We start from the raw sequence: 55,392 nt of genomic DNA, 5'->3' as shown, positions 1-55,392 counted from the left end.
GTTGTGGTTCTGACTGATGCGCCAGTCAGAACCACAACACCTCCCTTGTCCGCTGTTCCGGGGCCCGCGGCGGTCACTCCTGGACGAGCATCCCGCTCTTCAGCTTGCCCAGCATCCGGCTCAGCAGCCGCGAGACGTGCATCTGCGATATCCCGAGCTCCGCGCCGATCTGCGCCTGGGTCATCTCCTGGCCGAAGCGCATATCGATGATCCGGCGCTCCCGCTCGTCCAGTTCGTCCAGCAGGGGTGCGAGGGCGTGGAGGTTCTCCACGGTCTCCATGGCGGGGTCCGGCTCGCCCAGCACATCGGCGAAGGTCCGCCCGGCGGTCTGGCGGGGTCCGGCGTCCGCGGTGTCGGTCGGCATGTCCAGGGAGCCCGCCGTATAGCCGTTGGAGGCGACGATCCCCTCCGTGACCTCGGACTCCTCGATGCCCAGGTCCTCCGCCAGCTCCTTCACCGTGGGGTCCCGGTCGAGGTCGGCCGCCAGGGACTCCTTCGCCTTGGCGAGGTCGACCCGCAGCTCCTGGAGGCGCCGCGGCACGTGCACCGCCCAGCTCGTGTCACGGAAGAACCGCTTGATCTCCCCGACGATGTACGGCACCGCGAACGACGTGAACTCGACCTCCCGGGAGAGGTCGAAGCGGTCGATCGCCTTGATCAGCCCGATGGTGCCGACCTGGACGATGTCCTCCATGTCGCCGCTGCCCCGGTTGCGGAAGCGGTTGGCGGCGAAGCGGACGAGGGACAGGTTCATCTCGATGAGGGTGTTACGCGCGTACTGGTACTCGTGCGTGCCCTCCTCCAAGACCTGGAGGCGGTCGAAGAAGAGGCGCGAGAGCCGACGCGCGTCCATGGGGGCGATCTTCCCGGCATCCTCGATCCACGGGAGCTCCTGGGTGGTGCCCGTCCGCTCCGTACCGGCTGTCTGCGCTGTCTGCGCGGTCTGCACGGTCATGTCGCTTCACGCTCCCTGGTTCATAGGCCCTGAGGCCTGTTCGCCTTCCCAGGGGTACGGCTCTCATGCGTGGAGGTGGGAGTTGATCTGGCCATGCGGAGCGAGTTGGCCGGAAAAAGGCCTGGTTCGGTCCTGAGGGGGCGTCACGCGCTGTCATCCGGGGGGCCGCGAGTGACGGGCGCGAGGTGCAGAGCGCACACGCACTGCGCCAATGCAGAGCGCACGTGCGGGAAAGAAGCTGAAGCGCGCAGGCGAAGCGCGCACGCCATGGAGGTACGAAGAACCGCCCCACCGGTACGGGGGAGCCCGGTGGGGCGGTCGCCACCAGAGTGCCACAGGCGAGAGGGCGTTGGGACCGGACCGGCACGTATTGGCCTACGGATGAGTCGATTTCGCTGCTCGTCCGCGCGGACGGGCGGCGGACGCGTCGGCGTGTTGCCGGGGGCTGCGTCCCGGTGGCGTGGGGGCCGCGCGGCCCGCGCCGCGGCGGTTCCCGGCGGTTCCCGAGGATTGCGGTGTCATGAACAGATTCGCCTCACGGAATACTCGCCGTCTCCATCGGCCTTTCCTCTCCCGCGGGTGCGCCGCTCCGGACGCCGAGCACCCGCGGCCGAGCAACCGCGCGATGGACGGAACGAGACTGAGGAGACCATGACCCAGAACGACACCCGGCCCCGGACCGATGCCCCTTCCCGGCTCCACCCGCTGGAGAACCCCGCCCGGTCCTCGCTTACCGGTCCGCACGCCCACTTCGCGGAGAGCCGTGGGCGGATCCTGCGCTATCCCAGCGACGTCAGCCCCTGGCTCGCGCTTCCCGACGCCCCGGACGCCCGGGACTGGGCCGATGTCGCGGCGCTCGCCGGGCCGGGCAACGCCGTCGCCCTGGCCGCGCTCCGGGAGCCGCCACCGCGGGACTGGGAGATCGTCTTCCGGGCCGAGGGCGTCCAGCTGGTCGACGCGTCGGTGAACGCCGCGCCCGATCCGGAGGCGGTCGTGCTGGGCCCCCGGGACGTGCCGGAGATGCTGGACCTGGTGGCGCGCACCCGCCCCGGCCCCTTCCTCCCGCGCACGGTCGAGCTGGGCACGTATCTGGGCATCCGCCGGGGCGGCGCCCTGGTGGCGATGGCGGGGGAGCGGCTGCACCCGCCCGGCTGGACCGAGATCAGCGGCGTCTGCACGGACGAGTCCGTACGGGGGCAGGGGCTGGCGAGCCGACTGGTCCTGGCGGTCGCGCACGGCATCCGAGAGCGCGGCGAGACGCCGTTCCTGCATGCCTCCGCCTCCAACACCGGGGCCGTCCGGCTCTACGAGTCCCTCGGCTTCCGGCTCCGCCGGCGTACGGAATTCCTCTCCGCCCTCGTGCCCGCCACGCTCCCGCCGCGCTGACGGGAGTCGTACGCTCCCGCCGCGCCGGCCGGGCTGCCCGGACCGGGCGCCGCCCCGCCCCGGCCCCGGCGTGCCGCCACCGGTACCCGTGCGACGGGACCTGAGACACCCCCGCTGCGGGGCCGGAGGGCCCGGGCCGAAAGTCCCGGGCGGGACCTTCGGCACCCGCTCGGGGTCCTAAGCCCTCCTGCGCGGACGGCCGCCTCCCGGTCAACTGGAAGGGACCGCCCGAAACCGCGGGCGGCGCCGAGAGACCAGCGGGAGGACAGGCCGTGCCCATGAGGTTGCTGGACATGGCACAGAAGCCGCAGAAGCAGAGCGGGGCACGGCACCGCGGTGGTGCCGCGCCGGGCGCGGACGCGGGCATCGCGGCGGTGTCGCAGGGCCGGATCGGCAACTGGGCGCTGGCCGGGGGGCTCACGTTGATGACCCTGCTGGTCGTTTTCCTCGACTTCAGGACGGGCAACGACCTGCGGCTCGTGCCGCTGCTCGTGGTCGTCCCGGCACTGGCCTCCGTCTACTGCAGCCTCCGCCAGACCATCTGGGTCGCGGTGTGGATCACCACGGTCGTCGTCGGCTTCCGGGCCGGCGCGGACGGCACCTTCTGGGACTTCGTCTTCGGCATCGGCTTCGCCGTACTGGCCTGCGCCCTCGGGGTCGCCGCCTGCGCGGCGCGCATCCGGCACGCCACCGAGATGGCACGCCTGCGGTCCGCCGCCGTGACCCTCCAGCGCCAGATCCTGCGGCCGCTGCCCGTCGTCACCGACCACGTCTTCGCGTACGGGCTCTACGAGCCGATCGAGGAGGACCGCTTCGTCGGCGGAGACATCTACGAGGTCGTCGAGTCGTCCTACGGGACCCGGGTGATCATCGGCGACGTCCAGGGCAAGGGGCTGGCGGCCATCGGCGCCGGGTTCGCGGCCATCGCCGCGTTCCGCGAGGCGGCCATCCGCGAACCCACGCTCACCGGGGTGGTCCAGGCGCTGGAGGACGCCGTCGTCCGGCACAACGAGTTCTCCGCCCAGACCGGCGAGGCCGAACGCTTCGTGACCGCGCTCGTGCTCGGGTTCGACGAGGGCGGCCGGGTGGAGGCCGTGAACTGCGGTCATCTGCTGCCGCGCCTGCTGCACGACGGCCGGGCCCTTGCCGTCACGCTCCACCGGACGTACGTCCCCCTCGGCCTCGCCGGGCTCAGCCAGGAGGACCGTAGGACCGAGTCCTTCGACCTCCCGTCGGGCGCGACCCTCCTCGTCGTCACCGACGGGGTGACCGAGGCCCGCGACGCGACCGGCGCCTTCTACCCGCTGGACGAACGGGTGGCCGCCTGGGCCGGGCACGGGCCGCGCGAACTGCTCGACGCGCTCCGTGCCGACCTGGGGGACTTCTCCGGAGGCATCCGGCGCGACGACGTCGCCGCGCTGGCCCTGCTCCGCGCCCCCGCAGCCGCCGCCGACAGGATCGCCGACGACGCGGTCCGCGACGACGATGCCGCTGCGGGCGGGAAGGGTCGGCGGCCCGCCGCGACCGCAGTCTGAGAGTGTGCGTCGCCCCGCACCTGCCGCCCCTGATGTCCCCACGAGACGAATGTCGCGTGGGGACATTTTCAGGTGTACGGTGCACGTATGACTCCGGAACGGAAGATCCCGGAACGGCGCAGCCGCAAGGCGCGCCGCACCCGCGACACCCTGGCGCAGGCCGCGTTCGAGCTCGTGCTCGACCGGGGGCTGCGGAACGTGACGGTCGAGGAGATCGCGGAGGCCGCGGACGTCGACCGCCGTACGTTCAGCCGGTACTTCACGAGCAAGGAGGCCGCCGCCCTCGACTCCCTGCGGGGCGACGGCGACCGCATCAACGCGGCCCTGCGCGCCCGCCCGGCAGCGGAGCCCCCGCTCCTCGCCTACCGGCGGGCCGTTCTCGACTGGCTCGCCGACCCCGGGGCGGAACCCTGGCACCGCCGCCCCCGGATCTTCGACCTGCTGGTCGTCGCCGAGGAGGAGCCGACCCTCTACGCGGTCTTCCACCACATCCGGGTGGACGCCCAGGAGGACTCGATCGCCATCGTCGCGGACCGGCTCGACGTCGACCCCCGGCAGGACATCCGACCCGCCGTGACCGTCGCCGCCGGAGCGGGCGCGCTGCTCGCCGCGCAGGCCGCCTGGGTGCGCGGGGGCCGGCCGGACGCCCTGCCCGAACTCGTCACCGAGGCCTTCGACGCACTGGCCGCCGACCTGCTCGGCGAACCGCGCCCAAGTCCGGAGCAGCACCGCGGCACCACAGAAGAAGCAGAAGAAGCAGAAGGAACAGAAGGAACCGAGGCAGACTCATGACCACCGACCACACCGACCAGACCGACCGCGTCGAGAACCCCGACCGCACCGACAACGCGGGGGCCGAGTTCGCGGGCCGCACCGCCCTCGTCACCGGCGGCGCCTCCGGCATCGGCCTCGCCCTGGCCCGGCGGCTCGCCGCCGGCGGCGCGGCGGTCGTCGTCGCCGACTACGACGAGGAGAACGCGCGCAAGGCCGCGGCCGAGCTGGAGAGCACCGGAGCCAGGGCCGCCGCCGTCGCGATGGACGTCACCGACCCGGCCTCCGTCGAAGCGGGCGTGCGGTTTGCCGTGGACACCTTCGGCGCCCTCCACCTGGCCGTGAACAACGCCGGCATCGCGGGCCCCAGCAGCCCCACCGGTGCGTACCCGGTCGAGGACTGGAACCGCGTCGTCGCCACCAACCTCAGCGGCGTCTTCCACTCGATGCGCTACGAACTGCCCGCCATCGTCGCGGCGGGCGGCGGTGCGATCGTCAACATGTCGTCGATCCTCGGCACCAACGGCTTCGCGGGGTCGCCCGCCTACGTCGCGGCCAAGCACGGCGTCGTCGGCCTCACCAAGACCGCGGCGCTCGAGTACGCCGCCCAGAACGTCCGGATCAACGCGGTCGGCCCCGGCTTCATCGACACCCCGCTCCTGCGGAACGCCGACCCGGCGGCCCGCGAGCACCTGATCTCCCTGCACCCGGCCGGACGCCTCGGCACCGCCGAGGAGGTCGCCGAACTCGCCGCCTTCCTGCTCTCGGACAAGGCCTCCTTCATCCACGGCAGCTACCACCTGGTCGACGGCGGCTACTCCGCCCCGTGACGGAGCCCGGGTGGCGGGCGGGGGACACGGGGGCGACAAAGGGAACGGGGGCCCGGGGGACACGGGGCGACGAACAGAACCAGGAAGAAGCGAGGACACCCCATGAAAGCCGTCCAGTACCGAGCCGTCGGCGCCGCCCCCGAGGTGGTCACGATCCCGGACCCCGAGCCCGGCCCCGGCCAGATCCTGCTGAAGGTCACCGCCGCCGGGGTCTGCCATTCCGACATCGCCGTGATGAGCTGGTCCGCCGACGAGATCCCCTTCCCCCTGCCCCTCACCCTGGGCCACGAGGGCGTCGGCACGGTCGCCGCCCTCGGTGACGGCGTCGGCGGCTTCGCGGTCGGCGACTCCGTCGCGGTGTACGGACCCTGGGGCTGCGGCACCTGTGTGAACTGCGCCGAGGGCAAGGAGAACTACTGCCTGCGCGCCAAGGACCTCGGCATCATGCCGCCCGGACTCGGCGCCCCCGGCGCGATGGCCGAGTACATGATCGTCGACGATCCCCGTCACCTGGTCCCGATCGGTGACCTCGACCCGGTGAAGACCGTGCCCCTCACCGACGCCGGACTGACCCCGTACCACGCCATCGTGCGCTCCCGGGCGAAGCTCGTGCCCGGTTCCACGGCCGTCGTCATCGGCACCGGCGGCCTCGGTCATGTCGCGATCCAGCTGCTGCGCGCCATGACGGCCGCCCGGGTGATCGCCCTCGACGTCACGGAGGACAAGCTCGCCCTGGCCAGGACCGTCGGCGCGCACGACACCGTCCTGTCCGACGAGCGGGCGGCCGCCCGCGTCAGGGAACTGACCGGCGGACTCGGCGCCCACCTGGTCCTCGACTTCGTCGGAGCGCCGCCCACCGTGCAGACCGCCGGAGCCGTCGCCCGCGTGGACGGCGACGTCACCATCGTCGGCATCGGCGGCGGCGCGCTCCCGGTCGGCTTCGGGACGCTCCCGAACGGGGCAGTCGTCAGCGCACCCTACTGGGGCTCCCGCAGGGAACTCGCCGAGGTCCTCGACCTGGCCCACGCCGGAGCGGTGGACGTGCACGTGGAGACGTACTCCCTCGACGAGGCCCCGCTCGCCTACGAGCGCCTCCACGAGGGCAAGGTCAACGGCCGGGCCGTCATCCTTCCCGGCGGCTGAACTCCTCGTGCTCCCCGGCGCACGGAAAATCCCCGGCGCCGGGAGCCCGCCCGACGTTAGACTGGCCGACATGGGTTCGTACCGCTACTACTTCTTCCGCTGATTCCCGGCCCGGACGGCCGCAGCGCGCCCCACCGCGCGTCCCTCTGAGACGCCCCGGTGACGACGCCACCGTGATCATGTTCCGGTGGCGTCGACGTCGTCCGCGCGCCCGCCGCCGTCCCCTCCGCCGTCCGGCATCCACGCCCCGCCGCCGCGCCTCCGTGCGCGCCGCCGCGGGCCGTCACCCAGGGAAAAGGCACCCATGCACCCCCAGCGCGACCGCGCTCAACTGGCCATGAAGGACGTCTCCAAGGCGTACGGGGACCGCTCCGTACTCGACCAGGTGACCCTCACAGTCCGGCCCGGTGAGAAGACCGCCGTCATCGGCGAGAACGGCTCCGGGAAGTCCACCCTGCTCCGCCTGCTGGCCGGAGCGGAACAACCGGACACCGGCGAGATCACCGTCCGGTTCCCCGGCGGCACCGGCTACCTCGCCCAGACTCTCGACCTCGACCCGGCCGCCACGGTTCAGGACGCCGTCGACGCGGCCCTCGCCGAACTGCGCGATCTCGAACACCGCATCCGCGAGGCGGAGGCCGGCCTGTCGGAGCGGAAGCCCGGCGATCCGGGGCCCACCGACGCGGAACTCGCCGCGTACGGAGACCTCCTCACCGCCTACGAGGACCGGGACGGCTACCGGGCGGAAGCCCGCACCGAGGCGGCCCTGCACGGCCTCGGCCTCGCCCGCCTCACCCGCGACCGCCCGCTCGGCACGCTCTCCGGCGGCGAGCAGTCCCGGCTCGCCCTCGCCTGCGTGCTGGCCGCAGCCCCCGAACTGCTGCTGCTCGACGAACCGACCAACCACCTCGACGCCCGCGCCGTCGGCTGGCTGGAGGACCACCTGCGCGCCCACCGGGGGACCGTCGTGGCGATCACCCACGACCGGGCGTTCCTGGAGCGCGTCACCTCGGTGATCCTGGAGGTCGACCGGGACCTGCGCACGGTCACCCGGTACGGGGACGGCTGGGACGGTTTCCGCACCGCCAAGGCCGCCGCCCGTCGGCGATGGGCCCAGGAGTACGAGGAGTACCTGACGGACCTGGCCCGCACCGAGGAACTCGTCGAGGCGGCGGGAGCGCGGCTCGCGGCCACCGGAGGCGACCCGAAACAGGGCTTCGGCAAGCACCGCCGGTCGCACGAGGCCAAGCTGTCCGGCCAGGTCAGGGCAGCCCGGACCCGGCTGGACGCCCTGCGCAGGACTCCCGTGCCGCCCCCGCCCCGCCCGCTCTCCTTCACCGGCCGTCCGTCCGTCGCCACGGAGACCGGCGAAGCGGAGCGCGCCGGGACCGCGGCCGGAACCGCCACTGGTGCCGCCGACGCGACCGGCACAGCGGGCCGCGCGAGGACCCTCGTGGAGCTGGACGCCGTCTCCGTGGGCGACCGCCTCGACCTCCCCTCCCTGACCGTGGCATCGGGAGCCCGCCTCCTGGTGACCGGTGAGAACGGAGCCGGAAAGACCACTCTGCTACGGGTCCTCGCGGGCGACCTCACCCCCGACACGGGCACGGTCACCCGCCGCGCCCGCATCGGCTATCTCCCGCAGGAACTGCCCGCCCGGCCGACCCGGCGCACCCTGCTCGCCACCTTCGCGGCGGGCCTGCCCGGCTTCCCCGACGAGTACGCCGACGACCTCCTGGCCCTCGGCCTGTTCCGCCCCGAGGATCTCGACGTGCCCGTCGCGTCCCTCTCCATCGGCCAGCAACGCAGGCTGGCCCTGGCCCGCCTGGTGACCCGGCCGGCCGATCTGCTGGTGCTGGACGAACCGACGAACCACATCGCGCTGAGCCTGGTCGAGGAGCTGGAACAGGCCCTCGACCAGTACCGGGGCGCGGTCGTCGTCGTCTCGCACGACCGCAGCTTCCGGGCCCGCTTCACCGGCGACGTCCTGGAACTGCGGGCCGGCCGCCCGACGGGTGCGCGTGCGGCTCACGCGTCCGGGGAGGCCGCCGTTCCTCGTACCTGAGCGCGCAGCCGGTCGACGAACACCCGCTGACCGACGATCAGCCGCTCGGCGGCCTGCTCCGGCGTGCACCAGGCGAACCGGTCCATTTCCGGGAACTCCTGCTGCACGCCGGACCCGCGCGGCCACTCCATCGTGAACGTCCCGGGCACGACGGACGCCACGTCCAGCTCGGCCTCCAGGGCCCACGCGGTCACCGTCTTGCCGCTGCGCTGCCGGGACTCGCCGAGCGCGATCCACTCACCCGGCGGTACCGGAACGCCGAGCTCCTCCGTGAACTCCCGGCGGGCCGCCGCCTCCGCGCTCTCCTCGGACGCGTACTCGCCCTTCGGCACCGACCAGGCGGCTGCCTCCCGCCCCGCCCAGAACGGCCCGCCCATGTGCCCGATCAGCACCTCGACATCCCGCTCGCCCGCGTCCTCGACGACCCGGAAGAGAAGGAGCCCCGCACTGCGCCTGCCTGTCGACATGTCGTCAAGTCTGCTGCGGCGGAGTGCGGGGCGCCACGCGAGGCGCTACGTCTTGCGGTAGCCGTACGCCTCCGAGGCCGCCGCCTCCACCGCCGCGAGGTCGCCGCCCGCCGAAGCGGTCACCACGGCGGCCACCGCGCCCTCCACGAACGGCGCGTCCACGAGCCGCGTGTCCTCGGGCAGCTCGTCGCCCTCGGCGAGCATGGCCTTCACCGTCAGGACCGCACTCCCCAGATCCACCAGGACCGCGACGCCCGCGCCCCGGTCCACCGAGGCGGCGGCCCGCCCGATCAGCTCGGCGCTCGTCCCGAGCCCGCCGTTCGGCAGCCCGCCGGCCGGGGCGACGGGCGCGGTCACCCCTCCGGCGGCGAGCCCCCGGGCCAGCTCGGCGACCGATTCGGCCACCGGGCCGCTGTGGGAGACCAGCACGATGCCCACCTGCCGCTCGTCGCTCACGCGTCCGCTCCGTCCGTCGCCGTCGCCGCCAGGGCCTCGACCAGCAGCGCCGCCGAGGTCGCGCCCGGGTCCTGATGTCCGATGCTGCGCTCGCCGAGATAGCTGGCCCGGCCCTTGCGCGCCTGCAACGGCACCGTCGCCTCGGCGCCCGCACGGGCCGCGTTCGCGGCGCCGTCGAACGAGGTGGCGAGGGCCTCCGCCGCGGGCAGCAGAGCGTCGAGCATCGTCTTGTCCCCGGCCTGGGCGCCGCCCAGCTGCCCCACCGCGGCGACCCCCGCGGCGAACGCCTGCGCGAGCTGTTCCTGTGTCACCTCGGCATCGTCCCCGAGCGCCTTGCCCGTACGGCGCAGCAGCGTCCCGTACAGCGGGCCCGACGCCCCGCCGACGGTGGAGATGAGCTGCCGTCCCGCGAGGGTGAGCACCGCACCGGGAGTGGCGGGGGCGTCCTTCTCCAGCACCTCGGTCACCGCCGCGAAGCCGCGCTGGAGGTTGCTGCCGTGATCGGCGTCCCCGATCGCCGAGTCCAGCTCGGTCAGATGGTTCGCCTCACGCTCCACGGACGCCGCGACAGCGGTCATCCAGCGGCGGAAGAAGTCGGTGTCGAGCACATGATCTCCTGTTCCTCGGTCCGGCCCCCCGAACGGATCGTCCTGGCGGCACGGGCGGTACGCGGCCCCGCGCCGGGCCGCGTACCCGGTCACGTACCCCGTCGGCAGGTCTCAGCAGCCCCAGCGGAGCGCGGCCGTCCGCACGGGTGCGTCCCACAGCCTCAGCAGCTCCTCGTCGACCTGGCACAGCGTCACCGAGCAGCCTGCCATGTCGAGCGACGTCACATAGTTCCCCACGAGCGTACGAGCCACCGGGACGCCCCGCTCGGACAGGACCCGGTGGACCTCGGCATTGAACCCGTACAGCTCCAGCAGCGGTGTCGCCCCCATGCCGTTGACCAGTGCCAGCACCGGGCCGGTGGGACGCAGGTCCTCCAGGATCGCGTTCACGGCGAAGTCGGCGATCTCTCCGGACGTCATCATCGGCCGTCGCTCACGTCCCGGCTCCCCGTGGATGCCGATGCCCAACTCCAGCTCTCCGGACGGCAGATCGAAGGTGGGGCTGCCCTTGGCCGGAGTGGTGACGGCGCCGAGCGCCACCCCGAAGCTGCGCGAGGCCCCGTTCACCTGCCGCGCGACGGCGGTCACCCGCTCCAGCGGCGCCCCCTCGTCCGCCAGAGCTCCGGCGATCTTCTCGACGAACAGCGTCGCTCCCGTCCCACGCCGCCCGGCGGTGAACGTGCTGTCGCTCACGGCCACGTCGTCGTCCACCACCACCTGGGCGACCTGGACGCCCTCGTCCTCGGCGAGCTCGGCGGCCATCTCGAAGTTGAGCACGTCACCGGTGTAGTTCTTGACGACGAACAGCACGCCCGCCCCACTGTCGACGGCCGCCGCCGCCCGCACCATCTGGTCCGGCACCGGGGAGGTGAACACCTCCCCGGGACAGGCGGCCGACAGCATCCCGGGCCCGACGAACCCGGCGTGCAGCGGCTCGTGTCCGGAACCGCCCCCGGAGACGAGGCCCACCTTTCCCGCCACGGGCGCGTCCCGCCGGGCGACGACCCGGTTCTCCACATCGACGGTCAGCTCGGGATGCGCGGCCGCGATGCCTCGCAGGGCGTCGGCGACCACGGTGTCGGGAACGTTGATGAGCATTTTCATGCCTGTCTCCTGGTGAGCGTAGCAACGGGCTTCGTGACCTGCGGTTTTCCAGGTGAGGAGGGGTCTGGCCGGTTGTGGATCTTGGCGGTCCGCAGCGGCTTGCCGTGCCTTGTGGCGGTACTGACGCTGACTGTTTGCTGAGTTTCCTGACCAGTCGTCATCTTGTCGGCGTGGTGCTCTTTGATCTTGACGGGTGGCTACGGGGTGCTCCACCGTGATGATGCCAACGTGGCGTGTGCGATGCCACCGCAAAGGCGGCCGCCCTGCTTGTCAGCGTCCCGTCCAAGAGCGAGCGGAGAGCCGTGGAACGCGGCGGCGGTCTTCTCACCCGGCCCCGGGGTAGGTCGATGCGGCTCCGGCGATGCCGGGGCCGTAGCGGGTCGTGGCCTTGTCGAGGGCTGTTTCGAGGCGGCGGAGCCGGTCGTCGCGGTCGTCGAAGGTGAGCTGGCGGGTGGCGTGCTCGGCGGAGTGCAGGCGTTCCGCGCGTACGGCAAGGGTGCGGACGCGGGCGCGCTGGAGGCCGAGGCCGGTAAGGAGTTCACGGGCTGCGGCAGCCAGGGCGGGGGTGTGGGCGGTGGGTTCGGCGAGGCTGCGGCTGCGGGTGGTCTGGGTACGGTCGGCGTACGTGACGGTGAGCGTGAGCGCCTGGGCGATCTCGTCGCTCGCCCGCAGCCGCCGGCCGAGTTCCTGGGCCAGCCCGAGGACCGCGCGGTGGTGCTGGTCGGTGTCCAGTTCGTCGTGGTCGAAGCGGTGTCTCGTGCTCAGGGTCCTGGGAGCGGCACCGGGCGCGACGGGCCGTTCGTCGATGCCGTGGGCGCGGTCGTGGGCCTGGCGGGCGGCTGTGGTCCCGAGGATGCGCTGGAGGGTGTGGAGCCGGCTGTCGGCGATGTCGCCGACCGTGGTGATGCCGTAGCGGGCCAGCGTCCGGGCGGTCTTCGTGCCGATGCCGGGCAGGGCGGAGGCCGGCCTGGTGCGGAGGAACGCGGCGATCTCGTACGGGTCGTCGCGGATCACGGTGGCGGCGCCCGGCGGGGTGAGGTCTGCGGCGATGGCCGCGATGGAGCGGGTGGGCCCGGCGCCGGCTGAGCTGGGGACGCCGTGGAGGGCGAGCAGGCGCAGGCGGATCACGGCCACCAGGCCCTCGACGTCGCGGCCCCAGTAGGTCAGGGCGCCGGTGAGGTCGACGTAGGCGGACCAGTCGGCCGGGAGCGGTTCGACGCGGGAGCTGACGCCGTCGACGACGGCGAGCAGCTGCCCGTACAGCTCCTCGCTCCGCTCGGCGGGGTGGAAGTGGATCCGCAGGATCGCGCGCGGCCGCGGCCTGTTGGTGCTGGTCATCCGGCGCTCCCCGGGCTCTTGTGCCCGAAGCGGGTGAGGTCGGCCGACCGGGTCCCGGCGGGCTGGAGGTCACTCCACGGGTGCAGGCGGGCGCCCGCGGTGCCGTCCGGGATCGTCCGCCCGGGGCCGGGCTGGGCGGGGGTGGGCGCGGGGGCCTGGCCGAGGAGGTCGAGGACGGCCTGGGGACCGTGGGTGGCGCGGGCGGCGGCGAGTTCGTCGAGATCCCAGGCCATCTCACCGACCACGGTGCGCCGGGGTCCGCGGGCTTCCACGGTTCCGCGGACAAGCAGCAGACCGTGGTGGAAGACGGTGTGGGCGCACCGTTCGTGGGAGTCCTCGAAGAAAGCGAGGTCGACGAGACCGGAGCCGTCTTCGAGGGTGACGAAGATGATCCGCTTCCCCGAAGCGATCGGCGGGGTCTGGGTGGAGGCGCGGACCCCGGCGACCAGAACGCGCTGCCCGGGGTCCATGGCGCGCAGGTGCTTCGCGTCCGTCGCGCCGATCTCCCGCAGCAGCCGGTGGCGATCCTCCATGAGATGCCGGGAGACGTCGATCTTGAGGACGCCGAGCTCGGCGTCCAGCCGCTCGCGGGCGGTCATCTCCCGCAGCCCGGACGATCCGGCAGAGTGCGGGGTGGTGGCGAGCGGAAGCTGCCCGGTCCCGGGTCGGGTGCGGGCCTGGCGGTGAAGCTCGGTCGCCTGCAGCAGCAGGTCCCTCCGGGACGCCTCGCCCTTGAGCCGGTCGAGGGCGCCGATGCTGATCAGGCGTTCGGCGGTCGGCAGCTTGGGGTGGGCGCGGGCGTAGAAGTCCTGCAGGGAGGTGTAGGGCCGGCTCCCGGCGATCCGGGCGACCTCGTCGTCGGAGATCCCGTGCACCGTGGCCAGGGAGATCCGCACGCCCCACCCGGATCCGGTCCGCTCGACCGCGTAATGCGGCTGGGAGGCGTTGACGTCGACGGGCAGGACGGGAACGTCGTGGCGACGGGCATCGGCGACGATGACGCGGGCCGGCCACATCCCCGGATCGTGCTCCAGCAGCCCGGCGTACAGGGCGGCCGGGTGGTGGGCCTTGAGCCAGGCGGACTGCAGCGCGGGTACGGCGAACGCGACGGCGTGCGCCCGGCAGAATCCGTACGCACCGAACGAGGCGACGATGTCCCAGACCTCGTCCAGCACCCCCGGGCTGTACCCGCGGGCGCCCGCCTGCTGCCGGAACCACGCCTCGACCCTGGGCAGCCGTCGCTGGTTGCTGAGGGCGCGGCGGGCCACTTCGCCCAGGGCGCGGTCGCAGCCGGTCATGACCGCGAGGATGTCGATGATCTGCTCGTGCCAGATCGTCACCCCGTAGGTGTCGCGCAGGACCGGCTCCAGGTCGGGGTGCGGGTAGGTGGGTGCTGCGCCGTGCCGGGCGGCGATGTAGAGGGCGGGCATCCCGCCCTGGACGGGGCCGGGACGGAAGAGGCTGATGTCGGCGATGACGTCCTGCGGATCGCGGGGCTGGAGCCGGCCGACCAGGTCCTGCTGGCCGGGAGACTCCAGCTGGAACATGCCGACGGTGTCGGAGGCCTGGATGAGGGCGAAGGCGAAGCGGTCGTCGAGGGGGACGTGGTCGGGGTTGTCGAGGTCGATGGCCTTGCCGGTGGTACGGCGGATCTCGGTGACGGCGTGCGCCATCGCGGACTGCATCCGCACCCCGAGGACGTCGAGCTTGAGCAGGCCCAGGTCCTCGACGTCCTCCTTGTCGGCCTGGAGCATCGGGTACTCCCCGCCGGGGGTGGGCTGGACCGGCAGCCGGTCCAGGAGGCTCGTGTTGGAGAGGATCACCCCGCACGGGTGCATCGCGATCCCGCGCGGCAGCGCGTCCAGGCTCTCGGCGAGCTCCCACAACGGCCCGTACCGCCCGGCGTCGGCCGCGAGCTCCCGCAGCTCCGGCAGCTCGGACAGGGCGGAGCGGATGTCGCAGGCCCGGATGTGCGGGAACGACTTCGCGATCCGGTCCACGGTTGCCGGAGCGATCCCGAGCGCGAGGCCGGTGTCCCGCAGCGCGTGCCGGGCCCGGTAGGTCTCGGGCATCCCGGTGACCGCGACCCGCTCCCGCCCGAAGCGCTCGATGATCCGGTCGTAGACCTCCAGCCGGCGCGCGGACTCCACGTCGATGTCGATGTCCGGCAGCGAGGAGCGGCGCTCGGACAGGAACCGCTCGAACAGCAAGTGGTGCTCCAGCGGGTTCGCCGTGGCCACGAAGAGCGAGTGGTTGACCATGGAGCCGGCTCCGGAGCCGCGGGCGGCGACCCGGATGCCCATGTCCCGCACGTCGGCGACGACCTGGGCCACGGCGAGGAAATACGGCTCGTAGCGCAGGCGGCCGATGACGCCCAGCTCGTAGTCGAGCTGGTCCATCGACCGCCGGTCCCGGTCGAGACCGCGGGCGGCCATACCGCTCTCGCACCGCTGCCGCAGCAGCCGCATCGCCCCGCCCGGCCCCGCCTCGGCCCCGACCACGACCGGTTCGGGGAAGTGCGGCACCCCGAGGCCCAGATCCCTCACCGGATCGACCTCGCACGCCTCCGCGACGGCCACGGTGTCGGCGATCAGCCGCACGGCGCGCGCCCGGCCACCCCCGGCGGCGGCCGCCACCTGCTCGGCGATCTCCGTCATCGCCGGCCCGTCCTTCAGCCACCGCTCCCCGCAGTCCAGCCGCCGCCGGTCGATGGGCCGCAGCAGCCGGGCCGCGTCCAGCACGTCCGCGACCCGGTGCTGGGGCCGGTCGGCGTAACGCACGGCGTTGGTCAGCACGGCCGGAATGCCGAGGCGATCGGCGAGCGCCAGGGTGTGCGCGGCCAGGCGGACCGACCCCGGTCCGGTGCCGGCGAGCCCCCAGCACACGAGCTCCAGCCGCAGCCCACCGCCGACGGCCCGCTGCCACGGCGCGAGGAGCCGCTCGGCGATGTCCGGGCGGCCACCGGCGAGCGCCCGCAGCGGCTCCGACGCCGGACCGAGCAGCACCATCAACCCTTCGCCCGCGTACTGGTCGAGCATCTCCCAGGAAGCTGCCGGCGGCGCACCCGCGGCGAAGGCCTCGGCGTGCGCGGCGGACACCATCCGGCACAGCCGCGCCCATCCGGCCGCGTCCCGAGCCAGGAACGTCGCCCGGAACGCCGCCTCCGCTACGTGCGCACCGCCGCGCACCGGGGTGCGACGGCGGGCCTCGGACGAGGGCACGTGGGGGGCGACACCGAGATCGACACCGAACAACGGCTTCACGCCGGCGGCGGTGGCGGCCTTCGCGAAGCGCACCGTGCCGGTCACCATGTCGCGGTCGGTCAGCGCCAGCGCCCCGATCCCGCGCTCGGACGCCCGCGCGACGAGGTCATGGGGATGCGAGGCACCGTAGCGGGCCGAAAACCCACTACTGACATGCAGATGAGGGACGCTTCCTCGCATGACACCCTCCGACCAGATACCCCCAAAGTAGTACCAAACGACCTCACTACCTCTCGACTCTATCGAACATTAATTCGAACACGCGAGCTGGAGCCATCTATGTTTCGGCCAGTGATGTGTCTGTTGCTGAGCGTTCTGTTCGGCTGCTGAGCGCGACAGGCGGACGCCCTGGGCGCCGTAGCTCGTCCTGCCGCCTACGAGGTGGTTCAGAGGACCTGATGAGTCCCGAGCCGGTTCTCGGTGTCTTTCCCCGAAGGTGCGGTTCTTTCAGGGCGGGAGGGCCCGCCAGCCGCGAGGATGCCTGTCATGACCACCGAACAGACCCTCGTCCCGCTCCGGTCGACGCACTCGATGCCCGTGGTGTTCGCCGCCGGGGCGGCCATCGGTGTGCTGGGCGGGATGATCGGGTTGGGCGGCGCGGAGTTCCGCCTGCCGCTGCTGATCAGCCTGTTCGGCTTCGCCGCGCTCTCCGCCGTCATCCTGAACAAGGCGATGAGCCTGGTCGTGGTCCTGACGGCGCTGCCCGCCCGTCTGGCGGCCGTGTCCGCCTCCGACCTGGCCGCACACTGGCCCGTCGCGGTCAACCTCCTGGCCGGGAGCCTGCTCGGTGCCTGGGCCGGGGCGTCGTGGGCCGTCCGGATGCGCTCGTCCACTCTCTACCAGGTGCTGGCCGTGCTGATGGTGCTCATGGCCGCGGCCCTGCTGTTCACCCACTTCTCGACGCTGGGGACGCTCGACTTCCCGCTGGGGGCGCAGGTGCCGCTCGGGGTCGCGGCCGGGTTCGGCATCGGGGTCGTCGCGGCCATCATGGGCGTGGCCGGCGGTGAGCTGCTGATCCCGACGATCGTCCTGCTCTTCGGGCAGGACATCAAGACGGCGGGGAGCCTGTCCCTGCTGGTGTCGCTACCGACCATGCTGGTGGCGTTCGCCCGCTACAGCCGTGACGGCAGCTTCGCGGTGCTGGGCGCCAACCGCCGCTTCGCCCTGGTCATGGTCGCGGGCTCGATCGCCGGAGCGGTACTCGGAGGGCTGCTGCTCGGGGTATTCCCGGACGTGGTCCTCATCCCCGTACTGGTCGTGATCCTGCTCGTCTCCGCCGTCAAAATCGCCCGCCACGACTGACCACGCCCGACTTCGGCCAGCGGCCGACCAGACGCCCGGAGCGGCCGACTACGACGCTCGGTCACCCGTTCGTCCTGCCGCATCGCACCCTGAGCGAATCTCACCGAACCTTGACGGATCGCCGTTCGTCTCACCGAGGTCGCGCGAATCCTCTTCCCGGGATGGGCGAATGAGTGTTCCGCGCCTGCTGGGTCTGCTTGGGCGGTGTGCTCGCCGGTGCCCGAGGGGTGCGATGATCGGCATATTCCAGGTGAGGAGGAACCGCCATGGTTCCGGTGTCAGGTGTGGAGCGGATTTCTGACGTCGGGGCGTGGGCGGTGCTTTCCCTGTTCGGTGACATCGACGTGCACGTGGTGGCGCGGGTGCGTGAGGCCGTCGACGAGTTGGTCTGCGACGGGCGCGTGCACCTGGTGTGGGACCTGGAGGGCGTGAGTTTCATGGACTCCGCCGGTCTGGGGGTCCTGGTCTACACGATGCGTTCGGTGGAAGCCCGGGAGGGCAGTGTCCGGCTGGCGGGACCGGATCAGCAGGTGCGTCGGCTGCTGGAGCTGACCGGGCTCGACGCGGTGGTCGAGTGCCATCCCGACGTCGCGTCCGCGGCCGGGCGGACGGCCCGGTGAGAACGGATGGGCCGATCACACTTCCGGCCTCGGCACCGAGTTCGGCACAATACGGGCTGTGGAGAGATTCGTTGACAAGGGCATACCAGCTGAACCGCTGGCCGGTGGCGCGTTGATGTCGGTGCTGTTCGACGCAGCGGGCGCCGGTGTGTACGCGGTGGATGTCCAGGGCGTGGTGGTCGCCTGCAATCCGTGGGCGGAAGAGCTGCTCGGATACGCGCCGGGCACGCTGATCGGTGTCGACGCCCACCGGGCTCTCAATCCCCAGGCGGCGAACACGGACGGGCTGCGCGAGCAGCGGCCGATCCTTGCCGAGGTCGCCCAGGGCAAGCGGATCAGCGGTGACCGGGCGGTGCTGCTGCGCGCGGACGGTGCGGCGCTGCCGGTGTGGTGGTCGGCGGTCGCGCTGCCGCCCGATGCCGGGCACGGAGAGGGGGCGGTCGTCGTCTTCCATGACGCCTCCGCCCAGCGCGAGCGCGCCAGCCGGCAGACCACCCGCTACGCGCACAGCGAGACGATGCGCGAGCAGGCCGAGTACGACCTCGCGGAGATCACCTGGCTCGGCGAGATCACGCTTGCGATGGTCAGCACCCTGGACGCTCAGCAGGCACTGGAGCGCCTGGTGCGTCAGCTCGTGCCCCGGCTGGCCGACACCGTGTTCATCGATCTCTCCGAGGGCAGCGTCATGCATCGGGCGGCCTGGGCACACCACGTGCCCGGCATCCTGCCTGCCGCGCCGTGGGACACGTGCGTGCCGGAGAATGCCGCACACCGTGAGGCGCTCGTGCGGATCCGGCAGGGAGCGGGGATGCGGCACCTGCCCACGCCGGCCCTGGCGGGAGGAGGGGACCTTCTGAACCTGGTGGAGGCCGAGGACGTCCTGGTCGTCCCGCTACGGCTGCGCGCCCAGACCCTCGGTGCTCTGACTCTGGCCCGCACCGCGGGCAGCCCGCCGTTCAACGAGGCCGACCGGGTCATCGCCGAGGAGGTGGCCCGGCGCACCGCGCTCGGGCTGGAGAACACGCACCTGCACGCGGCCCAGGCCGACATCGCCGCCACTCTCCAAAGGGCCCTGCTCACCGACCTGCCGCAGGTGCCCGGTCTGGAGCTGGCCGCCCACTACCAGCCCGCCCAGCAGGCCGCCGAAGTCGGCGGGGACTGGTACGACGCCTTCGTCCTGCCCGACGGCGACCTCGCCATGGTCATCGGCGACGTGACGGGCCACGACATCAAGGCCGCCTCGCGCATGAGCGAACTGCGCAACATGCTCCGCGCCCTGGCCGTCGACCGGCCCGACGAAACCCCCGGGCAGATCCTTCGACGCCTGGACACCGCCCAGGCCCACCTCAGGCTGGCCGACTCCGCCACCGTGATCCTCGCCCGCCTGCACCCCCGGCCCGACGGCACCTGGGAACTGTCCTGGTCGGTGGCCGGACACCCCCCGCCCCTGCTGCTGGCCACCGATCAGACCAGCACCTACCTCACCGGCCCGCACGCCATGCTCCTCGGCGTTCGGCCCACCATGGATCGCCCGACCGCCCGTATCCCCCTGCCCGCCGGCTCCACCCTCGTCCTCTACACCGACGGCCTCGTCGAGTCCCGCACCCAGAACCTCGACACCGGCATGACCCGCCTGCGCCAGCACCTCGACACCCACCAGCACCTGCCGCTGACCCGCCTCTGTGAACAACTGGCCGGCGAACTCGGCGACACCCGGGACGACATCACCCTCATCGCCCTCCGCACCCCCTGAACCAAGGGCAACCAAGGGCAACCAAGGGCACAGAACCTGACTTCCCGGGCGCGGGACAGATGCAGTCGGTACTCAACCTCCGCTGAGGACGCTCGAATTCCGGTGCGACAGGACAGCGTTCGAGTCACCCGAGGTCGCCGGGGGCGAGGTCGGGGCGTAGCCGGTGCCAGGAGGGGTGGCGCAGGCGTCCGGCTCGGGTGCGGGAGGTGTAGCGGACCTCGCCGACGAGCTGGGGGAGTACCCACCGCGCCCCGGCCACTGGCGGGACCTGCGCGAAGGGACAGGCGTCGACGGCCGCGGCCTTGAGCAGCTCGGCGAGGCGGGTGCGTTCGGCCTCGTTCCAGCCGGTGCCGACGCTGCCCGCGTAGTGCAGCAGCCCGTCGTGCCGCCGGCCGACCAGAACCGCCCCGGGCAGGCCGGTCAGCCGACCGCGCCCGGGTACCCACCCGCCGATCACGACGTCGGCGAGGCGGTGGACCTTGATCTTCACCCAGGTCTTCGAGCGCACCCCGGGCTCGTACCGAGAGGTGAGCCGTTTCGCGATCAGCCCCTCCAGCCCGGCATCCCGGGCCATCTCCCACGCCTCGGCGCCGTGCCCGACGATCGCCTCGGGCGCCGACCAGGCGGGCCCGGCCGGCCCGAGACCTGCCAGCAGTTCCCGTCGCTCCGCGTACGGCAGGCCGGTCACGGGGCGGCCGTCGAGGTGCACGACGTCGAAGAGCATCAGGTGCGCGGGCACCCGGGCCGCCATGCGCGCGGCCTTGGCGGGGGAGCCGACCAGGCCCATCCTCTGCTGGAGGCGCTCGAAGTCGCTGCGGCCCCGCTCGTCGAGCGCCACGATCTCGCCGTCGAGCACGGCGCTGTGCGCGCCGAAGGCGTCCGCGAGGGGGAGGAGTTCGGGGTAGGCGGCGGTGATGTCCGTACCTGAACGTGCGCGCAGGAGGATGGTGCCGTCGCCGGGCAGGTAGACCATGGTCCGCTGGCCGTCCTGCTTCACCTCGAACGCCCAGCGGTCCTCCACCCCCGCCGCCGGCAGGGGGCCGGGTGTTGCGAGCATCGGCTCGATCCTCGGCAGGACGACGCCGGCAGGAGGAGGGTCAGGAGGCACTGCGCTTCTTCGCGGCCGTCTTCTTCGCGGCCGTCTTCTTGGCAGGCTTCTTCGACGCCGTGGACTTCTTCGAGGCGGCCGTCTTCTTCGCTGGTGTTTTCCGGGTGGTCTTCTTCGACGGCCGCATCTCGTGCACGGTGGCGTCCTCGCCGTCGTCGCCGCGGGACTCCTTCGCGGCTTTGACGGAGGCGTTCAGGGCGGCCATCAGGTCCACGACCTCGCCCTTGTCCCGCGTCTCGTCCTCGGCCGGGGCGGGCAGGGGCTTGCCCTCGGCCTTCGCGGCGATGATGTCCTCCAGGGCCTCGCGGTACTCGTCGTGGAAGCCGGACAGGTCCTCGATCGTCATCCGTTCGGCCAGCTGGAGGGCCTGCTCGATCTCCTCCTCGCCGATCTCGACCTCGCGCGGGGCCAGCTCGTCGGGGTTGCGGACCTCGTCGGGCCATTTCATGGAGTGCAGCACGATCGCGCCTTCCCGGATCCGCAGCAGGCCCAGGCGCTCACGGCCGTGCCACGCGAACTTCGCCACCGCGACCTTCGAGGACCGCTCCAGGGCCTTGCGCAGCAGGGTGTAGGGCTTGGCGGCGACCTGTCCGTCGGCGGCCAGGTAGTAGGAGTCGCTGATGCGGACCGGGTCGATCGTGCCGGCGTCGACGAACGCGGCGATCTCGATCGCCTTCGCCGTCGGCAGCGGCATCCGGTCGAGTTCCTCGTCGGTCACCGTGACCGTCTCGTCCTTCGCGATCTCGTAGCCCTTGCCGATCTCGTCCTGGGACACGACCTCGCCGTCGAGCTCGCAGACCTTCCTCGTCCGCACCCGGCCCATGTCCGCGAGATGCACCCGGTGGAAGTGGACGTCATGGTCCTCCGTCGCGGACACGATCTTCACGGGAATCGTGACCAGCCCGAAACTGATGGCACCGGCCCACAACGGTCGCGGCATCTCTTCCACCTCCAGGGCCCCTGCGCCGCCGCTCGGCGAAAGGGGAAGCCGGGGACCGCCCGGTCGAAACGCCCGGGCTGCTACGTCGTACTTCTGATCCTCACGCGAGGTGGGGCGGCCCGCATCCCCACCCCGCCGTCGGCGCGGGTGACCGGCCCACGTCCCGACGGCGCCCGGTGAGGCGTTCCTCGGAGTCGCGGCGCAGGCCCGCATGTCGCACCGCGGCATGCGCCTCTCCCGCAACAGAGGCTCCGAATTCGGCCGAATCCTTGGCTGGGCCCTCATGTCGGGGAACGATGGAGACAATGGGGTGTGCCTGACCGGTGGAGGACAGGACATGGCGCGGTCATGGGGACGACGCACGGCGGGGGACAGCGGTGGGGCGCTGGACCTGTACGCGTACGCCTTCCTCGCGGGTGGTCGGCAGCGAGTCGTGGAGAGTGCCATCGTGGCGCTGACCGAGCAGGGCGTTCTGTCCATGCGTGCCGCCCGGCTTCGCGCCACCGGTGAAATTCGGTCGGGGCACGAGGTCGAGTGCGCCGTCATGGTCTCCTGCCCTCGCGGCAAGCGCGTCCAGGACGTGCTCGATTCCGTCGCGCGCTCCCCATCGGTCGACGACATCGCCCGACGACTGGTGGGTCTGGGGCTGCTGCGCGGTAGGGGGAAGCGGATCACCCGCGCGGGGCGGCGACTGCTGTCGGCCGCCGCATCGGAGGGCAGTCTCCCCGCGTACGTCCTCGAAGGACCGGCCGTCCTCGTCAGGAGCCCCGTCCGGCACGGACTGCTCTCCGCCCATCCGATTCCCGACGGACTCGGCCGCACTCTCCGCCGCATGGGGAAGGCCCTCGACCCCGATTCGTCCACGGGCAGTACCGGAGACGGCGCCTCGGGCGGCGGCTTCGGGTGCGGTGGCGGGTCGGGAGGGGGCGACTAGCAGGGCATGACGCTGTGGGGGGAGGAGGCCGCGGGCCTGGCTCATCCGCTGCGTACCCGCTGACGTCGCTGACCGAACGTCACCAACTCTCGAACGCATCTTTCGGCCACTCATGGAAGCCTGTGGGCGCGCGGCGCGGCCGTGGTGGCCCGTGTGGAGCGGATGGCGGCGCTACCGGCCGGGTGGGGGAGTGGGGTGGGTGGCCCGGTAGGAGGTCCAGTCCGCTATGCCTCCGGCGCCCAGAACCTCGCCGGGGGAGGACATCTCCTCGCTCGGACGGGCCTGTAGTTCGCGGCGGGTGGCCCGGGCGACGAGGACGGGGAACAACGGGCGCAGAGGCTGGCACCAGCGGAGCCAGGGCGGGGCGTAGATGTGCGGGGTCCGGCGGACGATGCCCCGGGTGAGCCATTGGGCGACCTGGTCGGGGGAGTGGACGCGGCGGGCAGGGCGGGGCTGATTGCGGCGCAGGGCTTCGAGGACGGGGTGGTCGTCGATGCCGGTGAGCATGTCGGTGCCGGTCCAGTGCAGGTAGGCGATGCCGACCTGGACGCCGTCAGGTTCGACCTCGCCGCGCAGGGCGAGGGCGAACGACTCCGCTCCGGCCTTGGAGGCGCAGTAGGCGCTCATCATGGGTGCGGCGCCGAACGCGGCGGTCGAGGCGATCTGGAGGAGGTAGCCCCGGGTGGCGGTGAGCTGGGGCAGGAAGGCGCGGGCCGTGTTGGCGGAGCCGATGAGGTTCACGTCGATGACACGCTGCCAGAGTTCGGCGGAGGTGTGGCCGAACGGGCCGCTGACCGCGATACCGGCGTTGGCCACGACCACGTCGGCGGGACCGAACTCGGCCGCCACGCGGCGTGCGGCCTGCGCGAGCGCTGCGCGGTCGGTGACATCGCACTCGACACAGATGCTCGGACCGCGGAGGGACTCGGCCGTCGTCAGCAGGGTCGCCTTTTCCCGTCCCAGCAGAGCGACACGCATCCCGGCCTGCGAGAGGCTGCGGGCCAGCGCCTCGCCGACGCCGCGAGCGGCGCCGGTGACGACCGCGGTCCGCCCGTGCAGAGGACGGGCGGGAACACGGCGGGTCCGGCGCCCGCCCGGGCTGTCGTGCATGGTTTCTCCTCGCTCGCTGACCGCAGGTCCTGGACGGGCCGGCGTTCGGGGCCGTGCACGGCAACCCACTGCCTTCGACCGAAAACGACCCCCTTACTGGACGCGGGGAGAGCCTCCACCCGAGCGGGACCCGCCCTGGCCACCGGAATCGTCGTCATCGTCGTCGTCACCGGGGATGTGGACGTCGAAGACGACGATGTTGATCTCGACGACCTCCAGCCCTGTCATCGTCTCCACGGCGTCGGTCACGTGGGTCCGGATCAGGTCGGCGAGTTCGTGGATCGGTGTGCCGTACTCCACCTCGACATCGACATCGATCGCGGTCTGCTTCTCTCCCACCTCCACCTTGACGGCGCGACGCGCGCCGGAGGAGCCGGAGCCGGACGAGCCGGGCATGCGCCCGGTGACGGCGCCCAGCGCCTTCGACGCCCCTCGTCCTACGGAGTGGACGCCTTCGGTCTCACGGATCGCGATGCCGGCGATGGTGGCGACGACGTTGTCGGTGATGGTCGTCCTGCCGCGACCACGGGATCCTTCGGAGCGCTCGCCGGTCGCGGTGCTTTCGCCCAGGAGTTCGGTGTCGGCCATGTCTGCCTCACAGAGAGTCATTGCCACGGACCTGCCCCCCGGCCCGTGCGGGCCCCTCTTCTCACTCTGCTCCTGCTCGACCGCGTACGCCATTCGAGTTGCTCGGCGGCACGCGCGCTCTCAGTCGCGGGGCAGCAGGGTTCCGAGCGGTCCGAGATCGAGGTTGAGGTCCTCGGGACGGACGCCGTGCTGCTCGCAGAGCTCCTTCATCCGCTGGTCGAGCAGCATGAGCGTGGTGCCGATCTCCTCGACCTGCTCGTCGCTCAGATCGCCCTGCTCCACCCGGCGGATGGCCTGTCTCTCCATCAGCTGCCGCAGCAGTTCCACCACCGTCAGGACCAGGGCCACGAGGTCCCGCCCCATCTGCTCGGAGTCCAGATCCACGCGCGGGCCCGTCACAGCGGCCCTCCGTCGCTCCAGGGCGAGGGCACCCGTTCGTTGACCGACGACAACAGCGCGTGCAGCGACAGCCGTACGAGGGGTACGTCGGCGATGGCGATGACCACGTCGCCGCTGACCACCACTCCGGTCGCCAGAACGCGGTCCAGCAGGTCGACGAGCGGCACTCCGAGAGGACCGCTCAGGGGTTCCGGACTGTCCCAGGGCACCACGTCGCGCGCCACGGTCACACCTCTCCGACGAAGGAATACGGCACCCAGGGGCCCGACAGTTCGATCTGTGCTCCCGTACGTTCGCCCAACGCCCTTACCAGCAGGCCGACTTCGCTTGCCCGGTCGTCGGCGACGAGGTAGGTGGCGTTGAGTACGTGCACCCGCTGATCGCCCGACAGCGCCGCACCGTGCGTACGCAGCCGACGCGATGCGGCGGCGACTCCGCGCAGTTCGGCGTCCACCGACTCGGCGATGTCCAGCGCCTGTTCCCGGTGCTTCTCCCGCCGCGCCTGGGCGCCCCGTTTCCGGTTCAGATAGGCGAGACCCGCCCCGGGGGTGCGGCCGACGGCCGCCTCCGGGACCGGCTCGTCGGACGCCGGGCCCGGATCGGGGGCCACGGGCCGGTACACCTTCACTCCCCACTCCGCGTGGTGCGCGACGCGCTTCAGCGCGGTGTGGAAGCGGTCCGCCTCGTCGGCCAGGCGACTTCGGGCCCGGTCGTCGTCGTGGTACAGCGTGGCGAGAGGCAGGGGAACGACGGGCCCGTGCGCGGCCACGGTCGACACCACCACGTGGTGGGCCCGCGCGTACCGCTCGATCTCCTCCCGGTCGGACAGCCGCCCCTGCCAGACCTCGTCCGTGAAGTCGGCGGCGGGGACGGTCTGCACCACTGCGGTCAGCAGGCCCGACGGCAGCAGCCGGACCGCTTCACCGCCCGGCATGCCGGCCACGCCGGTGACATCCAGTGCGCTCGTGGCACGCGTGCTGCGGCAGACGGCGAACACGTACGTGACCGCTTCGTCCGCGCACGAGGACGCCACCCGTGCGTCCGAGGGCTGTGTCATCTCTGTCCGCTCTCCTTCTCCCGGCCGGTCCGCTCCTGCTGGTCCTTCTGCCGGGGCGCCGGCTGGTCCAAGGACGCGTCGGCGGTCGGTTCGAGCGCCCGCAGACGCTCCCTCAGCTCACGGTTCTCGTCCTCCAAGGCGTTGCGCGACGCCTTGGAACTCAGCGCGGGATCGGTCTCCCACCAGTCGATGCCCGCCTTCTTCGCGGTGTCGACCGAGGCGACGAACAGACGGAGGCGGATGGTGAGCAACTCGATGTCGAGAAGATCGATCTTGATGTCGCCGGCGATGACGATGCCCTTGTCCAGGACGCGTTCGAGGATGTCGGCGAGGTTGTTGGTCTGAGGCCCGGGGATCGGCTGATCGCCCTGCCGGAAGTCGAGGTCGGTCACCGCGACTCCTTCGCGCGACGCCTACGGCTTTGACGCCTCGGAGCGGGGGGCTCCTCCTCGTCGTCCTCCTCCGGCTCCTCCTCCGGCTCGTCTTCCTCTTCCTCTTCCTCGTCGTCCGCTTCTTCTGCCGGCTCTCCGTCGTCCTCGTCCTCGGGCTCGGGCTCCTCTTCCTCTTCCCCTTCCTCCGCGTCCTCCTCGTCCTCGTACTCCCCGTCCTCCTGCTCCTCCGCCTCCTCCTGCTCGATGGCGTCCTCGTGGGAGACGACGACCTCACCGTCGCGGATCTCGCCGCGCCAGCCTTCCGGCTCCTCCTCGGTGAGGGTGACGTAGCGCTGGAAGTGCTTGAAGTCGAGCCGCATACGGCGCCCCTGGACGCGCCAGAGGTTGCCCGTCTTCTCGAAGAACCCGGAGGGGTAGTACTCCACGACCAGAATGATCCGGGTCAGTGTGGGCCCGAGCTCGTGGAAGCTGACCGCTCCGTTGGTCGTTCCCTTGGCGCCCTCCGACGACCACACGATCCTGTCGTCCGGCACCTGCTCCTGCACCGTGGCCTTGAAACTGCGGGACGAGGGACCGATCTTCACCTTCCAGTCGCTCTCCGTGTCGTCGCTCTTCGAGACATCGCGGACGCCCTTCGCGAAGCTGCTGAACTCCTCGTACTGCGTCCACGCGTCGTAGGCCGTACGCAGAGGCACGCCCACATCGAGGACCTCGATGATGTTCATGATTTTGCTGCCGCTGGACTTGCGCTTGCCCTTGCCGCCACCGCCGAAGGCTTCTTTGGCCTTTTCCACGACCGTGTCCTTGGCGCCCTTGGCCTTCTCCGACACGAAGGCCTTCAGCGGGGAATCGCCCTGGAGCACACGGGAGCCGATCGCGGGCAACGAGCCGCCGTTCTCCGTGACATCGCTCAACTGACCGGTGAGATCGGTGAGTTTCCCGCCGGCCTTGTCGGCGATCTTCTGCACCTGGGCGCTGGCGTACTTCGACAACTCGCCCTTCAGACGGTCGACACCCGACTCCTGCGCCTCTTCCGGTTCGGCCTTGTCCGACTTCACCATGACGTCTACCTCCCGCTACCGGAGCGCTTGGTCGCTGTCCGCTTCGACGAGGCCGACTTCGTGGACCGCTGCTTCGCCGTCGTCTTCTTCGCTGTCGACTTCGCCGCCGACTTGTTGGCGGGGGCGGATTTCTTGGCCTTCCCGGCCGTGGAGGTGCTCTTCTCGGCTGCGGTCTTCTTCGCCGGGGCCGCCTTCTTGGCCGCGGTCTTCGCGGTCTTCTTGGCGGGAGTCTTCTTCGAGGGAGCGGCGGACTTCTTCGCCGGGGCGGACTTCCGGGGCGGGGCCTTCTTCGCGGGGGCGGCAGGCGCCTTCCTGCGCCGAGGTCGCGGAGCCGGGGCTTCCTCCTCCTCCGGTTCCTCGTCCTCTTCTTCTTCTTCTTCCTCCTCGTCAGGCTCCTCCTCGCCGTCCTCGTCCTCGTACTCCTCGTCCTCGTCTTCGTACTCCTCGTCCTCCGGCTCGCCCTCTTCCTCTTCGTACTCCTCCTGAACCTCGTCCTCGTCGGCCTCGTCCTCGGCCTCGCCGGGCGCCTGGCCGAGGCGCAGCGTACGGTCACTGATGGCGTCCGCCAGCGAGGTCATGCCCCGGTTGGCGGCAGCGGTCACGGCCTGGCGCCCGGCGTCCAGGACCTCGCCCCTCAGCTGTTCCTGCAACTCCGCGAACTGGGGCACCTCACCGAGCCGGCGCATTCCCTCGGCCGCCAGCTGACGGGGTTCGAGCCCGAACCGCCGTCCCGCCAGATAGGTCGCGACGGTCAGCGCGAGCCGCCCCTTCTTCGTCCGGCCCAGCACGTACCCGCCCACTACGGCGGCTGCCAGCGCCACCTTGGCCTGGTCATCCATGTCTGTCACCTTCTGTTGTCGACGTCGCAGCGCTTCTGAGCGGCGTGGAGCCGGTCGAGCAGCCTTTCCTCCTCCGCTTCGAACGCTTCGAGATCAATGAGTTCTTCGTCGAGTTCGCGGTTGAGTTCGGCGAGTTGCGCACGGATCACACCGGGGTCGTACAGCTCGCGCTCGGCGGTGTCCTGGAGCTTCTCCGCGATCCACACCACGCCGCGCGCCGGAGCGAGCGGCAGAAGAAGGAGTCCGGAGATCAGTCCCATCGTCAGCCTCCGGCCACCGCCGCCGGCCGGCGCGGGGCGCCCGGGTCACCGACGAAGCTGTAGCAGGGCAGCGGACCCGCGAGGCGGATGTCGACATGGCTCCGGCGGGCGTCGGCGAGCCGTTCGGCCGTCGCACGGAACCGTTCGCTGTGGCCGCGCGGGACGAGGAAGGACGTGTTCAGGGTGCAGCCCTGGACCTCGGGCCCGGTGGCGGCCGCGCGAGCCAGCGGGGCGAGCTCGCGCAACACCTCCTTGCCCGCTTCGGCCGCGCGTCGCGCCAGGGCGGAGGCCACCGCTTCGCCCAGCCGCACGCTGGCCTCGTAACCGGGGCGTCTGCGCGCCGCGTCACGCAGACGCCGCACGGCGGCGTCCTCGACCACCACCCTGGCGAGGGAGTCGTGCGCGGGCAGGGCCTTGACGTTGACCTCGACGTGCCCGTCGAGCTTCTTCAGGGTGGCGAGGTGACGCGTCTCCGCCACGGCCAGCTGGGCGAGGAGAGCGTCCTCGTCCGGCGCCACCATGCCGAAGCGCATCGGCAGGACGGGGCCGCCGTCCGCCAGGCCCATCAGCAGGTCCTGGTGTGCCAGCAGGTCCCGACGCCGTGCGCGCAGCCGGGCGGGGGCGTCACTGACGACTGCGGCGATCTTCCCCGTACCGACGACGCGCAAGGCGGCCGGCGGATCGCCCACGCCGCCCGCCCCCTCGGGCAGCGCGGTCCCGTCGCTCACCACCGCGTAGACGTACAGTCCGTCACCGTCCACGGCTCAGGCCTCCGCTCGGCGGCGCCTGCTTGCGCCGCTGCCGCTGCGGGCGGGGGCACGACGCCTCCTAGGGGGCTCTTCCTCTTCCTCCGCCTCGTCGGAATCGTCGTCGCGTCCCACTGCCTTGCGTACGGAATCGCCCACCGACTCCGCGGCCTTGCGCACCTTGCGCTTGCCGACGGCCTTCGCCGCACCGCCGCCGAGCAGCTCGGGGACGGTCGTGCTGCCGGAGTCCCGTTCGAGGTCGAGCCGGTTGCACGCCTCGGCGAAGCGGAGGTAGGTGTCCACGCTGGCCACGACAATGCGGGCATCGATCTTGATGATCTCGATGCCGACCAGGGAGACCCGGACGAATACGTCGATCACCATGCCCCGGTCGAGAATGAGCTCCAGCACGTCGTACAAGGTGCCGGCGCGAGGCGGACACGGAGCGATCTCGTCGGCGTAGGTCGTGGTCGTGGTCGTCATGACGGTGGGTCCTTCCAGCTGTCGGACGGTCTCGGATCACTCGTCTGCGGCACCGCGCCGGTAGCGACGGACCCGGCGGTACTCCTGAAGCTCTCCGGCCTTGTCCAGCTGCACCTCGTAGGAGGCGAGCAGGCTCGTCGTGTCCGGGATCCGGGGCACCTCGAGCACGTCCACGACCACGCACCAGCCGTCGTCGTCATCCGAGCGCCGGACCGCGGAGACGCCCTCGGCGCGATGGCCGATCAGCCCCTCCAGGCTCTGGCAGGCAGCGCGAGCAGCGTGCTCGGGCCCCTTCCTGGGCGCGGTCTTCTTCCGGGCCCTCGTCGGGCTCGTGGCCCGCGCCGAACGTTGGTCTGCCATAGCGCCCAGTCTCGTCACATTCGGGCGCGTCGCATCTTGGGCGGGCCGGTAGTGCGACACGTCTCCCGATCCTCCGGTGGACTACCGGGGATCCGGGCACCCTTGGCCTTTGCTTCGGGCCGAGGCGGCCCGGAGCGCCGCCGCATACCCCGACGGGGTGTCATCGACAGCGGACGCCTGCGACACCGGGACTCCCTGGCGGGCGCGGTGCGCTGCGGATCGCCGCCACCCCCGCTGCTCACCCTCCGGCGCAACCTCGGCGCGGCCTCGGGGCGTGAACCGCGCGACGCGGGATCATGCCGGGCGCAGCCGCCGCAGGGCACTGAGGACGGCCAGCGGCGTGGCGGTCGCCCAGGCCTGAGGCGAGCAGGAGTGGGGATAGGGCACGGGGCGCGGGTGCTCGGTGCGTCCGTATCCCGCGAGCACCTCCGGCAGCCGGTGGCCGTAGTACGCGGAGGCGTCCAGCAGACCCTGGGACAGCGTGCGTGCCTCGTCGGCCAGGCCGTGGCGGGCGAGGCCCAGCAGGATCACCGCGTTGTCGTGGGGCCAGCAGCTGCCGCGGTGGTAGGAGAGCGGGTGGTACGCCCGCTGTCCCGAGGCCAGCGTCCGCACAGCCCACCCGGAGAAGAAGTCGGGCTCCATCAGGCGCCGTCCCACCCGCCCGGCCTGTTCCGCGTCGAGGATGCCCGACCACAGCAGGTGACCGGCGTCCGAGGCCAGTGCGTCGGCCTGGCGGCCCCGGCCGTCCAGGGCGAGCGCGGGGAAGTCGGCCTCCGGCATCCAGAAGTCCCGCGAGAACCGGTCGCGGAGCTCGGCGGCGGCCCGCTCCAGCCGCTCGGCGTACGCCGCGTCGCTCCAGCAGGTGCGGGCCAGCCGAGCGGTACGTACCAGCGCGTCGTAGGCGTACCCCTGTGCCTCGGACACCGCGATGGGTCCCTCGGCCTGCGTGCCGTCGGCGAAGCAGACCGCTCCGGCGGAGTCCTTCCAGTTCTGGTTGACCAGACCCCGCACATCGGGGGTGTAGACCAGGTATCCGTGCTCGTCGAGTCCGCCGTCGCGGAACATCCAGTCCACCGCCGCCCGCGCCTGCCCCTCCCACCGGGAGGCGGGGGAGGGGTCGCCGGTGGCCCGCGTGTACTTCTCCAGGAGTACGAGGAAGAGGGGGGTGGCGTCGATCGAGCCGTAGTAGCGGCCGTAGGGGACCTGGCGGAAGTGGGCCAGTTCGCCGTGCCGGATCTCGTGGACGATGCGTCCCGGCTGCTCGCCCCGGTCCGGGTCGTGACCGGTCCCCTGGGTCGCGGCCAGCGCGCTCAGAGTGGCCGCGGCGAGTTCCGGTCGGTAGGGCAGGGCGAACAGGGAGGTGAGCAGGGAGTCCCGGCCGAAGAGGGTGAGGAACCACGGGACTCCGGCGCCCGGCACCCGGACAAGCTCCCCGCCCGTGCCGGTCACCGGCACCCGGAGCCCCGCCAGATCGCTCAGCCCCCGGGCGCAGGCGGCGGCCAGCGAAGCGGGCGCGTCGGCCGGCAGCGACAGCGGGACGTCGGTGAAGGCCTGGGTGTCGCGGGCCAGTTCGGATCGAGCCTCCTGCGGCGAGGTGACGGCCGCGGGCACCGGCGCGCCGTGGGCGTACGCCGTGGCGGTGAGCGTGAGGCTCGCCGAGCCGTGGGCAGGTACGTCCAGCCGCCATTCCAGCCGCTGCGCGGTGCCCTCGTCCCCGTCGGGCCGGACGGAGGCGGGGGCAGGGCTCGCGTGCACGACTGTGCGGGAGAGCCAGTGGCCGCGCCGGTAGCTGAAGGTGACCCCGTCCGGCCCGGCCTGGGCCGCTCGCTCCGCGCCCTCCTTGAGGTAGCGGCGTCGGTCGGAGCGCAGTTCGAACTGGTCGGCGAAGTCGGCGTCCAGGGTGAACACGAGGATCGCCGTGACGGGGGAGGGGAGGTTGTTGACCAGCCGCAGATGCTCCGTCAGCACGCCCTCTCCCAGAGCCTGTTCGCGAAAGATCGTGTAGTCCGCCGGCTCGTCCCGGGTCCCCGGCGGGGTGAGAACGCACCGGGCGGAGTGCTCTCCCGAGGACGGCACCAGGACGGTCGGGGCAACTCCGCCCACGCTCAGGGCCAGTCGGCTCAGATGACGGGCGTCGCGATGGAAGAGTCCGTCCGGGATCGTGCCGCCCCGGCCGGTGATGGAGCCGTCGGTGCCCAGGACGGCGAAGGTGCCCGAGCGCACCAGCGTGGGGCCTTGCCTGTCGTTCACGTGTCCGCTCCCTCGGTGAGGCCGGGGTCCGTCTCGCCGTTCGCCACCGGCCCGGTGGCCAGCAGGTCCAGGGCGAGGGCGGCCGTCCAGCCGAAGTTCCTGGTGCCGCGCGCCTGCGCGGTGACCGGGTCGACGTACTCGGAGAAGCCGCTGGAGCCGGCCGCGGTGAGCATGGCCCCGCGCAGCGCGTCGGCGGCGGAACCGTAGCCGTACTGCCTCAGGCCCCGCTCCAGCAGCCAGTTGGTGTTGAACCACGCGGGCCCGCGCCAGTAGCGGGACGGGTCGAAGGCCGCGCCGGAGAAGTCGAAACTGGGCGCCATCGGCACCTCGCCGAGGCGGAAGCCGTCGCCCGTCGCCGTGGCGATCAGGGCCCGCACGATGTGCGGCGGCAGCCCGGGCACGACGAGGGGCACGAGCCCGGCGACGCTGCGCTCGGCGATCAGCCCGCCCCCGACCACGTCGCGGCAGAGGAACATGCCGGCCGCGGGCGACCAGAGCCGCTCCACCAGAGCCGCCGTGAGTCGCTCGGCCCGCTCCTCGTGGCGGGCGGGATCCGCCCCCGCCTCCGCCGCGATCCGGGCGAGCGCGTGCTCCGACACGATCAGCAGGGCGTTGACGCACGGATCCTCGATCGCGAAGGCGTGGCTGCCCCGCGCATCGGTGTACCCCGCGTCGCGGTAGTCGGCCGCCAGCCGGACATAGCGCCCGTAGTCCAGATCGGTGGGGCGCTCGGCCGGCTGTCCGTGGTCGAGGTCGGCGCGCCGGTAGCTGCCCGGGGCCATCGGCTCGACGCGTTCCAGCGGCTTGTCCCAGCAGGGACTGTTGTCCATCCCGGCCTCCCACGGGTGCACCACGGAGGCCAGTCGGCCGCCCCCCAGGTCGCGCGGGCCGGTGAGGTAGTCGTGCCAGGCGGCCAGGGCGCCGTACACCCTCTTCAGGAAGCCGCGCCGGCGTGAGGTGTCCGGGTCGGCGAGGTGGACGAGCCAGGCGGCCAGCGCGTGCACGGGCGGCTGGACGATGCCGGAGGTCTCGGTGCCGGCCGGAGAGCCCGCTGCGGCTCCGGCCCGCGAGGAGCGCCAGAAGTCGGGGCTGGGGAAGTACGCGTCCAGCGGCACCGCCGGGTTGAAGACGATGTGCGGGACGCGTCCGTCGGCCCATTGGGCGCCGAGCAGGCTCTCCAGCTCACGCTGGGCACGGCGTACCGACAGGTGGCGCAGGCCGATGGCGATGAACGCGGAGTCCCAGCTCCACTGGTGGGGGTACAGACCGCGGGAGGGGATGGTGGAGGCGCCGGTCCAGTTGGTGAGCAGGACCCGTGCCGCGCCGCGCCGGAGCGTCAGGTCTCCGGTGGCGGCGGGCACGGGAGTGGTGAGGAGCGTCGTCACGCGCCGGACCTCCGCAGGAACGCCGGGATGGAGCGGACGGCCGCGACGGGGTCACCCGTCAGACGGCACTCGGCGGCGAGGTGGCCCTCGTAACCGATGGTGTGCAGCGCGCCGATCCAGGCGGGCCAGTCCAGGTGGCCCGCGCCGGGCTGGAACCGGTTGGAGTCGCTGACCTGGGCATGGCCGATGTAGGGGGCGGCCGCGAGGATGGCGGCGGCGGGATCGGCTTCCTCGATGTTCATGTGGTAGCTGTCGATGCCGATGCGCACCGAGTCCAGGCCCACCGTGCGGATCAGCTCGGCCGCCTGCTCCAGGCGGTTGACCATGTGGTCCTCGTACCGGTTGAGGGGCTCCAGATACAGCTCCGCGCCCTCCTTGCGGGCGTGCTCGCCGAGTTCGGTGAGCCCCGACAGCAGCACCTCGCGGTCCTGCTGCTCGGTGCGCGGCGGCTCGAAGGGCGGCAGCCGGCGGGAGAACATTCCGTAGGAGGCGGGGGTCTGCACGCCCAGCGCGCCGATCTGTGCCGCCACGCTGATCTGGGACTTCATCTGGTCCAGCGCGTCGCGGCGCAGGCTCTCGTCGAAGGCGGCGAAGAAGTGGAGCATGTCGACGCAGACGGTCGGCATGACCACGCCGTCGGCGACGGCCCGGGTCAGCTCGGGCAGCCGGTCGCGGAAGTGGAAGTCGCCCTTGGAGCGCAGCTCGATGGCGTCGAACCCGGCGTCCTGGGCGAAGGCCCATTTCTCCTGGAGCGAGTCGCCGGGAAGAAGCTGTTCCTGGCAGGCGGTCTTGAGCATGGGGTGGATGCCTTTCGGCGCTGGGGGACGCGGGGATCCGGTCCGTCGGCGACGGCCGGCCGGGCTCGACCGCGTGGACGGGCGGGGGCGGTTGGGGGCGGCCGGTCTCAGAACTCCAGGACGACCTGGAGGGCCTCGGCGGGCCGCTCGTCGAGCAGGACGTAGGCGTCGGCGGCATCGGCCACCGGTACGACATGGCTGACCAGGGACTTCACATCGACCTGGCCCTCGGCGACCAGGGACAGGAACGTCTGCTGGAGCCGTTCGACGGTCCACCGGCCGGCCAGCTGCGGCGGCACCCCGCCGATCTGCGAGGAGATCAGCTGGACCCGGTTGTGGTGGAACTCGTCGCCCAGCCGCAGTCCCGTGCCGTCGCCCTGGTAGAACCCGGAGGCGACGACGCGGCCGCCCACGGTCACCGCGCGGACTGCCTCGTGCAGGGCCGGATGGACGCCGCTGATCTCGATGGCGACATCGGCGCCCGCCCCGCCGGTGGCCTCGCGGATGCGCATCGCGACCTCGTCGGTGCGCGCGTTGAGGGTGTGCCGCGCCCCGTAACGGAGCGCGGTCGCGAGGCGGCTCTCGATGGCGTCGACCGCGGTGACCCGGGCGCCGCTGAGCTGGGCGAGGCGGGTGGTGAGCAGACCGATGACCCCCTGGCCGAAGACCGCGACGTCCTCGCCGAGATGGATGTCGGCGGCGAGGATCGCGTTGTACGCGATGGCGCCGACCCGGGCGAACGCTCCGGCGAGCGGTTCGAGCCCGGCGGGCAGGGCGTGGCCGATCATCCGGGCAGCCGGGACCACGCCTTCGCTGCGATGGCCCCAGATACCCCAGACCAGGTCGCCGACGGCGGGCATGCCGGGGGTGGAGACCAGCTCCGGGGAGACCTCGGTGACCTCGCCGACCTCGGAGTAGCCCCAGCCGGCCACCGGGTACTCGATACCGGCGGCCCCGTCGCGGAACAGCCGGCTCTCGGCGTCCCAGGTCCGGGTCAGGTAGGGATTCGTCCCCCGGTAGGCGGTGAGTTCGGTGCCCGCCGAGATGCCGGAATAGCGAGTTCGTACCCGCAGATGCCCGGCCGGAAGGGGAGCACTCTCGTGCTCGGCGACTTCGACCTGGCGGGGGCCGGTGAACTGGACGACGCGTTCCACGGGGTCTCCGTACTGCTGGGAGGTGTGCTGCTCGCTGACTTAAGTCGAAGATATCTGATGCTTATGTCTTGTCAACCAGCAAAAGTGGTGCTGTGATGCTTGCGGAAAATGCGTAAGTGGCGTGAGGACACAGAATGGTGATGAAAGTCCGACGGTCAAAGGCGGCCCTGACGGGACTCGCCGTGACCCTGGCCGCAGGTCTGCTGGCCGGCTGCTCCGGTGGCTCCGGCGAAAACCGGCGGGCCGACAAGAGGATCACGGTGTGGTCGCAGGAGAACCTGCCACCGCGCATGGCCGCGACGCGGAAGGTCGTCAGCCGCTTCGAGAAGGAGAGCGGGATCAAGGTCGACCTCGTCGGTGTCGACGAGGCGCAGCTGCCCCAGCTGATCATGTCGGCGGCGGCGGCCGGGGAGCTCCCCGACGTCATCGGGGCCGTCCCCATGGGCCAGGTCTGGCAGATGTACGGCAACGGACTGCTCAACACCGAGATCGCCGACCGGATCGTCGAGGACCTGGGCCCGGGGACGTTCAACCCCAACGCGCTCGCGCTCACCGAGGACGGCGGCACCCGGCTCGGCGTCCCCTCTGACGCCTGGCTCCAGCTCCTCGTCTACCGTAAGGACCGCTTCGCGGACGCCGGCCTGCGGGCGCCGGACAGCTACGGCCGCGCGCTGAAGGCGGCAGCCGAGCTGGACGGGGACGGCCGCGACGGTGTCTCGCTGGCCACCGACCCCTCGGATGTCTTCACCCAGCAGAGCTTCGAGGACCTCGCCCTGGCCAACGGCTGCGAACTGGTCGACGAGGCCGGTGACCCGGCCCTCGACTCACCGGCCTGCGAGGCCGCGTTCACCGCCTACGACGACCTCGCCCGCAAGCACGGCGCGCCCGGAACGCAGAGCGTGGACACCACCCGCGCCTCCTACTTCTCCGGCACGTCCTCGATGATGGTCTGGTCCTCCTTCCTGCTGGACGAACTGGCCGGCCTCCGTAAAGACGCCCTGCCCAGCTGCCCCGAGTGCAAGGAGGACCCGGGCTTCCTCGCCCGTAACACCGAGGTCGTCACCTCCCTCCAGGGCCCGGACGGCGACGAACCCGCCCAGTTCGGCGAGATCACCTCCTGGACCGTCACCAGGACCGCCGAGACCGGCGCCTCCCGCGCCTTCATCGAGTACATGATGAACAAGGGCTACGAGGACTGGTTCGGCATGGCGCCCGAGGGCAAGATCCCGGTCCGCACCGGAACTCCGCAGGAACCCGGCTCCTTCGAGCAGGCCTGGCGGAGCAGCGTCATGGGCGTCGACCGCCGCGAGTCCCTGCAGAAGGCCTTCCCGCCCGAGCTGCTGGACCGGCTCGTCGACGGGGTCGGCGACATGAAGCGCTGGGGCCTCACCCAGGGACAGGGAACCCTCGTCGGCGCGACCAACGGCGAACTTCCCGTCGCCAAGGCGATCGGCGCGATGACCAGCGGCCAGATCTCACCGAAGGAGGCCGCGAAGGAGGCCAACGACGAAGTGGCCGCCCTCCAGAAGTCCCTCCAGTAACCGGCGGCCACCGGCACCAGCAGCCGTGGCCGGACGCCGCACACCGCTCCCTCACCGAGGTAACCGACCCATGAGCACACTCCAGCGCGACGCGAAGAAGCGCCGCAACCAGCCGCGATCGGCGGACAGCAGGGAGAACCGCGCGGGACTCGCCTTCGTCACCCCCACCTTCCTGGTCGTCCTCGTCGTGGTGCTCCTGCCCATCGCGTGGACCGTCCTGCTCGCCTTCCAGAACGCCAAGCTCGTCGGCATCCAGGAGAACGGCCTCTTCGGCCGCTGGACCCTGGACAACTTCTCCCAGGTCTTCGGCTCGCCCGGCTTCTGGAGCAGCCTGGGCACCACGCTCCTGTACACCGTCGGGGCCACCGCCGGATCGGTCGTCCTCGGCCTGATCGCGGCCCTCGCACTACGCCGGCCCTTCCGCGGCCGCGGCGTCCTTCGCGCGGCGATGCTCCTGCCGTACGTCGCCCCCGTCGTCGCGGTCTCCTTCGTCTGGGAGATGGCGCTCAGCCCGCAGTACGGCTTCGTCAACGACTGGGGACGAAGGTTCTTCGGCTGGGACGACCCGATCGCCTTCCTGTCGACCCGGTCCTACGAAGTGGGCGTACTCGGAGTCCACTTCGACATCCCGCTGGCACTGCTCACCGTCATCGCCTTCGAGGCCTGGCGCTACTTCCCCTTCGCCTTCCTCTTCATGCTGGCCCGCCTCCAGGCGGTACCGGCCTCGCTGGAGGAGGCCGCGGAGGTGGACGGCGCCACCGTCTCCCAGCGTTTCCGTCACATCCTGCTGCCGCAGCTGATGCCCGTCATCGCCCTGCTGTCCGTGCTGCGCTTCATCATGACGTTCAACAAGTTCGACGACATCTATCTGCTCACCGGCGGCGGCTCGGGCACGGACGTCGTGGCCGTACGGGTCTACGACTTCCTGACCTCGCGCTTCGACGTCGGAGCCGCCTCCGCGCAGGCGCTCGTCCTCGCCGTCGTGCTCATGGCTCTCCTGGGCGTCTATTTCAGGTTCTTCGCCAAGAAGGTGCAGGAGGAATCGGCATGACCGCCACCCCGACCCTGGAAAGCGTCCGACCCGAGCGGACCGCGGACTCCCCGCCCACCGCCCGGCGGACCAGGACCCCGCTGACCCGCGCGCGTTGCGAGGAACTCCTCTTCGGAACCCTGCGCCGCCTCGTGATCGTCTTCCTGCTGACGATCACCATCCTGCCCTTCTTCTACATGCTGATGCTGTCGGTGAAGCCCATCGACGCACTGCTCCAGAACCCCGGCAGCCTCTGGGTGTCGGCGAAGGACATCACCCTCACCACGTACGAAAGCGTCCTGAAGCCCGCGTCCGAGGGCGGCCAGGGCTTCCTCGGCATGCTGCTCAACTCGGCGCTCGTCGCCATCGCCACCGTCCTGCTCACCCTGGCCGCCGCCGTGCCCGGCGCCTACGCGGTCAGCCGGCTGAAGTTCTTCGGCGGCCGTCAGGTCAGCGCGCTCTTCCTGGCCGTCTACCTCTTCCCGGCGACCCTGCTCGCCGTGCCGCTCTTCGTCATGTTCGCCAAGATGGGACTTTCCGGCAGCCTCGTCGGCCTCGCGATCGTCTACATCGCCCAGACCGTCCCCGTGTCGATCTACATGCTGAAGAACTACTTCGTCACCATCCCGTTCAGCATCGAGGAAGCCGCCGCGATCGACGGCGCCTCACGGCTGCAGACCGTCCGCAGAATCATCCTGCCGCTGGCGATGCCTACCCTGATGGCCACCGGGCTGTACGTTTTCATGATCGCGTGGAACGAGTTCCTCTTCGCCCTCCTCTTCCTGGCAGCCGATCCCGACGCCTGGACGGTCTCCCTGGGACTCCAGCAGCTGGCCAACGGCATCGAGGTCTCCAAGACCGTGCTGATGGCCGGCTCCGTCGTCCTCACGATTCCCGTGGTACTGCTGTTCTTCGCCGCCGAACGGCTGCTCACCGAGGGGCTGACCAGCGGGGCCGACAAGAGCTGATGCCCGCTCACCGGGCACGGACATCGGGCGGCGGCGGAACGCCGATGATCGAACTAGGATGGCGGGGATGGCAGGAAACCAGGCCAGCGCGGGACATCTGCTGCGGCTCATCCGCAGCGGTGAGGCCACCACACGCGGAGAGCTCCAACAGGCCACCGGCCTCTCCCGGTCGACCGTGGGACACCGGCTCGACCAGCTCTTCGGCGCGGGCTGGCTGCGCGGCGCCACCGGCACCTCCACCGGCGGACGCCCCTCGGCGCGCCTGGAGTTCGACCCCACCCACGCGGTGGTGCTCGTCGCGGATCTGGAGACCCGGCACGCGCGCGCGGCCGTCCTCGACCTCGCGGGCAGGACCCTCGCCGAGCACACCGGCGACCTGGTCATCGCCGACGGTCCCGACCGGGTGCTGGACGAACTCGCCCGCTGGTTCGGCCCGCTGCTCGCCGAGGCCGCGGTACCCGCCGACAAGGTCTGCGGAATCGGACTGTCCGTTCCGGGACCCGTCGAGTGGGAGACCGCGCAGATCGTACAGCCGCCGATCATGCCGGGCTGGGACCGCTTCCCGGTCCGCGAACGGCTCCGCGACGCCTGGCTGGAGCACGTGGGCCCGGCGCCCGGCACCGGCCCGCTGCCCGTCTTCGTCGACAACGACGCCAACCTGATGGCCCTCGCGGAACAGCGGGCCGGACATCCCCGGTGCGACGCCTTCGTCCTGATCAAGGCAGCGACGGGAATCGGCGCCGGAGTGGTCGTCGGCGGCGAGATCTACCGGGGCATCGACGGCGGCGCCGGCGACATCGGCCACATCCGGTTGCACGACCGCCCCGACGCACTGTGCATGTGCGGCTCCTACGGCTGCCTGGCCGCCGTCGCCAGCGGCCGGTCGATCGCGGAGCAGCTGACGGCGATCGGTATCCCCACCGCCTCCGGGTCCGATGTCCGCGCCCACCTCGCCGCGGGCGAGCCGCACGCCGTACGGCTGGCCCGCGAGGCCGGTCAGCGGGTCGGGGAGGTGCTGGTCACCGTCGTCACGCTGCTCAATCCGGGCGTGCTGATGCTCGGCGGCGATCTGGCCGGCACCCCGTTCCTGACCGGCGTCCGGGAACTCATCTACCAACGGGCCATGCCCCGCACCACCGCCCGCCTTCAGGTGGTCACCTCCGAACTGGGAGACAAGGCCGCCCTGGCCGGGGCCGGCGTCATGGTCGTCGAGCACCTGTACGCCCCCGACCGGGCCGACGCCCGCCTCACGGCCCTTGCCCGCAGCGGCGACGCCGCCTGAACCCCTCTCACGTCGACGACGGAGCCGAGCATGTCCTCAACCATCCCCCTTCCGCACGCCTGGACCGGCCGGCCGGTCCGGGTCGGCCTCGTGGGCGCCGGACCGTGGGCGCGCGCGACGCACGCCCGCATACTGGCCGCGGGCCCGGAGACGACACTCACGGCGGTCTGGGCCCGCCGCCCCGGAGCGGCCGCCGAGATCGCCTCGGCCCACGGGGCCACGGCGGCCGGTTCCTTCGAGGAACTCCTCGACACCTGCGAGGCCGTCGCCTTCGCGGTACCGCCCGCCGTCCAGGCCGCCCTGGCCCCGCGAGCCGCGGCGGCCGGCCACGCCCTGCTGCTGGAGAAGCCACTGGGCACGGATCTGGCGGGGGCCCGAGCGGTCGCGGACGCGGTCGCGGAGCACGGCGTGGTCTCCCAACTGGTGCTCACCAAGAGGTACCACCCGACCACCAGGGACTTCCTCGCGAAGGCCGCCGCCCTCAAGGTGACGGGCGCCCGCTCCTGCTACCTCCACGGAGCTTTCCTCGGCGGCGAGTTCGCCACCTCCTGGCGCCTCGAACACGGCGCGCTCCTCGACCTCGGCCCCCACCTGCTGGACCTCCTGGACACCGCGGTCGGCCCGATCACCTCGGTGCGCGCCGCCGGGGATCCACGCCGCTGGATCGAACTGACCTGTGAACACGCCAACGGGGCCATCAGCCAGGCGTCCCTCTCCGGCAGCGTGCGAGTGGAGAGGACGAAGACCCGGGTGGAGCTGTTCGGCCCGGACGAGGAACTGATCTACGACACGGCGGACATCGACCACGAGGAGTGCTGGCCGATCCTCCGACAGGAGTTCGCCACCGCGGTACGCACGGGGCGCAGCACAGGCATCGACGCCGCCCACGGACTGCGCATTCAGGAACTGCTGGAACAGGCCGCGAGCGGGGCCCGGCTGCTCACGTGACGCGCCGGTGCCGGTGGGGGCCTGCCCAGGGGCCCGCACCAGCACCGTACGCACCGGCGATCCCCGTGGACGTTCCGGGTGTCAGCCTCCGAGGTGTTCCGCCCGGTGCGCCGCCCAACGCCGCATCAGCGAGCCGAGCTCCTTCTCCAGGAACAGGAAGAACTCCAGGGTGTCGTTGATCCGGCGGCCCTGCGGGGTGTCGAGTCCGAACTGCTCCACGCCCTCCCGCATCGTGGTCTGCCAGTTCCTCAGGAAGGCGTCCCGTTCGAGCAGCGCGTCGTACCACTGGTCGCCCTGGACGCGATAGCGCTCGCGCCGGGACCCCGGCTCCCGCTCACGGCTGACCAGGTTGACCTGGGCCAGATAGCGGACGGCTCCCGACACGGCCGCCGGACTGACCTTCAGCTGCTCACTCAGTTTGGCGGAGGTGAGCGCCCCCTGCTCCGAGGAGAGCAGGGCGGCGAAGACCCTGGCCGGCATACGGGTCATGCCCGCCTGGACCAGCTGGGCGGCGAAACGCTCCACGAACCGGGAGACGGCCGCCGCCTCGTCGTCGCCGTCCGCGCGGTTGTCCGCCCGCCGCTCATCCATGTTCCGACTCCGGTCTCCGTGGTTCCCGGCGCTCGCGTGCCGCCCGCGCCTTCGGCCAGTCTACGAGCGATTCATACACTTCCTTAACTTCACACATTTCTGAAAGAAGCGTAGTTTCGAAACATGAAGAAGGCCATCACCGTCTCCGGGCTGCACAAGTCGTTCGGCCCGACACGCGCCCTCACCGGCCTCGACCTCGACGTGGAGGCCGGCGAGGTCCACGGCTTCCTCGGACCCAACGGGGCGGGCAAGTCCACGACGATCCGCGTTCTGCTGGGTCTGCTGCGCGCCGACTCCGGAAGCGTCCGACTCCTCGGCAAGGACCCCTGGAAGGACGCGGTCGAGCTGCACCGGAGGCTCGCCTATGTCCCCGGGGACGTCGAGCTGTGGCCGGGTCTCACCGGAGGCGAGGCCATCGACCTGCTGGCGAAGCTGCGCGGCGGACTCGACCGGCGGCGGCGCGACGAGCTCATCGACCGGTTCGACCTCGACCCGCTCAAGAAGGGCCGCGCCTACTCCAAGGGCAACCGGCAGAAGGTCGCCATCGTCGCCGCGCTCGCCTCCGACGCCGAACTGCTTCTCCTGGACGAGCCGACGGCGGGCCTCGACCCCTTGATGGAGGTCGTCTTCCAGGACGTCATCCTCCGGGCGAAGGCCGCGGGGAAGACCGTGCTGCTCTCCAGCCACATCCTGGCCCAGGTCGAAAAGCTCTGCGACCGCGTCAGCATCGTCCGCCAGGGCCGCACCGTGCAGTCGGGCACGCTCGGCGAGATGCGCCACCTCACGCGGACGACCGTCGAGGCCGAGACCGAACGCCCGGCCACCGGACTCGACGCCCTGCCCGGTGTCCACGGACTGGAGGCGAGCGACCGGAGGGTGCACTTCGCCGTGGACGGAGCGCACCTCGACGCGGCGATCCGCAGACTCGGCGAGTTCGGCATCCGGAGCCTGACCAGCCATCCGCCGACGCTCGAAGAGCTGATGCTGCGTCATTACGGCGACGCACTCGCCTCGTCAGCCTCCCCGGCCTCCTCAATCTCCGGCGGCAACGGCGGAGGCGACCGATGACCGGCATCGCCGCGCCCCTCGACGCCTCCGAACGGTCCACGCCCGCCAGGATCCTTCCCGCCGCCTTCACCGGCACCGCGACCCTTCTCCGGTTCGACCTGCGCCGGGACCGCGTCCGCATGTCCGTGTGGCTGCTCGCCCTCACCGTGGGCACCCTGGCCACGGCGGCCGAGTACACAGCGCTGTACGCCACCCCCGAGGAGCGCGCCGCGGCCGTCAGCTCCATGGACAGTCCGGCCGCGCTCGCCATGACCGGCCCCCGCCACTATCTGTCCGACTACACCGCCGGCGCGATGCTCGGCCACCAGATGCTCGGCTTCATGGCCGTCCTGGTCGGCCTGATGAGCGTCCTGATCGTCACCCGGCACACCCGCGACGAGGAAGAGACCGGCCGCGCCGAACTGGTCCGCTCCACCGTCGTCGGACACCACGCGCACCTCGCCGCTGCCCTGGCGGTCGCCGTCGCGGCCAACCTCGGCCTCGCCCTGCTGCTGGCCCTGGGCCTCACCGCGACGGACATCGACGGAATCGGTCCGGGCGGGGCGCTGCTGTACGGCCTCGCCCATGCGGCGATCGGGCTCGTCTTCGCGGGCATCGCCGCGATCACCGCGCAGGTCACGGCGCACACCCGGGGCGCCTCGGGCATGGCGCTCGCGACGATCGGCGTGGCCTACGTGCTGCGGGCCTCCGGCGACGTGGGCAACGACGCCCTGTCCTGGCTGAGCCCGATCGGCTGGAGCCAGCGCACCTACGTCTTCGTCGACGACCGGTGGTGGCCGCTCGCCCTCTGCCTCCTCCTCGCCGCCGCGACCGCCGCCTACGGCTTCGTCCTGAGCACCCGGCGCGATGTCGGCGCGGGCCTGCGCTCCGCGCGGCTCGGCCGGCGTACGGCGTCCGACGCGCTCACCCGGCCCTTCGGCTTCGCCCTGCGGCTGCACCGGGCGACCTTGCTGGGCTTCGCCGCCGGGCTGTGTCTGATGGGCGTCATGTACGGCTCGATCCTCGGCGAGGCCGCCGACATGGTGAAGAACGTCGAGCAGCTACAGGAGGCGCTGAAGGACATCGGCGGCGCCACCGTGGCCGAGTCGTTCGCGTCCATGGTGATGGTCGTCGTCGCGGTCGTCGCCGCCGTGTACGTGGTGATGGCCGCGCTGCGACCGCGTGCCGAGGAGAACGCCGGCCGCGCCGAACCGCTCCTGGCCACCGGTCTCTCCCGCACCCGCTGGCTCGGCAGCCACATCGCCGTCGCCCTGGCCGGCGGCACGGCGCTGCTGGTCCTGGCCGGGCTGGGCTTCGGCGTCTCGGGGGCGGCGTCGGCGGGGGACGGAAGCCTGGTCCTCGAACTGACCGGGGCGGCGGCCGCGTACGCCCCGGCGCTGTGGGTGACCGCCGGCGTGGCCGTCCTGCTCTTCGGCTGGTTCCCGAGGGCGGGGGCGGCGGCCTGGATCGTGCCCGTGTACGCGTTCCTCGTCGGCTACCTGGGGCCCATCCTGCAGCTCCCGGACTGGATGACGAACCTGTCGCCGTTCGGCCATGTGCCCCAGCTCCCGGCCGCCGACATGGCCTGGACCCCGCTGCTCGCCCTGACCGCCGTCGCGGCCGGACTGATCGCGCTGGGGCTGGCGGGCTTCCGCCGCCGGGACCTGGACACCAAGTGAGGGCCGCTCACCCCGGGGCGGGCCTCACCACCCCGTCCACAGCAGGTGGTTGACGAGCAGGGCCGGAACCGCCGACGCGACCAGCCACCACCGCACCCCCCGGCGGGGGAGCAGCGCCGCCGCGGGCAGCAGCCACAGCAGGAACGGCTGCCAGATGCGCTCGGTCTCCGCCTTGCTCATGCCGGAGAGGTCCGCGGCGAGCAGCGCCGCCAGCCCCGCCAGGACGATCAGCGCAAGCCGCCCTTCCGGGGAGGCCGCGGGGCCGCCCCGCAGCGCCCGTACGGCGCCGGGCGCGGCCACCGCGCTCCGGCGCAGCCCGGCGACGGCGGCGAGCCCGGCCGCGACGGTCGCGCAGGCCAGGTTGGCCCAGACCCAGTAGCCGTACGGGCGGACGCCGCCCGCGCCCTGGTAGTAGCGCTCGACCAACAGGTGATAGGCGGTCCACCAGTTGAACCCGACGAGGGCGAAGGCCACCGGGACCACGAGCGCGCCGAGCAGGAACAGCGGCACGGGCCGGGCGGTCCGGGCGAGCACCAGGACCGCGAGCAGGACGGCCGCCATCAGCCCCAGCCCGTAACTGAGGTAGCAGGTCCACCCGAACAGCAGACCCCCGCCCACCGCGGCCGCGGCCGGGAAGCGGACCAGGCGGGTGGCGGCCAGGGCGAGCAGCGCCACCGACCAGGCGGCGACGGCCGCGAAGTAGCCGTCGGCGGAGACGCCCGCCCAGACGGCGGCCGGAGCGAGGACGAGGAAGGGCGCGGCACGTCGGGCCAGGCGCTCGTCGGCCAGCACCCGAACGGTGATCAGTGCGGCCAGCACCGCCGAACTGCCCACCACGACGCACCAGACGGCCGCCCAGGCGCCGCCGCCGAGCCCGATGCGGTCCAGCCAGACGAAGGTCAGCGTCGCGCCCGGCGGGTGCCCGGCGACATGGGCGGGCCAGTTGCCGGGCGCGTCGAACAGGATGTGGTCGGTGAAGCCGCGCAGCGTGGCGGGGATGTCCGCGAAGCGGTCGATGACCTGCAGATACTCGTGCTTGGTGGTGAGCCGCCGCTCGACACCCCGGTACCAGCCGTCGATCAGTGCCATCGAGAAGACCCAGACCGTGGACCCGGCCCAGGCCGCCGCGAGGAGCCCGCGCCAGGGCAGCCGGGCGGCGAGCGACGGGCCGTACGCGACGACCAGGACGGCCATGGTCAGCGCGGCGGGGGTGCCGGGGCCCAGATGGGGGTCCCAGGAGGCCAGGAAGGGCGGCCACTGGGCGAACAGCGTTCCGTCCCGGTCCTGGATGATCCGGCCGATGAGCACGGCGGCGACGACCAGCAGCACGCCCGCGGCGGCGGCGACCAGATCCGCCCGCCCCGCGCGCCGGGCCCGGTCCTGGGTGCGGTCCGGCGGTCCGGGCGGGCCGTGCCCGGTGCCGTCGGCGGTGTCCGTGGGGGTGACGTCCTCGGTCTTCACGCTGGCACGCTATGCACAGCGGGCGGCGATCGGGCGGTACGGCGGGGCCGCGTCACCGAAACGTCAGATCCGTTCCGTCCACTGCTCTTGTGGGACGATGCCCGTCGCGTCGTCCGGACGCGACGTCAGAATTCCGTCAGGAGTCGCCTCCGCCCACGGAGGGTGTTCCGCGCTTAGCGTCGGCTTCATGCCCGAACGCCGATCCATCCGCCCCCTGCCCGAAAGACTCCGTGGTCTGCGCACGCCCGCCGACCCGGGATTCTGGCGCAGCCCCGTGCGCGGGGCGCGCTTCACCGCCGTGCTCGGGGTCGTCCTGCTCGCCGGGCTGACCCTGCTGTTCGTGACCGGGATGCTCTCGTACGCCGCCTACAACCCGGACCTGAACCGGGTCAACGACAAGACCCCGGGTAAGGGCCTGCTGGGCTTCTACCTGTTCTCCTGGCCGACCGGCCCGCACTGGCTCTACCGGCTGACCCAGGGTCTGCACGTCACCGTCGGCATCGTGCTCGTGCCCGTCCTGTTCGCGAAGCTCTGGTCGGTGATCCCCCGGCTCTTCGCCCTGCCGCCCGCCCGTTCCGTGGGCCACGCCCTGGAGCGGCTCTCGCTGCTGCTGCTCGTGGGCGGGGCGCTGTTCCAGTTCCTCACCGGACTGCTCAACATCCAGCTGGACTACCTCTTCCCCGGGTCCTTCTACACCCTGCATTTCTACGGGGCCTGGGTCTTCCTCGCCGGGTTCGTCACCCATACGGCCCTCAAGGCGCCGCAGGCCGTACGGGTGTTGCGCAACGGCGTCCCACGCGGCGAAGCGGACACCCTCGCCGCCCCCGACCCGCTGCCCGCCACCCTCTCCCGGCGCGGCGCGCTGGCCATGGTGGGGGCCGGCTCGCTGCTTCTGCTGATCACCTCGGCGGGCCGCAGCTTCGACGGGCCGCTGCGCCGCATCGCGCTCCTCACCCCACGCGGCGGCACCGACCCGGGGCCGGGGCCGAACGCCTTCCAGATCAACAAGACGGCCGCCGCCGTACGGATCGGGCCCGCCGACACGGGGGAGCGCTGGCGGCTGACCGTACGGGGGCCGGCGGGGGAACTCCGCTTCTCCCGGGCCGAGCTGCTGGCCATGGAACAGCACAGTGCGGCGCTCCCGATCGCCTGCGTGGAGGGCTGGTCCACCTCGGACCAGCAGTGGCGCGGCGTGCGGCTCTCCGACCTGGCGGCGCTCGCCGGATACCCGGACCGGCCCCCGGCCGTGTTCGTGGAGTCGTTGCAGCGCAGCGGCTCGTTCCGCAAGGCCGCGCTGCGCGACAACCAGGTCCGCGACGGCCGCTCGCTGCTCGCCCTGGAGGTGAACGGCGCCCCGCTGTCGCTCGACCACGGCTACCCGGCCCGGATCATCGTCCCCGCCGCGCCCGGGGTGCTGAACACCAAGTGGGTCGAGACCCTGACGTTCGGAGAGCTGTGATGTCCACCCGCGCCGTGCCGCCGCGCTCCACCGCACCCCGCCGCTCGCGCTTCTCGCCGCGCCGCCTGTACGGCGAGGGCCCGCTCCACCTGGTCCTGCTCGTCGCCACGTTCTGCCTGGCCGGCTACGCGGGCGTACGGCTGCTGGACGGGGACACCTTCGGCGTACTGCTCTGGCTCGCCGGGTCGGCCGTCCTGCACGACCTGGTGCTGCTGCCGGTGTACGCCGGGGCCGACCGGGCGCTGCGCGCCGCGCTCGGCCCCCGGACGGCCCTGGTGAACTTCGTCCGGGTACCGGCGTTCCTCTCCGGGCTGCTCCTGCTGATCTGGTTCCCGCTGATCGCCCGGCGGACCGAACGGCGGTACGAGGCCGCCGCCGGCACCACCCCGGACGTCTACTTCGGCAACTGGCTGCTGATCACCGGCACGCTGTTCGCGCTCTCCGCGCTCTGGCTGCTGGTCCGGGCGCTCCGCTCCCGTACGGGACGGCGCAGCGAGACGAAGGTCCGTCCCTCCGCACCCCACTGATCGGCCGTACGCCAGCCGCCCGCGCGGGCGTGCCGCAGCAGAGCGGGTGTTCCGATCCGCGCCCAGGGGAACGGCTCGGCGGCGGCTTCGCGTACGGCGGTGGGCGCGGCCTCCCCGGGCGGTCCGGAACGGCCGTCGTCGAGCCGGACCCGGACCCGTTCGTCCACGTCCACGGGAGCCGTCTCGGCGATCAGCAGCCCGCCGGCGCCGAGCAGATCGGCCGCCCGGTCCAGCAGGGCGGCCGGGTCGCCTCCGATGCCGATGTTGCCGTCGAGGAGCAGCAGGGTGCCCCAACGGCCCTCCCCGGGCAGCGGGTCGAACACGCTGCGGAGCAGGGCCGCGCCGCCGAGACCGCGCGTACGGGCCACCGCCGCCTCGCTGACGTCGATGCCCAGCGCCCGGTGTCCGAGCGAGGCAAGCTCGGCGACCAGCCGCCCCGGCCCGCAGCCGATGTCCAGCACCGGCCCCTCGCACCGGTGCAGCGCGGACAGGTCGGCGGAGCCCGCGTCGGAACACCAGCGCTCCACGTCCAGGGGCAGCAGCCAGCCGTCGCTGCGGCGCAGGAACAGCGGACCACGTCCCGTGCGCAGCGCGTTGGCGTACGGGTCGGCGCCCCAGGGAGCGGTGCGGATCGCACCCGCCCGGGCCGGCGCGTCGGAGGAGTACGCGCCGTCGACGGCGGCCTCGTGGTGCGTGTCGGGCGAATCGGCAGGGCCGCAGGAGGCCGGTGCGGCGAGTTCGGACGAGGGCACGGTCGTACTCATCGCACCCCCGCCCCGGTCAGCCGGCCGAGCACCGCGGCGAACCGGCCGCCCGGCGCGGCCGACGCGACCCGGTGTGCGTCGGCCGCGGTGTCCACGTCGACCAGCATCGGCAGATCGCGTACGGCGAGCCCCGCCTCCACCAGCCTGCGCCGCTGCACCGCACCGGTCTCCGGGACGGACATCGGCACCCCGCGCAGCAGGGCGGGGTCGGGCTCCGCCAGGCCCAGGGCCCAGAACCCGCCGTCCTCGGCCGGACCGAACCAGGCCCCGCAGCCGTCCCAGGCGTCCGGGGCGAGAGCGGGGGCGAGCAGCCCGGCCGTGATCTGCGGGGTGTCCATGCCGACCAGCAGGGCCGGCCCCGTACACCCGCCGAAGGCCGCCGCGAGGCGCTCGTCCAGACCGCCCGCGCTCTGCGGCACCACCTCGAACCCCGGGGGCGCCCAGGGGCCCGGCCGCCCGTCGAGGACCAGGACCCGCCGCCGGGCGGGGAGGGCGAGCAGGGTCTCCAGGGTGTCCGTGAGGGCCGCGGCGGCCAGCTCGGCGGCCTCGGCGGGGGAGAAGGGCGGGCACAGCCGGGTCTTGACCCGTCCGGCCACCGGCTCCTTCGCGATGACCAGCAACTCCGTCGGCCCCATGGGCCTGTACGCGCTCATCGCAGGGCCCCCGTCTCCGTGCGCGCGGCCCGGCCCGGCGTACGGTCCGCCGGTGGCTCGCGCAGGACGCCCCGCATGTCGCGCACCGCGTGCCAGGTTCCGCGCCAGGTGCCGGTCACCTTCGACTTGCCCGTGCGCGGCCGGTAGGGGACGTCGCTCTCGGCGACCCGCAGCCCGGCGTCCGAGGCCCGGACCACCATCTGGAGCGGGTAGCCGCTGCGCCGGTCGGTGAGGTCCAGGGCCAGCAGGTCGGCGCGGCGGCCGGCCCGCAGCGGGCCGAGGTCGTGCAGGCGCAGGCCGGTACGGCGGCGCAGCATCCGGGCCAGCGCCAGATTGCCGGCGCGCGCGTGCGGCGGCCAGGCGCCCCGGCCCTCGGGGCGGCGGCGGCCGAGCAGCAGATCGCACTCGCCGTCCGCCACCCGCCGCACGAAGCCGGCCAGCAGCGCGGGGTCCAGGGAGCCGTCACAGTCGCAGAAGCAGACGAACTCGGCCTCGGCGGCGAGCAGCCCGGCGTGGCAGGCCGCGCCGAACCCCCGCCGTCGCTCCGTGACGACTTTCGCGCCGAGGGACCGGGCGAGCTCGGCCGAACCGTCGGTCGAGCCGTTGTCGACCACGATCGCGCGCCAGCCGTCGGGGATGCGATCGAGCACCCAGGGCAGAGCGGCGGCCTCGTCGAGGCAGGGCAGAACGATGTCGGCCTTCGGGAGGCCGGTGTGCGGGGCGGGCGGACGCGGAGGAACGGCAGAAGAATCGGTCACCCGCATCACCCTACGGAGACAACTCAGGCATTTGGGGCATCAGGTTCTTACGAAACATGGACATCGGCCGGATGGGTGACGATCGGGCCCCGGCGCGCCGGGAGCGGGGTGCCACAGTGGAGGCCATGGAGAACACCCCGCCCGCCCCCGGTCCGGCTCCCGTCCCCCAGGGGGCGCGCGGCCGGGTACTCGTTGTGGACGACGACCCGACCGTCGCGGAGGTCGTCGTCGGCTATCTGCACCGCGCCGGTTACGCCGTCGAGCAGGCCGACGACGGGCCCGCCGCGCTGGGACGGTTCGCGGCATGCCGGCCCGATCTCGTGGTGCTGGACCTGATGCTCCCAGCCATGGACGGGTTCGAGGTCTGCCGCCGCATGCGTGAGCACGGGCCGGTCCCCGTCATCATGCTCACCGCCCGCGGCGACGAGGAGGACCGCATCCTCGGCCTGGAGACCGGCGCCGACGACTACGTCACCAAGCCGTTCAGCCCGCGGGAACTGGTCCTGCGGGTCGACTCCGTGCTTCGCCGCGCGCGGACCGCCCTGCCGGCGGCCGAGGCCGGGCTGCTGTCCGGCGGCGGGCTGAGCCTCGACCCGGCCGCCCGGCAAGCCCACCGCGACGGGCGAGGACTCGCCCTGACACTGAGGGAGTTCGACCTGCTCGCCTTCCTGCTTCGGCACCCCGGCAAGGCGTTCGGCCGGGAGGAGCTGATGCGGGAGGTCTGGGGATGGGACTTCGGCGACCTCTCGACGGTCACCGTCCACATCCGCAGGCTGCGCGGCAAGGTGGAGCAGGACCCGGCCCGCCCCCGGCTGATCCGCACGGTGTGGGGAGTCGGGTACCGCCTGGACCTGGATACGGAGGGCCCGGGCGCGGCCGGCCCTGACCGGGCCCGGGCCGGGGACCACGGCTACGGAGCCGGTCCGGGGCGGGCGGGAACCGGTCCGTCCACCGTCCCCGCCGTGCCGCCGACCGGAGGCCGGGCGCTGTGACCGACGTCCTGCTCATCGCGCTCTTCGCCTTCCTGGGCGCGGCAGCCGCCGGGCTTCTCGGCGCGGGCGTCCTGCGCCTCCTGCGGCACCGTTCGCTGGTCGTCTCGCTGAGCGTCGTCGCCGGGGTGGCCGTGGCGGCGATGCTCGCCGGGACCCTGACGGTCGCCTGGGCGATGTTCCTCTCGCCCCACGACCTCTACGTCGTCACGACCGTCGGAGCGATGGCCGCCCTCATCTCCCTTGCCACGGCTGTCCTGTTGGGTCGCTGGGTGGCGGCACAGAGCCACGAACTGACCCTGGCCACGCGGTCGTTCGGTGATGGCGGCACCTTCGCCGCGCCCGCCGGGCAGCCCACCGCCGAGTTGGCCGCGCTCGCCCGCGAACTGGCCGCCACCAGTGCCAAACTGGACAGCTCGCGGGCGCGGGAACGCGCGCTGGAGACCTCGCGGCGCGAACTCGTCGCGTGGATCTCGCACGATCTGCGCACGCCGCTCGCCGGGCTGCGGGCGATGGCCGAGGCGCTCGAGGACGGCATGGCCGTGGACTCCGGGCGCTATCTGCGGCAGATACGGGCCGAGGTCGAGCGGATGAACGGCATGGTCGGCGACCTCTTCGAACTCTCCCGGATCCAGGCCGGTTCGCTCACCCTGGCACCGACCCGGATCTCCCTCCACGACCTCGTCGGCGACGCGCTGGCCGGGGTCGACCCGCTGGCCCGTGAGCACGGGGTGCGGCTGGTCGGCGACCGAATCGACGAGGTGCCGGTGGATGTCGACGGCAAGGAGATGAGCCGGGTCCTGGGCAACCTCCTGATCAACGCCATCCGCCGCACCCCGCCCGACGGCACGGTGGCCGTCGCCGCGCACCGGTCGGACGGCGGTGTCGTGATGTCGGTGACCGACGGCTGCGGCGGCATCCCGGAGGAGGACCTGCCCCGGGTCTTCGACACCGGCTGGCGCGGCAGCCATGCCCGTACGCCCCCGGCCGGGGCCGGTCTCGGTCTCGCCATCGTGCGCGGCATCGTCGAGGCGCACGCCGGACGGGCCGAGGTCCGCAACGTACGGGGCGGCTGCTGCTTCTCGGTCACGCTTCCGACAGCGTGACGGCGCTCTCCCGGCGGCGGTCCCGGCCTTCCTGCCCGAGGCCCCGCGCATCGCGCAGCGGGGCCGCCGCGAAGTCCTTCATCCCCTCGGCGAAGGACACCCGGGGCCGCCAGCCCAGCTCCTCGCGCAGCGCCCGCGAGTCCGCCGTGACATGGCGTACATCGCCCAGGCGGTACTCCCCGGTGACCACCGGTTCCGGCCCGCCGTGCGCGCCGGCCAGCGCGGCGGCCATCTCGCCGATGGTGTGCGGCTCGCCGCTGCCGGTGTTGTACGCGGCGAAGGACGCGGGCCGCCGCTGCCGCACCTCCTCCAGGGCCACCGAGTTCGCCGCCGCCACATCGTGCACGTGGACGAAGTCGCGCCGCTGGCCTCCGTCCTCGTAGACCCGCGGGGCCTCGCCGCGCGCCAGGGCCGAACGGAAGAACGAGGCGACACCGGCGTACGGGGTGTCGCGCGGCATCCCCGGCCCGTACACGTTGTGGTAGCGCAGGGACACCGCCCGGCCGCCCGTCGCCCGCGCCCAGGCGGCGGCCAGGTGCTCCTGGGCCAGCTTGGTCGACGCGTACACATTGCGCGGGTCCACCGGCGCGTCCTCGGCCACCAGCCCGGGTGCCAGCTCCGCCCCGCAGTCCGAGCAGCGCGGCTCGAAGTTCCCCGCCCGCAGATCGGCCTCCGCGCGCGGGCCGGGGCGGACCGTGCCGTGCCGGGGACACGCGTAGCGCCCCTCGCCGTAGACGACCATCGAACCGGCCAGCACCAGGTCCCGGACCCCGGCCGCCGCCATCTCCGCCAGCAGCACCGATGTCCCGAGGTCGTTGCACCCCACGTACAGCGGGGCGTCCGCGAAGTCCTTGCCGAGGCCGACCATGGCCGCCTGGTGGCACACGGCGTCCACCCCGGCCAGCGCGTCGGCCACCGCCTCCCGGTCCCGGACGTCCCCGACGACGGCCCGGTCGCCCGGCAGTTCGGGTGGTGTGCCGCCGGGGTGGGCCGAGGGCAGCAGGGCGTCCAGCACCACGCTCTCGTGCCCGGCCGCGGCCAGGGCGGTGACGACATGTGACCCGATGAACCCGGCTCCGCCGGTGACCAGTACGCGCATGACCGCCACGCTAGGGCCCGGCGAGCCGTCGGGCGGGGCGCGGCGCGCGCACGTCACGGGAGCGTAAGGAAGTCGCCGGCTCCGGGCCGGTCGTGACTTTCCGGACACTCCCGTCGGCGGCCGCCGCCCCATATAGTTGCAACTTGAACAATATGTTGTGGTGGTCGGGACGTGCACAGCCGGTGCGGCGGCCGTCCGGTGAGGCGGATAGACGTCCGGATCGGTGGCGGGAATTCGGCCGTGCTCCGACCGCGCACTGGGGTCGTGGCCGGCCGTGGACGTAGGCCGTTCCGTGGCGGGGGCGGTCGCACCGCCTCCCGCGAGGCGGTAACACCGGTTGTTTCGAGCCAAAATTGACATGGCATCAGCATGTTGTCGCTTCATGTGCCCTATCGACAGCACCGGTTGATGAGCTTAGGCTCACCTAAGTTTGGGCGGGCGGCCTCGTCGGCATGCCCGCCTCCCGCACCCTTCCCCTCACGCCTGACAGGCGGCTTTCCCAGACGATGGGAGTGACATGTCTCAGGGTCTTCCTGGCGACACACCACTGGTCCACGACCTCATCGGCATCGGCTTCGGCCCGTCCAATGTGGCCATGGCGATCGCGCTCAGCGAGCACAACAGCAAAGTCGGCAGGCAGGATTCGGTCACCGCCCACTTCTTCGAGCAGCAGGCGAGCTTCGGCTGGCACCGCGGCATGCTCATCGACGACGCCACCATGCAGGTGTCCTTCCTCAAGGACCTGGTGACGCTCCGGAACCCGGCCAGCGAGTTCAGCTTCCTCTGCTATCTGCAGAGCAAGGGCCGGCTGATCGACTTCATCAACCACAAGAACCTCTTCCCGCTCCGGGTGGAGTTCCACGACTACTTCGAGTGGGCCGCGGCGAAGGTCGACGACCTGGTCTCCTACGGCCACGAAGTCGTCGCGGTCACGCCGTACGTCCACGACGGTGCCGTGGAGTACCTGGATGTGACCGTCCGGTCCGGGGAGGGACTCGCCGTCCACCGGGCCCGCAACCTCGTCATCGGAACGGGCCTGCGCCCCGTCATGCCCCCCGGCGTGGAGCGCGGCGATCGCGTCTGGCACAACTCCGACCTGCTGCGCAAGGTCGACGGACTGGAGAGCGCCTCGCCCCCGCCCTCGCGGTTCGTCGTCGTCGGCGCCGGTCAGAGCGCCGCCGAGAACGTCGCCTACCTGCACCGCCGGTTCCCCGACGCCGAGGTCTGCGCGGTCTTCTCCCGTTACGGCTACAGCCCCGCCGACGACAGCAGCTTTGCCAACCGGATCTTCGACCCCGACGCGGTCGACGACTTCTTCGCCGCCCCCGAGGAGGTCAAGAACCGGCTGATGGCCTACCACGGCAACACCAACTACTCCGTGGTGGACATCGACCTGATCGACGACCTCTACCGGCAGATGTACCGGGAGAAGGTCCTCGGTACCGAACGGCTCCGCTTCCTCAACGTGTCCCGGGTCACCGGGGTGGAGGAGAAGCCCGACAGCGTCCGCGCCACCGTGCGCTCCCTGGTGACCGACGAGGAGTCGGAACTGGACGCCGACGTCGTGGTGTTCGCCACCGGCTACAGCCCCGCGGACCCGCTCGGCCTCCTCGGCGAGGTCGGCGGGCGCTGCCTGCGCGACGACGTGGGCCGCGTCCGGGTGGAGCGCGACTACCGGATCTCGACCGATCCCGGCCTGCGCTGCGGCATCTACCTCCAGGGGGGTACGGAGCACACGCACGGCATCACCACGTCGTTGCTCTCCAACACCGCGATACGGGTCGGCGAGATCCTGGACTCGCTGCTCGACCGCCGGGTCAAGTCCACCTCCGACGCGTCCCGCCCGGCGGCCGAGGTCGCCGAGGGCGCGGGCGGCTAGCAACCGCTGAACCGCCGCGAGTTCGGCGCTCGGCCCGCCCGATGACCCATCGGCCGGGCCCGCCGGACCCGGCCCATAAAACGGTTATAGATCGTCGCAAAGTTAAACGCGCCACAGGAGGCTACCCCCCCACGGGGGGCCACGGACACCCC

Annotated in this window: 52 protein-coding genes; 21 read left to right on the top strand and 31 right to left on the bottom strand. The window is 72.2% G+C overall.

Annotated features, from left to right (window positions below; all coding sequences use genetic code 11):
• Window positions 1-73 precede the first annotated feature (73 nt).
• Window positions 74-955: an RNA polymerase sigma factor SigF gene (locus ACFWRV_RS12820; RefSeq protein WP_384332600.1), complete on the bottom strand. Its 882-nt coding sequence runs from the start codon at window positions 953-955 to the stop codon at window positions 74-76.
• 651 nt (window positions 956-1,606) lie between these two features.
• On the opposite strand from ACFWRV_RS12820, the gene ACFWRV_RS12815 reads away from it, so the two are divergent.
• From ACFWRV_RS12815 to abc-f, 6 genes are all read left to right on the top strand, one after another.
• Window positions 1,607-2,341: a GNAT family N-acetyltransferase gene (locus ACFWRV_RS12815; protein ID WP_384332597.1), complete on the top strand. Its 735-nt coding sequence runs from the start codon at window positions 1,607-1,609 to the stop codon at window positions 2,339-2,341.
• Between the two features lie 293 nt (window positions 2,342-2,634).
• Complete coding sequence (locus tag ACFWRV_RS12810) at window positions 2,635-3,876, top strand: PP2C family protein-serine/threonine phosphatase (protein WP_384332594.1); 1,242 nt, start codon at window positions 2,635-2,637, stop codon at window positions 3,874-3,876.
• Between the two features lie 87 nt (window positions 3,877-3,963).
• Window positions 3,964-4,668 carry a TetR family transcriptional regulator gene (locus ACFWRV_RS12805; protein ID WP_384332591.1) on the top strand — a complete coding sequence of 235 codons (705 nt, stop codon included), beginning with the start codon at window positions 3,964-3,966 and terminating at the stop codon, window positions 4,666-4,668.
• The gene (locus tag ACFWRV_RS12800) at window positions 4,665-5,477 is read left to right on the top strand and encodes an SDR family NAD(P)-dependent oxidoreductase (RefSeq protein WP_384332589.1); all 813 of its coding nucleotides are present in this window, start codon (window positions 4,665-4,667) and stop codon (window positions 5,475-5,477) included. Before ACFWRV_RS12805 ends, ACFWRV_RS12800 begins: the two co-directional genes overlap by 4 nt.
• Before the next feature lie 102 nt (window positions 5,478-5,579).
• Window positions 5,580-6,620 carry an NAD(P)-dependent alcohol dehydrogenase gene (locus ACFWRV_RS12795; RefSeq protein WP_384332586.1) on the top strand — a complete coding sequence of 347 codons (1,041 nt, stop codon included), beginning with the start codon at window positions 5,580-5,582 and terminating at the stop codon, window positions 6,618-6,620.
• 304 nt (window positions 6,621-6,924) lie between these two features.
• Window positions 6,925-8,685: a ribosomal protection-like ABC-F family protein gene (gene abc-f, locus ACFWRV_RS12790; protein ID WP_384332583.1), complete on the top strand. Its 1,761-nt coding sequence runs from the start codon at window positions 6,925-6,927 to the stop codon at window positions 8,683-8,685.
• Here abc-f and ACFWRV_RS12785 read toward each other — a convergent pair.
• The 6 genes from ACFWRV_RS12785 to ACFWRV_RS12760 all read right to left on the bottom strand — a co-directional run bounded on the left by ACFWRV_RS12785 (window position 8,649) and on the right by ACFWRV_RS12760 (window position 16,101).
• Window positions 8,649-9,152 carry an NUDIX domain-containing protein gene (locus ACFWRV_RS12785; RefSeq protein ID WP_384332580.1) on the bottom strand — a complete coding sequence of 168 codons (504 nt, stop codon included), beginning with the start codon at window positions 9,150-9,152 and terminating at the stop codon, window positions 8,649-8,651. The two genes, abc-f and ACFWRV_RS12785, sit on opposite strands and share 37 nt — an antisense overlap.
• Window positions 9,153-9,197: 45 nt before the next feature.
• Entirely contained in the window at window positions 9,198-9,608 is a 411-nt protein-coding gene (locus ACFWRV_RS12780; protein WP_384332577.1) for a PTS-dependent dihydroxyacetone kinase phosphotransferase subunit DhaM, read from the bottom strand.
• Window positions 9,605-10,216 (bottom strand): dihydroxyacetone kinase subunit DhaL, encoded by a 612-nt coding sequence (gene dhaL, locus ACFWRV_RS12775; protein WP_384332574.1) that lies wholly within the window; start codon window positions 10,214-10,216, stop codon window positions 9,605-9,607. The genes ACFWRV_RS12780 and dhaL overlap by 4 nt, the downstream gene beginning before the upstream one ends.
• Before the next feature lie 111 nt (window positions 10,217-10,327).
• Window positions 10,328-11,320 carry a dihydroxyacetone kinase subunit DhaK gene (gene dhaK / locus ACFWRV_RS12770; protein ID WP_384332571.1) on the bottom strand — a complete coding sequence of 331 codons (993 nt, stop codon included), beginning with the start codon at window positions 11,318-11,320 and terminating at the stop codon, window positions 10,328-10,330.
• 324 nt (window positions 11,321-11,644) lie between these two features.
• Complete coding sequence (locus ACFWRV_RS12765) at window positions 11,645-12,658, bottom strand: hypothetical protein (RefSeq protein ID WP_384332568.1); 1,014 nt, start codon at window positions 12,656-12,658, stop codon at window positions 11,645-11,647.
• Complete coding sequence (locus ACFWRV_RS12760; RefSeq protein ID WP_384332565.1) at window positions 12,655-16,101, bottom strand: DNA polymerase III subunit alpha; 3,447 nt, start codon at window positions 16,099-16,101, stop codon at window positions 12,655-12,657. Before ACFWRV_RS12760 ends, ACFWRV_RS12765 begins: the two co-directional genes overlap by 4 nt.
• Window positions 16,102-16,407: 306 nt before the next feature.
• Here ACFWRV_RS12760 and ACFWRV_RS12755 point away from each other — a divergent pair, with 306 nt between their 5' ends.
• The 3 genes from ACFWRV_RS12755 to ACFWRV_RS12745 all read left to right on the top strand — a co-directional run bounded on the left by ACFWRV_RS12755 (window position 16,408) and on the right by ACFWRV_RS12745 (window position 19,596).
• A complete protein-coding gene (locus ACFWRV_RS12755) occupies window positions 16,408-17,223 on the top strand; it encodes a sulfite exporter TauE/SafE family protein (protein ID WP_384332562.1) in 816 nt (271 codons plus the stop codon).
• 266 nt (window positions 17,224-17,489) lie between these two features.
• Complete coding sequence (locus ACFWRV_RS12750) at window positions 17,490-17,843, top strand: STAS domain-containing protein (RefSeq protein WP_384332559.1); 354 nt, start codon at window positions 17,490-17,492, stop codon at window positions 17,841-17,843.
• Window positions 17,844-17,901: 58 nt separating this feature from the next.
• Window positions 17,902-19,596: a SpoIIE family protein phosphatase gene (locus ACFWRV_RS12745; protein WP_384332550.1), complete on the top strand. Its 1,695-nt coding sequence runs from the start codon at window positions 17,902-17,904 to the stop codon at window positions 19,594-19,596.
• A 124-nt stretch (window positions 19,597-19,720) separates the two neighbouring features.
• Here the strand turns inward: ACFWRV_RS12745 and ligD are convergent, their stop codons facing one another.
• Window positions 19,721-20,653 carry a non-homologous end-joining DNA ligase gene (gene ligD, locus ACFWRV_RS12740; RefSeq protein WP_384332547.1) on the bottom strand — a complete coding sequence of 311 codons (933 nt, stop codon included), beginning with the start codon at window positions 20,651-20,653 and terminating at the stop codon, window positions 19,721-19,723.
• Window positions 20,654-20,693: 40 nt separating this feature from the next.
• Window positions 20,694-21,644, bottom strand: coding sequence for a Ku protein (locus ACFWRV_RS12735; protein ID WP_384332544.1), 951 nt, complete (start codon window positions 21,642-21,644; stop codon window positions 20,694-20,696).
• Between the two features lie 337 nt (window positions 21,645-21,981).
• Here ACFWRV_RS12735 and ACFWRV_RS12730 point away from each other — a divergent pair, with 337 nt between their 5' ends.
• A complete protein-coding gene (locus tag ACFWRV_RS12730) occupies window positions 21,982-22,578 on the top strand; it encodes a TIGR04222 domain-containing membrane protein (RefSeq protein WP_384332541.1) in 597 nt (198 codons plus the stop codon).
• 171 nt (window positions 22,579-22,749) lie between these two features.
• On the opposite strand, the gene ACFWRV_RS12725 is transcribed toward ACFWRV_RS12730, so the two are convergent.
• From ACFWRV_RS12725 to ACFWRV_RS12650, 16 genes are all read right to left on the bottom strand, one after another.
• Window positions 22,750-23,688, bottom strand: coding sequence for an SDR family oxidoreductase (locus ACFWRV_RS12725; RefSeq protein WP_384332538.1), 939 nt, complete (start codon window positions 23,686-23,688; stop codon window positions 22,750-22,752).
• 93 nt (window positions 23,689-23,781) lie between these two features.
• A complete protein-coding gene (locus ACFWRV_RS12720; protein WP_384332535.1) occupies window positions 23,782-24,276 on the bottom strand; it encodes an Asp23/Gls24 family envelope stress response protein in 495 nt (164 codons plus the stop codon).
• Between the two features lie 120 nt (window positions 24,277-24,396).
• On the bottom strand, window positions 24,397-24,675 hold the full coding sequence (locus ACFWRV_RS12715) for a gas vesicle protein K (protein WP_030807560.1): 279 nt from the start codon (window positions 24,673-24,675) through the stop codon (window positions 24,397-24,399).
• On the bottom strand, window positions 24,672-24,899 hold the full coding sequence (locus tag ACFWRV_RS12710) for a gas vesicle protein (protein WP_384332532.1): 228 nt from the start codon (window positions 24,897-24,899) through the stop codon (window positions 24,672-24,674). The genes ACFWRV_RS12715 and ACFWRV_RS12710 overlap by 4 nt, the downstream gene beginning before the upstream one ends.
• A 2-nt stretch (window positions 24,900-24,901) precedes the next feature.
• The gene (locus ACFWRV_RS12705) at window positions 24,902-25,732 is read right to left on the bottom strand and encodes a GvpL/GvpF family gas vesicle protein (protein WP_384332529.1); all 831 of its coding nucleotides are present in this window, start codon (window positions 25,730-25,732) and stop codon (window positions 24,902-24,904) included.
• On the bottom strand, window positions 25,729-26,124 hold the full coding sequence (locus ACFWRV_RS12700; RefSeq protein ID WP_384332526.1) for a gas vesicle protein: 396 nt from the start codon (window positions 26,122-26,124) through the stop codon (window positions 25,729-25,731). The genes ACFWRV_RS12705 and ACFWRV_RS12700 overlap by 4 nt, the downstream gene beginning before the upstream one ends.
• Entirely contained in the window at window positions 26,121-27,185 is a 1,065-nt protein-coding gene (locus ACFWRV_RS12695; RefSeq protein WP_384332523.1) for an SRPBCC family protein, read from the bottom strand. The genes ACFWRV_RS12700 and ACFWRV_RS12695 overlap by 4 nt, the downstream gene beginning before the upstream one ends.
• A 5-nt stretch (window positions 27,186-27,190) precedes the next feature.
• Entirely contained in the window at window positions 27,191-28,024 is an 834-nt protein-coding gene (locus ACFWRV_RS12690) for a histone protein (RefSeq protein ID WP_384332520.1), read from the bottom strand.
• A 5-nt stretch (window positions 28,025-28,029) separates the two neighbouring features.
• Window positions 28,030-28,284 carry a gas vesicle protein GvpG gene (locus ACFWRV_RS12685; RefSeq protein WP_384332517.1) on the bottom strand — a complete coding sequence of 85 codons (255 nt, stop codon included), beginning with the start codon at window positions 28,282-28,284 and terminating at the stop codon, window positions 28,030-28,032.
• 2 nt (window positions 28,285-28,286) lie between these two features.
• Window positions 28,287-29,045: a GvpL/GvpF family gas vesicle protein gene (locus tag ACFWRV_RS12680; RefSeq protein ID WP_384332514.1), complete on the bottom strand. Its 759-nt coding sequence runs from the start codon at window positions 29,043-29,045 to the stop codon at window positions 28,287-28,289.
• Between the two features lie 3 nt (window positions 29,046-29,048).
• Window positions 29,049-29,513, bottom strand: coding sequence for a gas vesicle protein GvpJ (gene gvpJ, locus ACFWRV_RS12675; RefSeq protein WP_384332511.1), 465 nt, complete (start codon window positions 29,511-29,513; stop codon window positions 29,049-29,051).
• 36 nt (window positions 29,514-29,549) lie between these two features.
• Entirely contained in the window at window positions 29,550-29,873 is a 324-nt protein-coding gene (locus ACFWRV_RS12670) for a gas vesicle protein (RefSeq protein WP_384332508.1), read from the bottom strand.
• Between the two features lie 294 nt (window positions 29,874-30,167).
• Window positions 30,168-32,123: a glycogen debranching N-terminal domain-containing protein gene (locus ACFWRV_RS12665; protein WP_384332505.1), complete on the bottom strand. Its 1,956-nt coding sequence runs from the start codon at window positions 32,121-32,123 to the stop codon at window positions 30,168-30,170.
• The gene (locus tag ACFWRV_RS12660) at window positions 32,120-33,508 is read right to left on the bottom strand and encodes a trehalase family glycosidase (protein ID WP_384332502.1); all 1,389 of its coding nucleotides are present in this window, start codon (window positions 33,506-33,508) and stop codon (window positions 32,120-32,122) included. Before ACFWRV_RS12660 ends, ACFWRV_RS12665 begins: the two co-directional genes overlap by 4 nt.
• Window positions 33,505-34,305, bottom strand: coding sequence for a TIM barrel protein (locus ACFWRV_RS12655; protein ID WP_384332499.1), 801 nt, complete (start codon window positions 34,303-34,305; stop codon window positions 33,505-33,507). Before ACFWRV_RS12655 ends, ACFWRV_RS12660 begins: the two co-directional genes overlap by 4 nt.
• Window positions 34,306-34,412: 107 nt before the next feature.
• Complete coding sequence (locus ACFWRV_RS12650) at window positions 34,413-35,459, bottom strand: zinc-binding alcohol dehydrogenase (RefSeq protein WP_384332496.1); 1,047 nt, start codon at window positions 35,457-35,459, stop codon at window positions 34,413-34,415.
• A 134-nt stretch (window positions 35,460-35,593) separates the two neighbouring features.
• Between ACFWRV_RS12650 and ACFWRV_RS12645 the strand changes: the two genes are divergently transcribed.
• The 5 genes from ACFWRV_RS12645 to ACFWRV_RS12625 all read left to right on the top strand — a co-directional run bounded on the left by ACFWRV_RS12645 (window position 35,594) and on the right by ACFWRV_RS12625 (window position 41,228).
• Window positions 35,594-37,000, top strand: coding sequence for an ABC transporter substrate-binding protein (locus tag ACFWRV_RS12645; RefSeq protein ID WP_384332494.1), 1,407 nt, complete (start codon window positions 35,594-35,596; stop codon window positions 36,998-37,000).
• Window positions 37,001-37,070: 70 nt separating this feature from the next.
• Window positions 37,071-38,051, top strand: a complete 981-nt coding sequence (locus tag ACFWRV_RS12640; RefSeq protein WP_384332491.1) for a carbohydrate ABC transporter permease — start codon at window positions 37,071-37,073, stop codon at window positions 38,049-38,051.
• A gap of 80 nt (window positions 38,052-38,131) precedes the next feature.
• Window positions 38,132-38,998, top strand: coding sequence for a carbohydrate ABC transporter permease (locus tag ACFWRV_RS12635; RefSeq protein ID WP_384332729.1), 867 nt, complete (start codon window positions 38,132-38,134; stop codon window positions 38,996-38,998).
• A 67-nt stretch (window positions 38,999-39,065) separates the two neighbouring features.
• A complete protein-coding gene (locus tag ACFWRV_RS12630; protein ID WP_384332488.1) occupies window positions 39,066-40,280 on the top strand; it encodes an ROK family protein in 1,215 nt (404 codons plus the stop codon).
• A 30-nt stretch (window positions 40,281-40,310) separates the two neighbouring features.
• Window positions 40,311-41,228 carry a Gfo/Idh/MocA family protein gene (locus ACFWRV_RS12625; RefSeq protein WP_384332485.1) on the top strand — a complete coding sequence of 306 codons (918 nt, stop codon included), beginning with the start codon at window positions 40,311-40,313 and terminating at the stop codon, window positions 41,226-41,228.
• 81 nt (window positions 41,229-41,309) lie between these two features.
• Here the strand turns inward: ACFWRV_RS12625 and ACFWRV_RS12620 are convergent, their stop codons facing one another.
• Window positions 41,310-41,819, bottom strand: a complete 510-nt coding sequence (locus tag ACFWRV_RS12620; protein ID WP_384332482.1) for a GbsR/MarR family transcriptional regulator — start codon at window positions 41,817-41,819, stop codon at window positions 41,310-41,312.
• 123 nt (window positions 41,820-41,942) lie between these two features.
• On the opposite strand from ACFWRV_RS12620, the gene ACFWRV_RS12615 reads away from it, so the two are divergent.
• Complete coding sequence (locus ACFWRV_RS12615; protein ID WP_384332479.1) at window positions 41,943-42,887, top strand: ATP-binding cassette domain-containing protein; 945 nt, start codon at window positions 41,943-41,945, stop codon at window positions 42,885-42,887.
• Window positions 42,884-44,545: an ABC transporter permease gene (locus ACFWRV_RS12610; protein ID WP_384332476.1), complete on the top strand. Its 1,662-nt coding sequence runs from the start codon at window positions 42,884-42,886 to the stop codon at window positions 44,543-44,545. Before ACFWRV_RS12615 ends, ACFWRV_RS12610 begins: the two co-directional genes overlap by 4 nt.
• A gap of 24 nt (window positions 44,546-44,569) precedes the next feature.
• On the opposite strand, the gene ACFWRV_RS12605 is transcribed toward ACFWRV_RS12610, so the two are convergent.
• Window positions 44,570-46,006 (bottom strand): hypothetical protein, encoded by a 1,437-nt coding sequence (locus tag ACFWRV_RS12605; protein WP_384332474.1) that lies wholly within the window; start codon window positions 46,004-46,006, stop codon window positions 44,570-44,572.
• A 187-nt stretch (window positions 46,007-46,193) separates the two neighbouring features.
• Here ACFWRV_RS12605 and ACFWRV_RS12600 point away from each other — a divergent pair, with 187 nt between their 5' ends.
• Window positions 46,194-47,465 carry a molybdopterin-dependent oxidoreductase gene (locus tag ACFWRV_RS12600; protein ID WP_384332471.1) on the top strand — a complete coding sequence of 424 codons (1,272 nt, stop codon included), beginning with the start codon at window positions 46,194-46,196 and terminating at the stop codon, window positions 47,463-47,465.
• A gap of 394 nt (window positions 47,466-47,859) precedes the next feature.
• On the opposite strand, the gene ACFWRV_RS12595 is transcribed toward ACFWRV_RS12600, so the two are convergent.
• From ACFWRV_RS12595 to ACFWRV_RS12585, 3 genes are read right to left on the bottom strand one after another with little or no spacing between them, the layout of a single operon-like run.
• Window positions 47,860-48,756: a class I SAM-dependent methyltransferase gene (locus ACFWRV_RS12595; RefSeq protein ID WP_384332468.1), complete on the bottom strand. Its 897-nt coding sequence runs from the start codon at window positions 48,754-48,756 to the stop codon at window positions 47,860-47,862.
• Window positions 48,753-49,409: a DUF2064 domain-containing protein gene (locus ACFWRV_RS12590; protein WP_384332465.1), complete on the bottom strand. Its 657-nt coding sequence runs from the start codon at window positions 49,407-49,409 to the stop codon at window positions 48,753-48,755. Before ACFWRV_RS12590 ends, ACFWRV_RS12595 begins: the two co-directional genes overlap by 4 nt.
• Window positions 49,406-50,173, bottom strand: a complete 768-nt coding sequence (locus ACFWRV_RS12585) for a glycosyltransferase family 2 protein (protein ID WP_384332461.1) — start codon at window positions 50,171-50,173, stop codon at window positions 49,406-49,408. The genes ACFWRV_RS12590 and ACFWRV_RS12585 overlap by 4 nt, the downstream gene beginning before the upstream one ends.
• Before the next feature lie 119 nt (window positions 50,174-50,292).
• Between ACFWRV_RS12585 and ACFWRV_RS12580 the strand changes: the two genes are divergently transcribed.
• Together ACFWRV_RS12580 and ACFWRV_RS12575 are read left to right on the top strand one after the other, a co-directional pair.
• Window positions 50,293-51,159, top strand: a complete 867-nt coding sequence (locus ACFWRV_RS12580) for a response regulator transcription factor (protein ID WP_384332458.1) — start codon at window positions 50,293-50,295, stop codon at window positions 51,157-51,159.
• A complete protein-coding gene (locus ACFWRV_RS12575; RefSeq protein ID WP_384332455.1) occupies window positions 51,156-52,262 on the top strand; it encodes a sensor histidine kinase in 1,107 nt (368 codons plus the stop codon). Before ACFWRV_RS12580 ends, ACFWRV_RS12575 begins: the two co-directional genes overlap by 4 nt.
• On the opposite strand, the gene ACFWRV_RS12570 is transcribed toward ACFWRV_RS12575, so the two are convergent.
• Window positions 52,243-53,361: an NAD-dependent epimerase/dehydratase family protein gene (locus ACFWRV_RS12570; protein WP_384332452.1), complete on the bottom strand. Its 1,119-nt coding sequence runs from the start codon at window positions 53,359-53,361 to the stop codon at window positions 52,243-52,245. The two genes, ACFWRV_RS12575 and ACFWRV_RS12570, sit on opposite strands and share 20 nt — an antisense overlap.
• A 517-nt stretch (window positions 53,362-53,878) precedes the next feature.
• On the opposite strand from ACFWRV_RS12570, the gene ACFWRV_RS12565 reads away from it, so the two are divergent.
• The gene (locus ACFWRV_RS12565; protein WP_384332449.1) at window positions 53,879-55,240 is read left to right on the top strand and encodes a lysine N(6)-hydroxylase/L-ornithine N(5)-oxygenase family protein; all 1,362 of its coding nucleotides are present in this window, start codon (window positions 53,879-53,881) and stop codon (window positions 55,238-55,240) included.
• Window positions 55,241-55,392: the final 152 nt, after the last annotated feature.

The sequence above is a fragment of the Streptomyces sp. NPDC058576 genome (assembly GCF_042718715.1).
Taxonomy (GTDB): domain Bacteria; phylum Actinomycetota; class Actinomycetes; order Streptomycetales; family Streptomycetaceae; genus Streptomyces.
The sequence above is the reverse complement of the archived record's forward strand: the minus strand, read 5'-3'. Positions and strand labels throughout refer to the sequence as shown.

Bases quoted from the DNA above. Each gene is read 5' to 3' on its own strand.
- ACFWRV_RS12820 (WP_384332600.1), bottom strand. From the start codon at position 955: ATGACCGTGCAGACCGCGCAGACAGCGCAGACAGCCGGTACGGAGCGG.
- ACFWRV_RS12815 (WP_384332597.1), top strand. From the start codon at position 1,607: ATGACCCAGAACGACACCCGGCCCCGGACCGATGCCCCTTCCCGGCTC.
- ACFWRV_RS12810 (WP_384332594.1), top strand. From the start codon at position 2,635: ATGGCACAGAAGCCGCAGAAGCAGAGCGGGGCACGGCACCGCGGTGGT.
- ACFWRV_RS12805 (WP_384332591.1), top strand. From the start codon at position 3,964: ATGACTCCGGAACGGAAGATCCCGGAACGGCGCAGCCGCAAGGCGCGC.
- ACFWRV_RS12800 (WP_384332589.1), top strand. From the start codon at position 4,665: ATGACCACCGACCACACCGACCAGACCGACCGCGTCGAGAACCCCGAC.
- ACFWRV_RS12795 (WP_384332586.1), top strand. From the start codon at position 5,580: ATGAAAGCCGTCCAGTACCGAGCCGTCGGCGCCGCCCCCGAGGTGGTC.
- abc-f (WP_384332583.1), top strand. From the start codon at position 6,925: ATGCACCCCCAGCGCGACCGCGCTCAACTGGCCATGAAGGACGTCTCC.
- ACFWRV_RS12785 (WP_384332580.1), bottom strand. From the start codon at position 9,152: ATGTCGACAGGCAGGCGCAGTGCGGGGCTCCTTCTCTTCCGGGTCGTC.
- dhaK (WP_384332571.1), bottom strand. From the start codon at position 11,320: ATGAAAATGCTCATCAACGTTCCCGACACCGTGGTCGCCGACGCCCTG.
- ACFWRV_RS12765 (WP_384332568.1), bottom strand. From the start codon at position 12,658: ATGACCAGCACCAACAGGCCGCGGCCGCGCGCGATCCTGCGGATCCAC.
- ACFWRV_RS12760 (WP_384332565.1), bottom strand. From the start codon at position 16,101: ATGCGAGGAAGCGTCCCTCATCTGCATGTCAGTAGTGGGTTTTCGGCC.
- ACFWRV_RS12755 (WP_384332562.1), top strand. From the start codon at position 16,408: ATGACCACCGAACAGACCCTCGTCCCGCTCCGGTCGACGCACTCGATG.
- ACFWRV_RS12750 (WP_384332559.1), top strand. From the start codon at position 17,490: ATGGTTCCGGTGTCAGGTGTGGAGCGGATTTCTGACGTCGGGGCGTGG.
- ligD (WP_384332547.1), bottom strand. From the start codon at position 20,653: ATGCTCGCAACACCCGGCCCCCTGCCGGCGGCGGGGGTGGAGGACCGC.
- ACFWRV_RS12735 (WP_384332544.1), bottom strand. From the start codon at position 21,644: ATGCCGCGACCGTTGTGGGCCGGTGCCATCAGTTTCGGGCTGGTCACG.
- ACFWRV_RS12730 (WP_384332541.1), top strand. From the start codon at position 21,982: ATGGCGCGGTCATGGGGACGACGCACGGCGGGGGACAGCGGTGGGGCG.
- ACFWRV_RS12725 (WP_384332538.1), bottom strand. From the start codon at position 23,688: ATGCACGACAGCCCGGGCGGGCGCCGGACCCGCCGTGTTCCCGCCCGT.
- ACFWRV_RS12720 (WP_384332535.1), bottom strand. From the start codon at position 24,276: ATGGCCGACACCGAACTCCTGGGCGAAAGCACCGCGACCGGCGAGCGC.
- ACFWRV_RS12705 (WP_384332529.1), bottom strand. From the start codon at position 25,732: ATGACACAGCCCTCGGACGCACGGGTGGCGTCCTCGTGCGCGGACGAA.
- ACFWRV_RS12695 (WP_384332523.1), bottom strand. From the start codon at position 27,185: ATGGTGAAGTCGGACAAGGCCGAACCGGAAGAGGCGCAGGAGTCGGGT.
- ACFWRV_RS12690 (WP_384332520.1), bottom strand. From the start codon at position 28,024: ATGGATGACCAGGCCAAGGTGGCGCTGGCAGCCGCCGTAGTGGGCGGG.
- ACFWRV_RS12685 (WP_384332517.1), bottom strand. From the start codon at position 28,284: ATGGGACTGATCTCCGGACTCCTTCTTCTGCCGCTCGCTCCGGCGCGC.
- gvpJ (WP_384332511.1), bottom strand. From the start codon at position 29,513: ATGACGACCACGACCACGACCTACGCCGACGAGATCGCTCCGTGTCCG.
- ACFWRV_RS12670 (WP_384332508.1), bottom strand. From the start codon at position 29,873: ATGGCAGACCAACGTTCGGCGCGGGCCACGAGCCCGACGAGGGCCCGG.
- ACFWRV_RS12655 (WP_384332499.1), bottom strand. From the start codon at position 34,305: ATGCTCAAGACCGCCTGCCAGGAACAGCTTCTTCCCGGCGACTCGCTC.
- ACFWRV_RS12645 (WP_384332494.1), top strand. From the start codon at position 35,594: ATGGTGATGAAAGTCCGACGGTCAAAGGCGGCCCTGACGGGACTCGCC.
- ACFWRV_RS12640 (WP_384332491.1), top strand. From the start codon at position 37,071: ATGAGCACACTCCAGCGCGACGCGAAGAAGCGCCGCAACCAGCCGCGA.
- ACFWRV_RS12630 (WP_384332488.1), top strand. From the start codon at position 39,066: ATGGCAGGAAACCAGGCCAGCGCGGGACATCTGCTGCGGCTCATCCGC.
- ACFWRV_RS12625 (WP_384332485.1), top strand. From the start codon at position 40,311: ATGTCCTCAACCATCCCCCTTCCGCACGCCTGGACCGGCCGGCCGGTC.
- ACFWRV_RS12620 (WP_384332482.1), bottom strand. From the start codon at position 41,819: ATGGATGAGCGGCGGGCGGACAACCGCGCGGACGGCGACGACGAGGCG.
- ACFWRV_RS12615 (WP_384332479.1), top strand. From the start codon at position 41,943: ATGAAGAAGGCCATCACCGTCTCCGGGCTGCACAAGTCGTTCGGCCCG.
- ACFWRV_RS12610 (WP_384332476.1), top strand. From the start codon at position 42,884: ATGACCGGCATCGCCGCGCCCCTCGACGCCTCCGAACGGTCCACGCCC.
- ACFWRV_RS12600 (WP_384332471.1), top strand. From the start codon at position 46,194: ATGCCCGAACGCCGATCCATCCGCCCCCTGCCCGAAAGACTCCGTGGT.
- ACFWRV_RS12595 (WP_384332468.1), bottom strand. From the start codon at position 48,756: ATGAGTACGACCGTGCCCTCGTCCGAACTCGCCGCACCGGCCTCCTGC.
- ACFWRV_RS12590 (WP_384332465.1), bottom strand. From the start codon at position 49,409: ATGAGCGCGTACAGGCCCATGGGGCCGACGGAGTTGCTGGTCATCGCG.
- ACFWRV_RS12585 (WP_384332461.1), bottom strand. From the start codon at position 50,173: ATGCGGGTGACCGATTCTTCTGCCGTTCCTCCGCGTCCGCCCGCCCCG.
- ACFWRV_RS12580 (WP_384332458.1), top strand. From the start codon at position 50,293: ATGGAGAACACCCCGCCCGCCCCCGGTCCGGCTCCCGTCCCCCAGGGG.
- ACFWRV_RS12570 (WP_384332452.1), bottom strand. From the start codon at position 53,361: ATGCGCGTACTGGTCACCGGCGGAGCCGGGTTCATCGGGTCACATGTC.
- ACFWRV_RS12565 (WP_384332449.1), top strand. From the start codon at position 53,879: ATGTCTCAGGGTCTTCCTGGCGACACACCACTGGTCCACGACCTCATC.